General features: G+C 49.8%; 50 protein-coding genes, 1 tRNA gene, 1 other RNA gene and 22 pseudogenes (2 of these 74 only partly in view). 48 read left to right on the forward strand and 26 right to left on the reverse strand.

All coding sequences use genetic code 11. From position 1 onward, the window contains the following. On the reverse strand, positions 1 to 934 hold the 5' portion of the coding sequence (locus P378_RS01915; protein WP_238472758.1) for an amino acid permease. The gene continues 119 nt to the left of window position 1, outside the view; only the first 934 of its 1,053 coding nucleotides appear in the window; its start codon is at positions 932 to 934; its stop codon lies off the left edge, out of view. A 452-nt stretch (positions 935 to 1,386) separates the two neighbouring features. Between P378_RS01915 and P378_RS01920 the strand changes: the two genes are divergently transcribed. From P378_RS01920 to P378_RS01945, 6 genes and pseudogenes are all read left to right on the forward strand, one after another. Continuing rightward, positions 1,387 to 2,616, forward strand: a complete 1,230-nt coding sequence (locus tag P378_RS01920; RefSeq protein ID WP_013810032.1) for an IS256 family transposase — start codon at positions 1,387 to 1,389, stop codon at positions 2,614 to 2,616. Positions 2,617 to 2,856: 240 nt separating this feature from the next. Next, positions 2,857 to 3,054, forward strand: a complete 198-nt coding sequence (locus P378_RS01925; RefSeq protein WP_238472759.1) for a TIGR04076 family protein — start codon at positions 2,857 to 2,859, stop codon at positions 3,052 to 3,054. Further along, positions 3,051 to 3,500: an aldehyde ferredoxin oxidoreductase C-terminal domain-containing protein gene (locus tag P378_RS01930; RefSeq protein WP_238472760.1), complete on the forward strand. Its 450-nt coding sequence runs from the start codon at positions 3,051 to 3,053 to the stop codon at positions 3,498 to 3,500. The genes P378_RS01925 and P378_RS01930 overlap by 4 nt, the downstream gene beginning before the upstream one ends. A 101-nt stretch (positions 3,501 to 3,601) precedes the next feature. Next, complete coding sequence (locus tag P378_RS20575; protein WP_238472761.1) at positions 3,602 to 3,793, forward strand: hypothetical protein; 192 nt, start codon at positions 3,602 to 3,604, stop codon at positions 3,791 to 3,793. A 71-nt stretch (positions 3,794 to 3,864) separates the two neighbouring features. Further along, the gene (locus P378_RS01940) at positions 3,865 to 4,818 is read left to right on the forward strand and encodes a PLP-dependent cysteine synthase family protein (RefSeq protein ID WP_099082090.1); all 954 of its coding nucleotides are present in this window, start codon (positions 3,865 to 3,867) and stop codon (positions 4,816 to 4,818) included. 71 nt (positions 4,819 to 4,889) lie between these two features. After that, positions 4,890 to 5,128, forward strand: a pseudogene (locus tag P378_RS01945) (SelT/SelW/SelH family (seleno)protein). A 30-nt stretch (positions 5,129 to 5,158) separates the two neighbouring features. Here the strand turns inward: P378_RS01945 and P378_RS01950 are convergent. Genes P378_RS01950 through P378_RS01960 form a run of 3 tightly spaced genes read right to left on the reverse strand, consistent with a single transcriptional unit; the run spans position 5,159 to position 8,440 of the window. Continuing rightward, positions 5,159 to 6,526: a VanW family protein gene (locus tag P378_RS01950; RefSeq protein ID WP_099082091.1), complete on the reverse strand. Its 1,368-nt coding sequence runs from the start codon at positions 6,524 to 6,526 to the stop codon at positions 5,159 to 5,161. Continuing rightward, complete coding sequence (locus tag P378_RS01955; protein WP_099082092.1) at positions 6,519 to 7,262, reverse strand: PRC-barrel domain-containing protein; 744 nt, start codon at positions 7,260 to 7,262, stop codon at positions 6,519 to 6,521. Before P378_RS01955 ends, P378_RS01950 begins: the two co-directional genes overlap by 8 nt. A 20-nt stretch (positions 7,263 to 7,282) precedes the next feature. Next, entirely contained in the window at positions 7,283 to 8,440 is a 1,158-nt protein-coding gene (locus P378_RS01960; RefSeq protein WP_099082093.1) for a tetratricopeptide repeat protein, read from the reverse strand. A gap of 297 nt (positions 8,441 to 8,737) precedes the next feature. Here P378_RS01960 and glgP point away from each other — a divergent pair. Next, positions 8,738 to 11,283, forward strand: a pseudogene (gene glgP, locus P378_RS01965) (alpha-glucan family phosphorylase). Between the two features lie 223 nt (positions 11,284 to 11,506). Here the strand turns inward: glgP and P378_RS01970 are convergent. Continuing rightward, positions 11,507 to 11,755, reverse strand: a pseudogene (locus tag P378_RS01970) (transposase); the annotation flags it as partial. Positions 11,756 to 12,349: 594 nt separating this feature from the next. Here P378_RS01970 and P378_RS01975 point away from each other — a divergent pair. The 5 genes and pseudogenes from P378_RS01975 (at position 12,350) to P378_RS01995 (ending at position 16,661) form a co-directional block, all read left to right on the forward strand. Continuing rightward, positions 12,350 to 13,155 (forward strand): annotated as a pseudogene (locus P378_RS01975) (electron transfer flavoprotein subunit beta/FixA family protein). 19 nt (positions 13,156 to 13,174) lie between these two features. Further along, positions 13,175 to 14,530: an electron transfer flavoprotein subunit alpha gene (locus tag P378_RS01980; RefSeq protein WP_099082095.1), complete on the forward strand. Its 1,356-nt coding sequence runs from the start codon at positions 13,175 to 13,177 to the stop codon at positions 14,528 to 14,530. Continuing rightward, positions 14,523 to 15,817, forward strand: a pseudogene (locus tag P378_RS23285) (FAD-dependent oxidoreductase). Before P378_RS01980 ends, P378_RS23285 begins: the two are co-directional and overlap by 8 nt. Continuing rightward, positions 15,818 to 16,136 (forward strand): annotated as a pseudogene (locus P378_RS01990) (ferredoxin family protein). 192 nt (positions 16,137 to 16,328) lie between these two features. After that, entirely contained in the window at positions 16,329 to 16,661 is a 333-nt protein-coding gene (locus P378_RS01995; RefSeq protein WP_099082096.1) for a DUF2062 domain-containing protein, read from the forward strand. Between the two features lie 17 nt (positions 16,662 to 16,678). On the opposite strand, the pseudogene P378_RS23290 reads toward P378_RS01995, so the two are convergent. From P378_RS23290 to buk, 9 genes and pseudogenes are all read right to left on the reverse strand, one after another. Continuing rightward, positions 16,679 to 17,152: pseudogene (locus tag P378_RS23290) on the reverse strand (sigma 54-interacting transcriptional regulator); the annotation flags it as partial. Between the two features lie 121 nt (positions 17,153 to 17,273). Further along, positions 17,274 to 17,825 (reverse strand): 2-oxoacid:acceptor oxidoreductase family protein, encoded by a 552-nt coding sequence (locus P378_RS02005; protein ID WP_099082097.1) that lies wholly within the window; start codon positions 17,823 to 17,825, stop codon positions 17,274 to 17,276. Between the two features lie 32 nt (positions 17,826 to 17,857). Then, positions 17,858 to 18,579 (reverse strand): annotated as a pseudogene (locus tag P378_RS02010) (thiamine pyrophosphate-dependent enzyme). A gap of 14 nt (positions 18,580 to 18,593) precedes the next feature. After that, positions 18,594 to 19,660, reverse strand: a pseudogene (locus tag P378_RS02015) (3-methyl-2-oxobutanoate dehydrogenase subunit VorB). Between the two features lie 137 nt (positions 19,661 to 19,797). Next, entirely contained in the window at positions 19,798 to 20,019 is a 222-nt protein-coding gene (locus P378_RS02020) for a 4Fe-4S dicluster domain-containing protein (RefSeq protein ID WP_099082098.1), read from the reverse strand. A gap of 16 nt (positions 20,020 to 20,035) precedes the next feature. After that, the gene (locus tag P378_RS02025; protein WP_099082099.1) at positions 20,036 to 20,716 is read right to left on the reverse strand and encodes a nucleotide-binding protein; all 681 of its coding nucleotides are present in this window, start codon (positions 20,714 to 20,716) and stop codon (positions 20,036 to 20,038) included. Then, complete coding sequence (locus P378_RS20590; protein WP_238472764.1) at positions 20,695 to 20,856, reverse strand: hypothetical protein; 162 nt, start codon at positions 20,854 to 20,856, stop codon at positions 20,695 to 20,697. The genes P378_RS02025 and P378_RS20590 overlap by 22 nt, the downstream gene beginning before the upstream one ends. Beyond that, entirely contained in the window at positions 20,853 to 21,641 is a 789-nt protein-coding gene (locus P378_RS02030) for a bifunctional enoyl-CoA hydratase/phosphate acetyltransferase (protein WP_238472765.1), read from the reverse strand. Before P378_RS02030 ends, P378_RS20590 begins: the two co-directional genes overlap by 4 nt. Before the next feature lie 110 nt (positions 21,642 to 21,751). Then, positions 21,752 to 22,815, reverse strand: a pseudogene (gene buk / locus P378_RS02035) (butyrate kinase). A gap of 829 nt (positions 22,816 to 23,644) precedes the next feature. Between buk and hcp the strand changes: the two are divergent. The 12 genes and pseudogenes from hcp to P378_RS22695 all read left to right on the forward strand — a co-directional run bounded on the left by hcp (position 23,645) and on the right by P378_RS22695 (position 33,450). Continuing rightward, positions 23,645 to 25,272 (forward strand): annotated as a pseudogene (gene hcp / locus P378_RS02045) (hydroxylamine reductase). Positions 25,273 to 25,554: 282 nt separating this feature from the next. Then, complete coding sequence (locus P378_RS02050) at positions 25,555 to 25,938, forward strand: RidA family protein (RefSeq protein ID WP_099082101.1); 384 nt, start codon at positions 25,555 to 25,557, stop codon at positions 25,936 to 25,938. 155 nt (positions 25,939 to 26,093) lie between these two features. Next, entirely contained in the window at positions 26,094 to 27,956 is a 1,863-nt protein-coding gene (locus tag P378_RS02055; RefSeq protein ID WP_099082102.1) for a cell division protein FtsA, read from the forward strand. Positions 27,957 to 28,102: 146 nt separating this feature from the next. After that, positions 28,103 to 28,566: pseudogene (locus P378_RS02060) on the forward strand (YaiI/YqxD family protein). 347 nt (positions 28,567 to 28,913) lie between these two features. After that, the gene (locus P378_RS02065; RefSeq protein WP_099082103.1) at positions 28,914 to 30,293 is read left to right on the forward strand and encodes an FAD-binding oxidoreductase; all 1,380 of its coding nucleotides are present in this window, start codon (positions 28,914 to 28,916) and stop codon (positions 30,291 to 30,293) included. Between the two features lie 14 nt (positions 30,294 to 30,307). After that, positions 30,308 to 31,573: a (Fe-S)-binding protein gene (locus P378_RS02070; protein ID WP_099082104.1), complete on the forward strand. Its 1,266-nt coding sequence runs from the start codon at positions 30,308 to 30,310 to the stop codon at positions 31,571 to 31,573. Between the two features lie 43 nt (positions 31,574 to 31,616). After that, positions 31,617 to 31,802: a hypothetical protein gene (locus P378_RS02075; protein WP_238472766.1), complete on the forward strand. Its 186-nt coding sequence runs from the start codon at positions 31,617 to 31,619 to the stop codon at positions 31,800 to 31,802. A gap of 51 nt (positions 31,803 to 31,853) precedes the next feature. Continuing rightward, a pseudogene (locus P378_RS20595) lies at positions 31,854 to 32,234 on the forward strand (electron transfer flavoprotein subunit alpha/FixB family protein); the annotation flags it as partial. A 13-nt stretch (positions 32,235 to 32,247) separates the two neighbouring features. Next, positions 32,248 to 32,436, forward strand: coding sequence for a hypothetical protein (locus tag P378_RS20600; RefSeq protein ID WP_238472767.1), 189 nt, complete (start codon positions 32,248 to 32,250; stop codon positions 32,434 to 32,436). Between the two features lie 51 nt (positions 32,437 to 32,487). Continuing rightward, on the forward strand, positions 32,488 to 32,871 hold the full coding sequence (locus P378_RS20605; protein WP_238472768.1) for an FAD-binding oxidoreductase: 384 nt from the start codon (positions 32,488 to 32,490) through the stop codon (positions 32,869 to 32,871). After that, a complete protein-coding gene (locus tag P378_RS22690) occupies positions 32,840 to 33,148 on the forward strand; it encodes an FAD-binding oxidoreductase (RefSeq protein WP_274378622.1) in 309 nt (102 codons plus the stop codon). Before P378_RS20605 ends, P378_RS22690 begins: the two co-directional genes overlap by 32 nt. A gap of 140 nt (positions 33,149 to 33,288) precedes the next feature. After that, entirely contained in the window at positions 33,289 to 33,450 is a 162-nt protein-coding gene (locus tag P378_RS22695; RefSeq protein WP_274378626.1) for an FAD-linked oxidase C-terminal domain-containing protein, read from the forward strand. A 314-nt stretch (positions 33,451 to 33,764) separates the two neighbouring features. Here P378_RS22695 and P378_RS02090 read toward each other — a convergent pair whose 3' ends face one another. From P378_RS02090 to P378_RS20615, 4 genes and pseudogenes are all read right to left on the reverse strand, one after another. Beyond that, positions 33,765 to 33,950 (reverse strand): SHOCT domain-containing protein, encoded by a 186-nt coding sequence (locus P378_RS02090; protein WP_238472769.1) that lies wholly within the window; start codon positions 33,948 to 33,950, stop codon positions 33,765 to 33,767. 118 nt (positions 33,951 to 34,068) lie between these two features. Beyond that, complete coding sequence (locus tag P378_RS19265; protein ID WP_180260932.1) at positions 34,069 to 34,221, reverse strand: hypothetical protein; 153 nt, start codon at positions 34,219 to 34,221, stop codon at positions 34,069 to 34,071. A gap of 229 nt (positions 34,222 to 34,450) precedes the next feature. After that, complete coding sequence (locus P378_RS02095; protein ID WP_099082105.1) at positions 34,451 to 34,633, reverse strand: hypothetical protein; 183 nt, start codon at positions 34,631 to 34,633, stop codon at positions 34,451 to 34,453. A 126-nt stretch (positions 34,634 to 34,759) separates the two neighbouring features. Further along, positions 34,760 to 34,882, reverse strand: a pseudogene (locus tag P378_RS20615) (peroxiredoxin); the annotation flags it as partial. Positions 34,883 to 35,003: 121 nt separating this feature from the next. Between P378_RS20615 and P378_RS02105 the strand changes: the two are divergent. Both P378_RS02105 and P378_RS19275 read left to right on the forward strand, forming a co-directional pair. Further along, positions 35,004 to 35,528 (forward strand): hypothetical protein, encoded by a 525-nt coding sequence (locus P378_RS02105; RefSeq protein WP_099082106.1) that lies wholly within the window; start codon positions 35,004 to 35,006, stop codon positions 35,526 to 35,528. A 4-nt stretch (positions 35,529 to 35,532) separates the two neighbouring features. Then, a complete protein-coding gene (locus tag P378_RS19275; protein ID WP_180260934.1) occupies positions 35,533 to 35,691 on the forward strand; it encodes a hypothetical protein in 159 nt (52 codons plus the stop codon). 32 nt (positions 35,692 to 35,723) lie between these two features. On the opposite strand, the gene P378_RS02110 is transcribed toward P378_RS19275, so the two are convergent. Beyond that, entirely contained in the window at positions 35,724 to 36,164 is a 441-nt protein-coding gene (locus tag P378_RS02110; RefSeq protein ID WP_099082107.1) for a hypothetical protein, read from the reverse strand. Positions 36,165 to 36,347: 183 nt separating this feature from the next. Here P378_RS02110 and P378_RS23905 point away from each other — a divergent pair. Both P378_RS23905 and P378_RS23295 read left to right on the forward strand, forming a co-directional pair. Further along, a pseudogene (locus P378_RS23905) lies at positions 36,348 to 36,431 on the forward strand (DUF1653 domain-containing protein); the annotation flags it as partial. Positions 36,432 to 36,568: 137 nt separating this feature from the next. Next, on the forward strand, positions 36,569 to 36,715 hold the full coding sequence (locus P378_RS23295) for a hypothetical protein (protein WP_338013802.1): 147 nt from the start codon (positions 36,569 to 36,571) through the stop codon (positions 36,713 to 36,715). Positions 36,716 to 36,757: 42 nt separating this feature from the next. Here P378_RS23295 and P378_RS02120 read toward each other — a convergent pair. The 6 genes and pseudogenes from P378_RS02120 to tmk (P378_RS02140) form a co-directional block, all read right to left on the reverse strand. Further along, positions 36,758 to 36,834: transfer RNA gene (locus P378_RS02120), tRNA-Pro, on the reverse strand. Between the two features lie 154 nt (positions 36,835 to 36,988). Then, positions 36,989 to 37,279, reverse strand: a complete 291-nt coding sequence (locus P378_RS20620; protein WP_238472770.1) for an endonuclease/exonuclease/phosphatase family protein — start codon at positions 37,277 to 37,279, stop codon at positions 36,989 to 36,991. A gap of 29 nt (positions 37,280 to 37,308) precedes the next feature. Next, positions 37,309 to 37,778 (reverse strand): annotated as a pseudogene (locus P378_RS23300) (exodeoxyribonuclease III); the annotation flags it as partial. A gap of 277 nt (positions 37,779 to 38,055) precedes the next feature. Further along, positions 38,056 to 38,832 (reverse strand): HD domain-containing protein, encoded by a 777-nt coding sequence (locus P378_RS02130; RefSeq protein WP_143338390.1) that lies wholly within the window; start codon positions 38,830 to 38,832, stop codon positions 38,056 to 38,058. Beyond that, positions 38,822 to 39,541: a dTMP kinase gene (tmk, locus tag P378_RS02135; RefSeq protein ID WP_099082109.1), complete on the reverse strand. Its 720-nt coding sequence runs from the start codon at positions 39,539 to 39,541 to the stop codon at positions 38,822 to 38,824. The genes P378_RS02130 and tmk (P378_RS02135) overlap by 11 nt, the downstream gene beginning before the upstream one ends. After that, a pseudogene (gene tmk, locus P378_RS02140) lies at positions 39,542 to 40,284 on the reverse strand (dTMP kinase). 718 nt (positions 40,285 to 41,002) lie between these two features. Between tmk (P378_RS02140) and P378_RS02150 the strand changes: the two are divergent. The 15 genes and pseudogenes from P378_RS02150 to P378_RS23310 all read left to right on the forward strand — a co-directional run bounded on the left by P378_RS02150 (position 41,003) and on the right by P378_RS23310 (position 54,120). After that, positions 41,003 to 42,616 carry a DAK2 domain-containing protein gene (locus tag P378_RS02150; RefSeq protein WP_099082111.1) on the forward strand — a complete coding sequence of 538 codons (1,614 nt, stop codon included), beginning with the start codon at positions 41,003 to 41,005 and terminating at the stop codon, positions 42,614 to 42,616. Between the two features lie 20 nt (positions 42,617 to 42,636). Further along, positions 42,637 to 43,473 carry a DegV family protein gene (locus P378_RS02155; RefSeq protein ID WP_099082112.1) on the forward strand — a complete coding sequence of 279 codons (837 nt, stop codon included), beginning with the start codon at positions 42,637 to 42,639 and terminating at the stop codon, positions 43,471 to 43,473. A gap of 204 nt (positions 43,474 to 43,677) precedes the next feature. Then, positions 43,678 to 44,831, forward strand: a pseudogene (locus P378_RS02160) (MFS transporter). Positions 44,832 to 44,914: 83 nt separating this feature from the next. After that, a complete protein-coding gene (locus tag P378_RS02165) occupies positions 44,915 to 45,268 on the forward strand; it encodes a CGGC domain-containing protein (protein WP_099082113.1) in 354 nt (117 codons plus the stop codon). A gap of 323 nt (positions 45,269 to 45,591) precedes the next feature. Continuing rightward, positions 45,592 to 46,431: a zinc metalloprotease HtpX gene (locus tag P378_RS02170; protein WP_099082114.1), complete on the forward strand. Its 840-nt coding sequence runs from the start codon at positions 45,592 to 45,594 to the stop codon at positions 46,429 to 46,431. A gap of 68 nt (positions 46,432 to 46,499) precedes the next feature. After that, entirely contained in the window at positions 46,500 to 46,781 is a 282-nt protein-coding gene (locus P378_RS02175) for a DUF503 domain-containing protein (RefSeq protein ID WP_099082115.1), read from the forward strand. Between the two features lie 66 nt (positions 46,782 to 46,847). Next, positions 46,848 to 46,982: a hypothetical protein gene (locus P378_RS22700; RefSeq protein WP_274378630.1), complete on the forward strand. Its 135-nt coding sequence runs from the start codon at positions 46,848 to 46,850 to the stop codon at positions 46,980 to 46,982. A 253-nt stretch (positions 46,983 to 47,235) separates the two neighbouring features. Continuing rightward, positions 47,236 to 48,393 carry a double-cubane-cluster-containing anaerobic reductase gene (locus tag P378_RS02180; protein ID WP_099082116.1) on the forward strand — a complete coding sequence of 386 codons (1,158 nt, stop codon included), beginning with the start codon at positions 47,236 to 47,238 and terminating at the stop codon, positions 48,391 to 48,393. Positions 48,394 to 48,396: 3 nt separating this feature from the next. After that, on the forward strand, positions 48,397 to 49,170 hold the full coding sequence (locus P378_RS02185) for an acyl-CoA dehydratase activase (RefSeq protein ID WP_099082117.1): 774 nt from the start codon (positions 48,397 to 48,399) through the stop codon (positions 49,168 to 49,170). Between the two features lie 177 nt (positions 49,171 to 49,347). Continuing rightward, a pseudogene (gene asnS, locus P378_RS02190) lies at positions 49,348 to 50,636 on the forward strand (asparagine--tRNA ligase). A gap of 88 nt (positions 50,637 to 50,724) precedes the next feature. Then, entirely contained in the window at positions 50,725 to 51,633 is a 909-nt protein-coding gene (locus P378_RS02195; RefSeq protein ID WP_099082118.1) for an oxidoreductase, read from the forward strand. Beyond that, positions 51,611 to 51,838, forward strand: a complete 228-nt coding sequence (locus tag P378_RS22705; RefSeq protein ID WP_274378627.1) for an oxidoreductase — start codon at positions 51,611 to 51,613, stop codon at positions 51,836 to 51,838. The genes P378_RS02195 and P378_RS22705 overlap by 23 nt, the downstream gene beginning before the upstream one ends. A gap of 149 nt (positions 51,839 to 51,987) precedes the next feature. Next, positions 51,988 to 52,404 carry a 4Fe-4S dicluster domain-containing protein gene (locus P378_RS02205; protein WP_099082120.1) on the forward strand — a complete coding sequence of 139 codons (417 nt, stop codon included), beginning with the start codon at positions 51,988 to 51,990 and terminating at the stop codon, positions 52,402 to 52,404. 7 nt (positions 52,405 to 52,411) lie between these two features. Further along, positions 52,412 to 52,944, forward strand: a pseudogene (locus P378_RS23305) (aldehyde ferredoxin oxidoreductase N-terminal domain-containing protein); the annotation flags it as partial. 144 nt (positions 52,945 to 53,088) lie between these two features. Further along, entirely contained in the window at positions 53,089 to 54,120 is a 1,032-nt protein-coding gene (locus P378_RS23310) for an aldehyde ferredoxin oxidoreductase C-terminal domain-containing protein (RefSeq protein WP_338013805.1), read from the forward strand. 119 nt (positions 54,121 to 54,239) lie between these two features. Here P378_RS23310 and P378_RS02215 read toward each other — a convergent pair whose 3' ends face one another. Further along, entirely contained in the window at positions 54,240 to 54,587 is a 348-nt protein-coding gene (locus tag P378_RS02215) for a hypothetical protein (RefSeq protein WP_238472773.1), read from the reverse strand. Between the two features lie 27 nt (positions 54,588 to 54,614). On the opposite strand from P378_RS02215, the gene P378_RS02220 reads away from it, so the two are divergent. The 5 genes and pseudogenes from P378_RS02220 to P378_RS02250 all read left to right on the forward strand — a co-directional run. Further along, positions 54,615 to 54,989 (forward strand): DUF4130 domain-containing protein, encoded by a 375-nt coding sequence (locus P378_RS02220; RefSeq protein ID WP_238472774.1) that lies wholly within the window; start codon positions 54,615 to 54,617, stop codon positions 54,987 to 54,989. A gap of 456 nt (positions 54,990 to 55,445) precedes the next feature. Further along, positions 55,446 to 56,063, forward strand: coding sequence for a hypothetical protein (locus P378_RS02230; RefSeq protein ID WP_099082122.1), 618 nt, complete (start codon positions 55,446 to 55,448; stop codon positions 56,061 to 56,063). A 271-nt stretch (positions 56,064 to 56,334) separates the two neighbouring features. Beyond that, positions 56,335 to 56,703, forward strand: an RNA gene (rnpB, locus tag P378_RS02235) — RNase P RNA component class B. A gap of 444 nt (positions 56,704 to 57,147) precedes the next feature. Next, positions 57,148 to 57,297: pseudogene (locus P378_RS23910) on the forward strand (N-acetylmuramoyl-L-alanine amidase); the annotation flags it as partial. A gap of 307 nt (positions 57,298 to 57,604) precedes the next feature. Continuing rightward, positions 57,605 to 57,671, forward strand: a pseudogene (locus tag P378_RS02250) (hypothetical protein); its annotated part runs 212 nt beyond the window's last position; the annotation flags it as partial.

Raw genomic sequence — 57,671 nt, forward strand, 5'->3', positions numbered from 1 at the left:
TCATTCTGGAAGTAAGGTACAGGTTGGCATTCATGCTGGAAAGGGCCGCGGTTAAAACCACAAAGTTCATGATGCCTGCTGCGTAAGGAATGCCGATAATGGTAAATACCTTAACAAAGGGGCTTACCTTACCGCCGGCCTCCACCCAGGGAACCACGCTTAGCATGATAACCAGGCTTAGCAGGTAGAACAGGATCAAGCGAAGCACCATGGTCCTCATGGCTTTGGGAACAGCCTTTTCGGGATCTTTAGCTTCACCGGAGGTTACCGCCACCACTTCCACGCCGATAAAGCTGAAGATGGCCATCATAACGCCCATCCAAACACCCGTCAGACCCAGGGGCAGGAAACCGTCGTGTTTGGTTAAGTTGGAGAAGCCGATGGGTTCGGTGCCGATGCCGAACAGAACGGCTGCGCCGGTAATAATGAAGAAGACAATGGCAGTTATTTTAATCAGGGCAAACCAGTATTCAAAGGCGCCGAAATTAGCTACGGAGCGGGCGTTAATATACACCATGGCAACGGAAAAGGCTACCATCCAGACCCAACTGGGGATACCGGGGAACCAGTACTGCATATAGATGGCCGCGGCCACAACCTCGCCGCCGATGGCAATAACCTGGCAGGCCCAGTAGGTGTAACGGACGGACCATCCCGCAAAGGGTCCGACGTACATTTCCGCATAGGCTCCAAAGGACCCCGCCGTGGGGTGGGCCACCGCCATTTCAGACAGGCATCCCATCATAATCAGGGCACAGGCGGCTGCAATGACATAACTCAGAATGACGCCGGGACCGGCCAGGCTCACCGCGAAACCGCTGCCGAAAAACAAGCCGGTTCCAATGGCGCTGCCAAGGGCGATCATGGTAAGTTGTCTTTGGGAAAGAGCCCTGTGCAGTCCCTGCTCTCTTTCCACTACATGGTTTTTGCTCACGTTCTCTGCTCCTCTCACCTGAATAATAATAAAAAACCGCCCGCAGGCGGAGATTGACTGACGCTAAACTCCACTCCTCTATCCTCAATTACGCTCATCTGTTTTAGTTTTTCGTCATGGTTGGACAAATTCTTTGTCAAGGTGTTCAACAAACAAAATACCGCCCTGGTGGCGGAGATCAGCTATGCTACGATTCTCTCGGCTCAACTCAGCTCCTCTCATTTTATTATTTTGTCTAAACTCTACTGAACTTTTGTACATGATATTATACACAGGGTGATGAATTCCTGCCAGTAGTTATTTTTAAAAATAATTTTGCGTTTACAATGGACAGATCTTAGTTAAGTCCTTATAATTGTGTAAAAAGGTTTTCTGAAAAATAAAGGGAGCCATTACCAAATTCCTCAGTTAGAATAAAGGTGTGAACAATACCTAAAGAGAGGAGATTTGAAATGGCTCAATATCAGATTACCGTAAATCAGGAACTTTTGCACCGTTTATTTTTAAGCGATAACAAAGATTCCGGTGTAGCAGCTCTGCTGGAATCCGTATTGAACCAAATTTTGCAGGCTCAGGCTACCGAGCAACTAGAAGCCGAACCATATGAGCGCACTGAAGAAAGGAAGGGGTATCGCAATGGGACTTATCCACATAAGCTAACCACTCGCGTCGGCACCCTTACCCTGAGAATTCCTCGGTTTCGCAATGGCAAATTCTCCACAGAACTGTTTGCCAGATACCAGCGCAGTGAACAAGCTCTGGTACTGGCTCTAATGGAGATGGTAATCAATGGGGTCTCAACCCGTAAGGTGAGCCAAATCACCGAAGAACTTTGTGGAACCGAGTTTTCCAAATCTACCGTTTCCGAACTGTGCAAGAAGCTAGACCCGGTAGTACATGGCTGGAACAATCGGAATCTGCATGATATGCGCTACCCTTTTATCCTTGTGGATGCCCTTGTTCTCAAGGTTCGTGAAGAAGGGCGTGTTCGCGCACGTAGTGTGATGATTGCCATTGGTGTTAACACTGATGGTTACAGAGAAATTCTCGGATTGATGCTGGGTGATAGTGAATCTGAGTCCAGTTGGGGCGAATTCTTTACCTGGTTAAAATCCCGTGGCTTACGGGGTGTTGATATCATTGTTTCAGATAATCACGGTGGGTTGGTGAAGGCCGTACGCAGCCATTTTCAGGGTGTTACCTGGCAACGTTGTCAAACCCACTTCATGCGCAACATCCTAGATGTTACCCCAAAGTCAATACAGGATGAACTCTATCCACATCTAAGAGCTATTCTAGATGCACCGGACGTAGATACCGCCCGTGTGTTATTAAATCAAACCCTAGAGGCTTATGAGAACAGGGCTCCAAAGGCCATGAAGGTGTTGGAAGATGGCTTTGATGATGCTACAGCTATTCTTATTTTGCCAGAACGTTATCGCCGTCGGTTGCGTACCACAAACGGTGTAGAACGCCTTAACGAAGAAATTAGGCGCAGGGAACGAGTTATTCGCATTTTCCCCAACCGCGAGTCCGTGATCCGTCTAGTAGGTGCCCTCCTTATGGAGTTTGATGACAAATGGGCCAGTGGTAGAAAGTATCTGGATATGAGTGAATACCTGCAATGGCAGGAATCTCAGAGACAAGCCCGTGCTTTTTCTAAAGTAACGCCAATTCGGTAAATTAACCTGAACACCACCTAAATAACCAAACCATCGGAGCCAGGCGGCTGTCAAGGGGCCGCGAAGCGGCGGCGAAGCCTTTACTTGACGGGCGACTGGGGAGATGGATAATTACAATGGTGGTGTTCAAGGTTACCTAGCTGAGGAATTTTACACATAAATTAGGACTTGATCCAGATCTTTCCGTTAACATTATAAAAAATGATATTTTTAAAATTCAATCTAAGGAGTGTACTGGCAGTGTATGATTTGCGAGTTGTAGTGGAGAAGGTCTGTGGGTTTTGCGATTTGCCCATGCGTCCCGGAGATTACTTCGAGGTGAAGGGTGGGAGAATTACCATCCCCCAGGGCAAGCATATCTGCATGTGGGCCCTGGCTGCCCAGCACCCGGCACATGTGCTGTCCCGATCCCAACGGGATGGTGATATACCGCATTGAAAGAATTTCTATTGGGGATAACAGGGCTTTGGAAAGTTGTCAAGCACTATGAAGAGTGGTCGGCCTTGGCGGGCTGCCTGGAGGCCTGCAAGAACACCATCGTCAATATGGAGATTGTGGACTTTACCATGGCAGCCAGATTAATGAAAGCAGTGGCCGGTTGGGATATGGACGGGCAGGAAGTACAGGCCCTTTGCGAGAGGGTGGTCAACCTGGAAAGGGCCTTTAACACCAGGGAAGGTCTCAGCCGGCAGGATGACACTTTACCCGGACGCTTTACGGATGAGCCGCTGCCGGCAGCGTGGTGGAGCTGCAGACCATGCTGGAGAATATTACCAGGCCAGAGGTTGGGAGATTTCTACCGGACTTCCCACCTGCAGCAAACTCAGGGAGTTGGGCCTGGCCAGGGAGGCCCGGGAATTGAAGGAGCGTGGCTTCATTCATGAATAAACCTGACGGGGTCAGGGTTACAGTACGCTACCTGGGCGTCGTGCGTCTAATGTCCGGGCGCCGGGAGGATGTGCTGGCGTTCCCCTAACCGGTTACCGTGACGGAAGTTTTATGCAAATTACGGGAACTCCTGCCGGAAGAGGTTTATTTTGAAATCAGGCACCAGTCCTTGATCCTTTCGCCCCGGCCGGATGCCCCGGGCATTGTGTTAACCATGCCCGAAGACGAAAAGAAGGTCCTTGCAGACGGCCATTGTCTAACCGTGGTAACCCCTGTCACCGGGGGTTAAATACCGGTTTTTTAGTACATTCGTGGGAAATATGTCATAAGATAAGAAAAAAATTATGGAGGGAAATTGTCTTGAAAACATGTCCGTCCGTATTAGAAGCCATTGGCAATACTCCCTTGATTGAACTGGTGCGAGTCGGCAGGGATTTTCCGGCGAGAATATTTGCCAAAGCGGAATTTATGAACCCAAGCGGCAGTATGAAAGACAGAATCGCCTTGAAGATGATTGAAGATGCCGAGAAGGAAGGGGAGCTGAAACCGGGCCGCGTCGTTTTGGAGGAAACCAGCGGCAATACCGGCATTGGCCTGGCCATGGTATGCGCCGTTAAGGGTTATCGTTTTATCGCTGTGATGTCCGAGGGAAACAGTCCCGAGCGACGTCAGGTTTTACAGGCCATGGGAGCCAGGGTGGAGTTGGTGCCCCAGGCAGCGGGAGGCAAACCCGGTCAGGTCACCGGTGAAGACCTGGCCCTGGTGGAAAAAAGGGCCAAAGAACTGCAGGAGGAATTGGGCGTCTTTTGGGTTAATCAATTTCACAACCCCGGCAACTGTGCGGCACACCACCAAACCACCGCCCAGGAGATCTGGCAGCAGATGGACGGCAAGATTGACTTTTTTATCGATGTGGTGGGCACCTCCGGCACCTTCACCGGGATCGCCACCGCCCTGAAGGGAAAAAATCCCAATATTCAGTGCTGGGCGGTGGAGCCCGCCACTGCTCCGGTGCTGGCAGGCAAGCCAGTAACCAATCCAAAGCACGTCCTGCAGGGGTCCAGCTATGCAAAGATACCGCACCTCTGGCAGTCGGAAGTATGCGACGGTTACTTAACCGTCACGGACGGGGAGGCTATCCGGGCTGCCCGCCGCCTGGCCACCGAAGAAGGATTGCTCTGCGGTTACACCTCCGGGGGCAATGTGGCCGCAGCCCTCAGGCTGGCCGGCTGGTGCGATCCGGGCGCCAGGATTGTCACCGTTCTTTGCGACAGCGGCATGAAATACCTGAGCTGTGACTTATTTAAGTGTTAAATACAATAAAAACTTAATAACTTAGGTACCAGGCACCGTTTTTAAACTATAGAACTTATGGGAGGTATAAAATGGCTGGGGAAGTTAAGTTGTCTATTGAATACTGCACTGCTTGAGCTACCTGCCGAAAGCGGCCGGTCTGGCCGAAACATTGCTGAGGGCGTACAAAAATAAAATTTCTTCCTTTGAACTGATTCCCTCCGGCGGGGGAGTCTTTGAGGTAAGAAAAAACGGGGAATTGATTTTCTCCAAAAAAGAACTGGGAAGATTTCCGGAAAAAGAAGAAATAACAGCCAAACTTGGCATATAAAAAAGTCCTCGGCAAAATATTGCCGGGGACTTATTTCTTTACCAGACCCCTGGTACGGACATGCGGGCCAACGGCGATGATTTCAGATTCCGGGTCTACCACGGTTTGGGAGATCAGGCGCCGGTCTACCTCTTTGTCATTTACCAAAACGACTTCATAGGTTTTCAGTTGGTAACCGTCCCGTCCCGGTCGGCGGACCAGTACCTGCCCGGGAGCCAGCCCGTCTTGTTCCACATAATTTCGGGTGGCTTTGGTGATCGAGCGTTCTGTTTCAATCTTAATTAACCGGGCCGAGGCGCCCTGCCGGTGACCGAAAATGCTTACCAGAAGCTTTCCCTGCTGCACTTGACTGCTTATTAAGACGGGAAAATCCGTATCGTTAAGAAATTTAAAGTCAATCAAATCACCGGCAATGGTGGCATCCGTTCCTTCCGGCGCATAGGGAACCGGCAGAGAATGGGGAACCCGCTCCACCACCGTTAAACCCGCCAGCGACACCGTATTGTACAGGGTGGTGGCCACCTGGCAGACACCGCCGCCAAAGTCGGGGATTAGCTTATTGTTGATGATAACCGGCGCCTGGAGGTAGCCGCTTTCCTGGTTGCGGGGACCCAGGGCTTTATTGAGAGAAAAAATCTGTTTTGGTGGGACGATCAGGTTATTGATCAATTTACTGGCCAGTTGAATATTATGGCTGCGGGCCCGGTTGGACTGGTCAAACTGGGTGACAAAGATCGCCAACCTTGCATTGATCCCGATATAATCGGAAGTACGAACAGCAGGCTCAATGGTCTTGAACCGGAGCGCCAGCCGGTGCTCGTTAATGGGGAGGTCCAGCAGTTGCTTGACGGTCCCTTCATTATCCAGCTTTCTACCTTTAATATCCTGGAATAACGTAACGGTATCGCCATTGAAGGCAAACTGGGCGTTCCGGGCGGGGACATTGTACCGGTGCGATAAACTGTCAAGAATTCTGTTAAAGGCACGGTTGTCAAATGTTTTGACCAGAGGCAAATCATAGCCGTTTTGCATGGTGCCGAACAATGCCCGGATACTGTTCCAGGCAGCCGCTTGACGGCTGTATTGCAGGGCTTCCTTTACGGTAGCCTGATAATCGGCCCGGTAGTCAATATCGCCATAACGGATATTGGTGGGCTGCCCCTCTGGGTCCACCAACATCAAAAGACTTTCCGGGCTGGGCCAGGGTAATGCCTCCCTTAAAATATTCACAGCCTCATCGGCCTTTAGCCCGCCGATATCGATGCCCTGGACAGAGATTCCCGGTAAAATGGTATCCCGGTAATAAACTTTAATGGAGGCGCTGGACAGGCTGATGTTAACCAGCAGTTGAATACCCAGGGCGAGGGTAACGAAAGAGGTTAGCTTAACTTTATTCACGGGTGTTCAAGGTTAACTCCACAAACTTATCCGCGGCCACAGCATTGTCCACCATTTCCTTGGTAACCCTTTGGCCTTGCTCGGCGATCATTTCTCCGTTGTCAGACAGGATATCGGTTGTTACGGTACGTCCGATTAAGTATTGTTTTTGTTTATCTTCAAAGAACTGTAAAGGATCTTCGGCGGCCTCTGCCGGCGCTTTTTCCACAACAGGCATATGTACGGTTTCTGTATGAATCTGGGAAGTGTTTTCCACCAGGGCTGCCTCAAAGTTTTCTTTCACCACCAGCATCCCCTTACCGAAGGTGATCACCAGGTCGGCAGGAATCAGACCGGTCCTGGAACCGTCCCCGGCCACCCAGCGGCAGGCGGATATTTTGCCGGTTTGCTCGTCGATGACGATTTCGTCAATGGTACCGTTCAGGCGGCCCTTTCTGGTCATAACACGTGAGCCTGTTACTTCGACTTCCCTCTTCAGCAATTCAAGGGCGGCCGGTACTTTGGCAATGGAAACGACATTGGTCTTGGTTTCCGTGGTCAGGGCATCTTCACCAATGCCGGCCACATCCTGAATGGAAATCAGCCGGCGTTCCAGGTACCATTGTTCGGGTTCAACGATGAGGAAATCCACAGATCCGGTGTCCGGGTTGATCACCAGATCCTCAACTTTCCCTAGGGAAGCGACATCAATAATGCTTAAAACAGGCAAACCTACGATTTGGCTTTTTAACTTCACCTGAAATAACCCCTTCCTGTTTATGAGATTAAATGATTTATATTGAGAGAGTTGTCAAAGGCCTCTCTTCGTACCGCTTCGGGAACCTCTTGATAGGGAATATGACCGTAACCGTCTCTGTTCAGCAAATCAACCAGGTACCGGATAAACCTCGCCTTTTGTTTTAAGTTGGCCATGCCCGGATGTTCCTTGAGAGCCGGGTGTTCAGCAAAGGCTGTGATAATCTCCGAGGCCATCGGGTAGAGACCGAGATGCTGGTAGAGTGAACTTAACTCGCTGACAGCCATGTAAATGAGCTCTGGTTCAGGCTCCGACGCAATCACCTTGTTGAAGTGGCGGACGGCCTGGGCATATTGCTTGCGTTTGGTCAGACACAGACCTTCAACCAGCAGGGATTGAGGAGACAAAGAGCCATCCGGTACAGGTTCGGTCTCCCTGGGAATTTCCACCGGGAGGTTGTCCTCCGGAGGATTGTCTTCCAGGCTCCGGGTTTCCCCGGAAGCGGGGTCTGCAATCTCCACAAGTTCAGAAACATCCTCTGACAAATCCTGTTCCACGGGAGTAATTGCCGAAAGACTGTCTGCCTGAGCAGCGTTTTCCTGTGTCCGGGTTTGCTCGGAAACAAGGTCTGCCATCTCAACCGGTTCAGCAGCATCTTCTGACAGATCCGGTCCTTCAAGAACCACTGCCGGGACGCTATTTTCCCGGGGAGCATTTTCCTCAATAACGACTTCTACAGCAGTCTCCGCCGGGGCTTCTTCAATTTGGAGCATTGCCGCTGCAGGACTGTCCTCCGGTATATTCGGGTTTGCAACAGGCGGCTCGGCTGTTTTGAGTGGCTTCCGGCCAGTGATGGCTTCCATTTCGGCAGCCCTGAGGTCGGTAAGCTCAGCACCGGCAGCATCCGGTGGCAGATCCGTTTGGCCCGTTTCTTCGGGTTCTTCTGCTTCCCAGGAGGGATGATTTTTGGAAATGGCAGCCCCTAAAAACAGCAGCAGCAATGCTAAAGAAAAAACTGTCTGCGCCACAGAAAGTTTCACCAGCAGCAGGGGGTAAACCATGCCAATAAGAAAGGTGGCAATGGAGGCCCGGAGGGCCACAGACCTGGATAAAAATTTTTTATAGGGAAAATAAAGCACAACGGATAAAGAGCCGAGGGTAAGCCAGTAAACCCACATTGAAATCCCCCGTTATCTATGCAAAATATGGCATTTTTCCTTACAAAGCTATAAAATACGTCATTATATGTCATAAATCCTTTCTCAAAAACCAAAGTTTGAAAAAAATATCAATATTGTAAAAAATGTTATGGAACAGAGCAAGTTTTTTTGTTTTACGCATATCTTGAGGGTATTCTTTGGCAAACTAAGGGCAGTTATGGTTGGACTAATGTTTCAAAAATGATGCTTGAAAGCGTTTAATGTAGCAAATCGTTTACGTAACCCGAGGTTTGAATAAGGTTGGAGGGGAAAGCCATGTATTATTTTCGCACCGTTACAGTGAGCCCGTCTTTGCCGGAGAGGATTAGCAGGTTGAAGGAATTATCTTATAACCTTTGGTTCAGCTGGCATCCGGAAGCGCTGGAACTGTTTAAGCGAATGGATGAGCAGAAGTGGGAGGAGTTAAATCACAACCCTGTGAAAATGCTGCTGCAGGTTAATAACGACGCCCTGCAGAGGGCTGCCGGCGATCCGGAATACCTGGCGCTGTATGACAAAGTGCTGGCGGACCTGGACCGTTACATGAATGCCGACACCTGGTTTAAAAATAAATACCCTCATTTGGCGGACAAACCCATCGCTTATTTTTCTGCAGAGTTCGGTCTGCACGAATCTCTGCCCATTTACTCAGGAGGGCTGGGAGTGCTGGCCGGGGATCACTGCAAGGCCGCCAGCGACATTGGTCTGCCTTTGGTGGGCATCGGCCTGCTGTACAAGCAGGGGTATTTTACGCAAAGAATTAACCGGGAAGGCTGGCAGGAGGCCCATTACCCGTTCCAAAATTACAACGAAATGCCGGTGAGGCCGGCCTTGAACGACGAAGGAAGGGAAATCATTATCCCGGTGGAACTGCCCGGCAGGACCGTCTACCTCAAGGTATGGCAAATCCAGGTGGGCAGGATTAAAATCTACCTCATGGATGCGGATATCACCCTGAATAATGATCAGGACAGGCAGTTAACCGCACAGCTTTACGGAGGAGACAAGGACACCCGGATCTCGCAGGAAATGCTCTTGGGCATCGGGGGTGTGAAGGCCCTCAGACAGCTGGGCGTTCACCCGGTGGCCTGGCATATCAACGAGGGGCATGCGGCTTTCCTGTGCCTTGAACGTTTGCAGGAACTGGTGCAGGCGGGCGTACCCCTGGCCACCGCCAAAGAGGCTGTCAGGGCCAGCACCTTGTTTACCACCCACACGCCGGTACGGCCGGACATGATGTTTTTGATGCCGATAAAGTCAATTACTTTCTGCACCGTTATTACGAAGCCCTGGGCGTGGATCGCAACAGCTTTATGAACTTTGGCTGGGACCCCCAGAGAAACAGCTTTAATATGACCATTCTGGCCATGAATTTTGCAGCCTACTGCAACGGCGTGAGCAAGCTGCACGGGGAAGTGACCCGGAAAATGTTTCACTATCTCTATGAGCGCATCCCTGTGGAAGAAGTGCCCATTTATTCGGTGACCAACGGCATTCATACCTCAACCTGGTTGTCCAAGGAACTGGGGGAGCTGTTCAATGCCTACCTGAACCCCGGCTGGACTGCCAATATCAGCGACACCAACCTGTGGCAGGCGGTGGACAACATTCCCGATGAAGAAATTTGGGATTTACATAAGTCCCTAAAGAAGAAGGCCATCTATTTTATCCGGGAATCTTTAAGAAAACAAAAATACCGCAACCAGGAAGCCGCCGAAACCATCGGTGAAGTGGATGAATACCTCAATCCCGAGGCCTTTACCATCGGTTTTGCCAGGCGGTTTGCCACCTACAAGAGGGCAACCCTGCTGTTCAGGGACCGGGAGAGGTTGGCCAGGCTTTTTAGCGACCCGGAACGTCCGGTGCAAATCATTTTGCCGGCAAAGCTCACCCCGCAGACCGCCCGGGTCAGGAATTGATCAAAAGGATTTATGAGATATCCCTGCAGGAACCCTTCCGGGTAGAATCATCTTTATTGAAAACTACGACATGAATGTGGCCAGGCACATGGTGCAGGGAGTGGACATGTGGCTCAACACACCCCGCTGGCCCATGGAGGCCAGCGGCACCAGCGGCATGAAAGCCGCCGCCAACGGTGTGATTAACTGCAGTGTGCTGGACGGCTGGTGGCCCGAGGCGTACAACAGGGAAAACGGCTACGCCATCGGCAAGGAGACCGGTTATCGTACCGAAGAAGAACAGGACAATGAAGATGCTTACCACCTGTATTCCCTGCTGGAGGATCAGATCATCCCGGCCTATTATGACCAGAGCGACGGTTATCCCCGCCGGTGGATTAAGATGATGAAGAACTGCATCAAGACCATCGCGCCGACCTTCAGCACCGAGCGCATGGTCAAGGAATACACCGATCGTTTTTACAGTGAGGCCGCCCACAGGGGTGAGCAGTTTACCACCAATCATTTTCAAGTGGCCGGCCAAGTGCAGGATTTTAAACGGTATATAAAGGATAACTGGCACCATGTGGCCGTAAAGGCCGTGAATGCAAACGGCGTTAAAGAAAGGGAATTACAGGTGGGGCAAACGCTGGACCTGGCGGCGGATGTCTACCTGGGACCCATCCCCCCGGATAACGTGGTGGTGGAAGTGGTGCATGGATGTGAGGGGGACCACACATTGGTGGGGATAAAAGCCACTCCCCTCAAGGTGGAAGGTCAAAAGGGGGAAGGGATCTATCACTACCGGGGAGGATTTACCCTTGACCAGGGCACCTGTGTTTTACCGTACGAATCAGGCCGGAACACCCCCTGTTTGCCACCAAGTTTGAGCTGCCGCTGGTAAGCTGGGCGCATAACTTCTAAAAAACCGTCAGACCCGCCGTACTTTTCTGTATGGCGGGTCTGACGGTTTTTAACTTGAATCCGGTAAGTAGTAACTTTAGTACTTTGCAAGCCAACCAATTACCAGATAAAGGGAAATAGGTTCCCTTTTACAAGCCTATATTGAACGTTAAATTTGCCAAATACCGTATCAATAGCCCGAATGTTAATTTTAGGAAAATTATACACTAAGGTAGCAATGCGTTCTAAACCAGTTTAGCAAGTTATATGCGATAGACTTTATCCACATAAAGGCCATGTTTCTCGTCATTTCAAGCTGACTGGTATGATCAATAGCTACTCCGGTTTTTAGTTCATCTATCTCTATCTTATTTTCTATGTTGCATCTTTTGTTGTACCAGCGCCAGACTTCTTCAGGAGAGAGATCCTCCATGTTAGTCACGATAACTTCATAGTCGTATAGTTCTTTAAAGTCAAGGGATATTTGGTCACCGCTGTGATGCCGGGTTACCGTTAAATGCTTCTGTAGATTTCAACAAACCCAATGGCCTGTTTTAGAGTTTCAAACAAGCCAAAATTGCCGAAACTGGTAACGCTGTTGTTATCAAAGGTCACTGGTAGTTAATTTTTCTAATTAGCCTCTCTAACCTGGAACAAGCTTTTTGGTGAGTACGCTGGAGATCACGTTTTTGCTGGCGTGTAAGGTTTTCTGATTGATAATTGGTAAGTGACTGTGGTACCATCATTATGAGGACACTCTCCTTCGTAGTGGTTTTGTTTTGTTCACTTTACCAATTCACGAAAGAGATAAGTGTTCCTCTTTTTTTGTCAAATTTTTTACAGCAAATTATTCTGCTCACGCCTTGTGGTTACTAGTTTTTTCATTTTTACTTGCCGGATCTAAGTTTAACTATTTTCAAAAAACTGGTGGGTATGGTATTAAAAAAACTTACTTTTGTGATTTATCTTACGGAAACGACGGTTACATTTGATATAATCTAAAGCAAGGTGTTTTAGGTTTTATATAACCTACGAATACAATTTTAATATTTATTAAATATCTACAGACAGTAGGAGGGTGATGGGCGTGCATATTCTCGTATGCGTAAAACAAGTCCCTGATACAACCGAAGTCAGGATTGATCCTGAAACCAATACCCTGGACCGCTCCAGTGCGCCGGCGATTATCAACCCTTACGACAGCCATGCCGTGGAAGAGGCCGTCAGGATGAAAGAACAATTCGGCGGCAAAGTAACCGTAATTTCCATGGGTCCTCCCAATGCAGCGGAAGTGATCAAAAGATGCATCACCCTGGGCGCCGATGAAGGATACCTGCTGAGCGACAGGATGTTTGCCGGCTCCGATACCCTGGCCACCAGTTATATTCTGGCCAGAGGAATTAAAATCATCAGCCGCCGGGAGCCCTTTGACCTGATCTTATGCGGCAAGCAGGCCATTGACGGCGACACCGCCCAGGTGGGGCCGGGCATCGCCAGGAGACTGGGAATACCCCAGTTAACGTACGTAAACAAAGTGGTGGACGTAGACCCGGACAAAGAAGAAATCAAGGTTCACCGGAAGCTGGATGACGCTTACGAAGTGGTGATTTCCAAGCTGCCCTGTTTGATCACGGTGGAGAAGGAAATCAACGAATTAAGATATGCGACGCTTCCCAACATGATACGGGCGGCCCGCTATCAACCGGGGTTTTGGGGGCTGTGGACCTGGAGGCGGAAGCAGCCATGATGGGTCTCAAGGGTTCTCCCACCTCGGTAACAAGAATATTCGCGCCAAGCCAGAGAAGCCGTGGGGAAGTTTTGCAGGGAGATGTTTCTCAAGCAGTTGACCGGTTGATTGAAAAAATGTCACAAAAATTGTCACAAAACAATTAGACAGAGGGGTGATCAGCATATGGCGATAAATGTATCTTCGGCTTGCATAGGATGCCAGGCATGTATTCCCACCTGCCCCTATGAGGCGTTGTATATAAATGAAGAAGGTCTGTGCCAGGTGATTCCAGAAAAATGTGTGGAATGCGGCGCTTGCATTGACGTTTGCCCTGTCAGTGCACTCAGCTTACCTTCTGCGGACAAGGAGGAGGTAGCTGCCGGAGAGCCGGCAGGCAAAACCCCGGTAATGCAAAATGTCTCCTCAAACAGTGAAATCCCTGCGGATGAGCCCAAGGAAACAGCCGTACAACTAACCGGAGACCTGGGCCGTTACCAGGGGGTCTGGGTGTTTATCGAACAAAGGGAAGGGGAAATTGCCCCTGTATCCCTGGAACTGCTGGGGGTCGGGCGTCAACTGGCGGATAAACTGGGCGTTGAGCTTGCCGGTGTGCTGCTGGGAGACAGCGTCTGCGGTTTGCAGGACGGACTTTATGAGTACGGTGCGGACAAGGTTTACCTGGTGGACCACCCGGTGCTCCGGTATTACCGCACTGAGACCTATATGCAGGTTTTTGTCAAGCTGGTTCAGGTATATCTGCCGGAAATCATTTTAATGGGGGCTACCACCACCGGGCGGGACCTGGCCGGGGCTATGGCAACAGATCTGGCCACCGGACTGACGGCGGATTGCACCGCCCTGGATATTGACACCAAGCAGCGTCTGCTGCTGGCCACCCGTCCGGCCTTTGGTGGCAATATCATGGCCACCATTGTCTGCAAAAACCACCGTCCCCAAATGGCAACGGTGCGTCCCAAGGTAATGAAAATGAGCAAGCCAGTGCCGGGACGTCAGGGCCAACTGGTAACTCCGCAGGTTGATCTGAATGAAAAGGACTTGTTAACCCGGGTGGTGGAAATTGTTAAAGAGCATGGGGAACAAGTCAATCTGCAGGATGCGGAGATCATCGTGGCCGGCGGCCGGGGCCTGGGGGACCGGGAGGGCTTTCAAAGGATTTGCTTCGGACTGGCGGAAGCCATCGGCGCCAAGGTCGGGGCATCCCGGGCCGCCGTTGAGGCGGGCTGGATCGAACAAAAATACCAGGTGGGGCAAACCGGTGTCACCGTGGCACCGAAAATCTATTTTGCCCTGGGGATTTCCGGCGCCATCCAGCACCTGGTAGGCATCCGGGGTTCGGATATCATCATCGCCGTCAATACAGACCCCGAGGCGCCCATCTTTAAAGAATGCACCTATGGCATCGTCGGGGACGTGTTTAAAGTTGTCCCGGCATTAATGGAACCGTTAAAAGAATTATTGTCCAAGCATAAACAGGAACTTGAAATAATCACAGGCAAAGGGGGGATTCACTGTGCCTGAAAAATTTGATGTCATTGTGGTGGGAGCCGGCGTGGCCGGTCTGGCGGCTGCCTATAAGCTGGCCAAAGGGGGCCTGTCCGTGGTGGTGATTGAGCGGGGGTACTATCCCGGGGCGAAAAACGTTATGGGCGGGGTGCTGTACCGGGCCATGATGGAAGAGATCATCCCGGAATTCTGGAAAGAGGCGCCCTTGCAAAGACCAGTGGTGGAGCAAAGGTTCTGGCTGATGGACGAAGAGTCGGTGGTAAACACCGGTTTTAAAGGACAGCAGTGGGCCAGGGAGCCGTACAACTGTTTTACGGTATTCCGGGGCCAGTTTGACCAGTGGTTTGCCCGCAAGTGCGCCGAAGCCGGGGCCATCATTATCAACGAAACTGTGGTTGAGTCCTGCATCGTGGAAAATGACAGGGTCATCGGCGTGCGCACCAACCGCCCGGAGGCGACCTTTATGCCAATGTGGTGGTGCTGGCTGACGGGGTGAATTCTCTCTTAAGCAAGCAGCTGGGTTTTCATAATGAGTGGAAGCCCCAGCAGGTGGCCCTGGCAGTAATGGAAGAACTCAAATTGCCCTCCGAGGTGATTGAAGACCGGTTTAATCTGGAGCCGGGGATGGGAGCCACCATTGAAATTTTCGGCAGCGGCACCCTGGGCCTGGTAGGCACCGCCTTTATTTACACCAACAAGGAGCACATCTCCATCGGCGTGGGCGCATTGCTCTCCCAGATCCGGCAGATGCAGATACGTCCCTACGATCTGCTGGAAAATCTAAAAAACCACCCCATGGTGCGCCCGCTGATTCGCAAAGGGGAGCCGGTGGAATATTATGCCCATTTGATTCCCGAAGGAGGTTACAAAGCCATCCCCAGGCTGACGGGCAACGGTGTAGTAGTGGTGGGAGACGCCGCCCAACTGGTAAACGGCATCCACCGGGAAGGCAGCAACCTGGCCATGACCTCCGGCCGTCTGGCTGCGGAAGCCATTCTCCGGGCACACGAGATGGGTGAATTCAATGAAAGGGTGCTGTCTTACTACGAAAAACAATTGCGCAGCAGTTATGTCATCGAAGACCTGAAGAAATATAAGGATACGTCGCACCTGTTTGAAGTGAACCCGCAGTACTTTAACAAGTATATTCCGGCCACCAACATGGCCTTGCACGAAATGCTGACCGTTGACGGCGTCAGCAAGAAAGACAAGCAGAGGCTCATCCTGCAGCGTCTGTTAAGCGGCGGTTCTCTGTTCTCCCTGGGCAAAGACCTCTATCAAGCATGGAGGGCGGTGAAATAAATGGCTAACAAACCGGAAAAAAGAATGAGATACCTCAAAGCTGAAGTCAACATCGACGATAAACTTTATTTAAACCGCTGGAAACCGGACCACCGGTCCCACCTTGAGATCATCGACCTGCGGTGTGTGCTGAAAAATGCGCCGGCAAAGACTGCACCGTCTTTTGTCCCGCCAGGGTCTACGAGTGGAGGGACGGCCGCATTGCCGTAGGCTATGAAGCTGCCTGGAATGCGGCGCCTGCCGCATCGGCTGCCCCCACGGCAACATCCGCTGGAATTATCCCCGGGGCGGCTACGGGGTGCAGTTTAGATTGGCTTAATCCTTCATAAAAACAACAACACCCACCTACCGTGATTTACCGGAAGTGGGTGTTTTTTATCGAGATTGAATTACTTCATAGGATGACCGACTCCAAGGCCAACTGCTAGATAACGAGCTGATTAAGACTGACATTCTTATTGCACCTGAAAGAAAATCCCCAAAAAGTGGCTAAGGGTATTGCTTTAGGTGTGTGGCATTAAATTGTCTTCCCATACCCATTGTTAATATCCCTTTGTCTTTTATTATCGCCAAGTTCATTAAAGCAAGCGCCGTAGCGGCGCCTATTACTGTGTGTTTATTCAAAGCAGCTTTTCCGCTTTATTTCACTTTCAACATTTTAACCGGTAAAATTGTGGCAGGAAACCTGGGTAGTTTTCCTGTTCTGGAGATTGTTGATCAGGAATTGAGTCTGGTCTCTGAATTTGTTTTTCAAATTAAGCTGCTGGGAATAACCTATTTAATAGGGAGCATGATTAACTTTGTTTGGATAGGGCTATTAACGACTCTTTTTATTTCTGTATAACAAAGTTCTTAAAACAATATAGGAATCTCACTGCTGCCGCCAACTCGCCGGACAGTACCCTCCTGCAGAACACGCAGTAAGCGGACCTGCATCTGGGGCGATATCTCTCCGATTTCGTCCAGGAATAGGGTGCTTGTGTCTGCCTGTTCGAAAAGCCCCTTTTTGCCTCCTTTGGAAGCCCCGGTAAAGGAGCCCTCTTCACTGCCAAACAATTCACTTTCCAGCAGGTTCCCCGGTAAAGCCCCGCAGCAAAATGGTGGAATTCCGCTTGGCCTGGCTGTTTCAATCATCCGCCTCATTTCCGAGCTTTAATGAACGATGTCCTCGAAGGTGGTCATGGGTTTTTTTCTTTTATCCACGGTGGAGATGATTTCCTCCACCTGGCGGAAATCCTTAATGGTGGCCACCGCGCCGATGATTTGCCCCTTTTCATTAAGGATAGGAACACCGCTGGTCAGGTTTAGAAAATAAAATAATTGGCGGCTACTCTTTCATTATATCCTATGAACCGGTGCCCTTTCAAAGTAAAGAAATGGCGGACAAGTTAAATGCCGCCGCATAAAAAGGCTGCCGGCGGGTAACCGCCAACAGCCTGTCTTTTTGCAGCTTTTTTTACAACTGATTTTCCTTTACATAGTTCATGCCCACTTCCAGGGCCTGCTGGTTGATGGCCAGCATTTCCGGGCGCTTGGCTGCCACCACTTCCTTCAGGGCGGCCACCACGTCGTCCAGGGTCAAAACATCCATTTTCGCCAGCATGGCTCCCAGAACCACCACGTTGGCCAGGTTTGCTTTGCCCACCTTTTCGGCGGCCAGTTCCTGGGCGGGGATTTTTAAGACCCGCACGTCATCCCGGGTGACATCCTCTTTTACAATGGAGCTGTTGACCACCAGCAAGCCTCCCGGCATCAGGGCAGGGAGAAACTTTTCCTGGGAAGGACCGTTCATGGCCACCACCAGGCTGGGTTTATTGACCACCGGGCAGTTGATTTCCTCTTTGGAGACGATCACCGAACAGTTGGCGGTGCCGCCCCGCATTTCGGGACCGTAGGAAGGGATCCAGCTGACTTCTTTATCCGCCAGCATACCGGCATAGGCCAAAATTTTGCCCATAAACATAACACCCTGGCCGCCAAAACCTGAAATAATCATTTTTTCAGTCATAGCCATTCTCCTTTACTGGGCAGCAGCGTTTTTCAGCACGCCCAGGGTGTATTTTTCATCATGTTTTCCCGCAGCCACTCCAGCGACTTCACCGGGGACATCCCCCAGTTGGTGGGACAGGTGGAGAGGAAGCTGACAAAGGTGAAGCCGCGGCCTGCCAGCTGGTATTCAAAGGCTTTGCGCAGGACCTTTTTAGCTTGCAGAACGTTTTTCGGGCTGTCCACCGAAACCGAGGCCACATAGGCAGCTCCCTCGATCTGGGCGATGATTTTGGGCATGTCCATGGGATGGCCGGCCACACTGGCCTCCCGGCCAAAGGGGGAGGTGGAGGTTTTTTGACCCATCAGGGTGGTGGGGGCCATTTGGCCGCCGGTCATGCCGTAAATGGCGTTATTGACAAAGATGGCAGTGATGTTTTCGCCCCGGGCGGCTGCATGCATCACCTCTGCGATACCAATGGAAGCCAGATCGCCGTCCCTTGATAGGTAAAGACAAACTTGTCCGGCAGGGCCCGCTTGATGCCGGTTGCCACCGCCGGGGCCCGGCCGTGGGCAGCGCCCTGCATGTCGATATTAAAATACTGCTGGCAGAAACCGGCGCAGCCCACCGGGGTAACGCCGATGGCTTTGCCTAGCAAATCAAGTTCTTCCAGATTTTCAGCAACTAACCGGTGAATAATGCCATGGGTGCAGCCAGGGCAGTAGTGAAAAGGTGCATCGGTCAGTGCACGGGTACGGTTAAATACTTCTTTCACTGAAACACACCTCCTTAAACTGCGGCCGCTGCGGCCGGAAAGACTTCTTTAAAGCGCTCCAGCACTTCTTCCGGTGCGGGAACCATGCCGCCCTGGCGGTTGCATAAATGCACCGGAGCGCTGCAGCTTACGGCCAGGCGTACATCTTCGATCATCTGGCCGGCGCTCAGCTCCACCGACAGGTAGCCCTTTATTTGACCCTGCAGGCCCTAAAGCCGTCCACCGGGAAGGGCCACAGGGTGATGGGACGCAGCAGGCCCACCTTGATACCTTCCTTGCGGGCCATCTGCACGGCAGCCTTGGCAATCCGGGCGGTGGTGCCGTAGGCCACCATTAAATATTCGGCATCGTCGGTCATATACTGTTCCCAGCGCTGCTCGGCGGCAGCGATGGACTTGTACTTGGCTTCCCAGCGCAGGCAGTTGGCCTCGCCAATTTCACTTTGCAGGGAATAACTGGTGATAATATTGCGGGGACGACCCTCCGCCCCGGTGGTGGCCCAATCCTTGGCAGGCAGCTGCCGGGCTTCCCGCTCCTGGAAGACCACCGGCTCCATCATTTGACCCAAAATACCGTCCGCCACAATCATCACCGGGTTGCGGTGCAGGTCTGCCAGGTCAAAGGCATCCTGGGTGAGGTTCACCAGTTCCTGCACGGTGCTGGGAGCCAGCACGATCAACCGGTAATCACCATGGCCGCCGCCTTTGGTGGCCTGGAAATAATCAGCCTGAGAAGGACCAAGCCCGCCCAGACCCGGGCCGGCACGCACGATGCTGACCAACACCACGGGCAATTCATTGGCGGCAATGTAGGACAGCCCTTCCTGCATCAAGCTGATGCCTGGGCTGGAGGAGGCGGTCATCACCCTGACGCCGGCCCCCGCAGCGCCAAAGCACATGTTAATGGCGCTCACTTCGCTTTCGGCCTGAACAAAGGTGCCGTTCACAGCCGGCAGGTGCTTGGCCATGTATTCAATAATTTCGGTGGAAGGGGTAATGGGATAGCCGAAAAACAACCGGCAGCCTGCCCTGACGGCTGCTTCGGCTATAGCTTCGTTCCCTTTGAGTAAATATTTTTTCAAAGCAACCACTCGCTTTCTGGTTAGTTAAAACGATAAACCATTTTCAAGTTATTCAAGTTAGGGACGGTTCTTGACTTGAATTGAAAATACTGGAATTCAAGTCAAGAACCGTCCCTAACTTGAATTTGCAAAAACTCTCACTTCTCAATTTGGCGACATACACGGATGGCCACATCCGGGCACATCTGGGCGCACATGGCGCAGCCGGTGCAGTTGTCCGGGTCCGCCTGTTGGGCATAGTAATACCCCTTGGGGTTCGGCTCTTTGGAGAGGGCCAGCACTTTTTTGGGACACACTTCTACACAGATACTGCAACCTTTGCAGCGCAGCTTATCAACTTCAATGGTTCCTTTGGCCATAGTTGTCCACCTCCTGTTACGTCTGCGCCCACTGCAGGCGCATTAATATATCGATGGGGAAGACCTGCCGGTGGGGAAAATGTTCTTGTACCTGTTCCTGCAGGGAGCGTTCCACTACAATAAAATCAATGGGTAAGCCGGTTTGTAAGGACACCTGTTCCAGCATGGCCTGGCCCTGCTGCACCAGCGCCAGGTCGGTTTCCCAGGCCAGATTTGTGTTGCCCGCCAGAGCTGTTACAGACAGCCCGCTGGCGGCCTCAATGCTGTGCATAACAGCGATAATTCCTGCCGGAGAAGAGGTATCGGGCCGGTTGGTGTTAACCACCATCAACATCCGGTAGCCGGTATTTTTAAGTAAATCCGCAAACCGCCCCAGGGCCGTGGCCCCGGTATTGTCCCCGCCCACATCGATCACTACATGGTAACCCCGGTTGGCAATAAAACCGGCGATCTCCGGCGGCATGGCCGGAACTTCCGACATCACGTATGCCGCCTGGGGCAGGAGCACATGAACCCCCCGGGACTCCAGCAGGTCAGCCTTTTCCCGGCTGCGAAAATAGGGATTAATGATATCTAAATCTACCAGTGCCACCCGCTGGCCCTGCCGGGCCAGGTCTAGGGCATAATTCATGGACAGTTCTGTTTTGCCGCTGCCGTAGTTGCCAACAAAAACGGTTACCCGGTTATTTGTTCCCATCGAAAGCTATGGTCCTTTCTGTTCATGCCTTGTCCTGCCAGGCAGGCCAGGGCCAGCGACATCAGTTTGCCCTGTGGTGTGTCCGCCCGGGAGGGCAGCACCACCGGAGCGGCAGCGCCTAAAACAAGCCCTGCCATCACGCCGCCGGCAAAGTACAGGATGGACTTGCCAGAATATTGCCTGCTTCAATATTGGGTACCAGGAGGATATCCGCCTGACCCGCCACCGGGCTTTCAATACCCTTGTGCTCGGCGGCTTCCTGGTTAATGGCGATATCCAGGGCCAGCGGGCCGTCCACCAGGGCGCCGGTAATTTCGCCCTTCCTGGCCAGCTGGGCCAACTGCTGGGCCTCCAGGGTGACCGGCATTTTGGGGCTAACCTGTTCATTGGCAGACAGTACGGCAACTTTGGGCAGGGTAATACCCAGGGAACGGGCAAAGTCAATGGCGTTCTGGCAGATTTGTTTCTTCATTTCAAGATCGGGAGCAATATTCAGACCCCCGTCCGTCAAAAAGATAAGACGGTCATACCCGGGCACTTCGTAAACAGCGATATGACTGAGGATTTTACCTGTACGCAGTCCCCATTCCCCGTTCAGTACCGCTTTTAAAAAGGTACTGCTGTTCACCAGTCCCTTCATGAGCACCTGGCAGTTGCCGCCCTGTACCAGCTTTACAGCCAACTCGGGGGCTGCCAGTGCGTCCGCCTGAAAAATTTCCACACCGTTAAGGTCAAAATCAACATCCCAGGCCACCCGCTCAATTTCACTGCGGGAGCCCACCAAAACGGGTTCTACAAAGCCTTCCTGTACCCCTTTTTTAAGTGCCAGCAGGACCTTTTCGTCTTGGGCATTGGCGACACTTACCCGCACTTTGGGCAAGCCTTTCACCACTTCTAAGACCTGGTCAAAGCTCTTAAATTGCACTGTTTAACACTCCTCACCTATATAAATTGAGTGTTTAACCCTTAACGGCCAACATCTATCCTTGATTTTTCCTTAACTATTTTTACCAATGAAGTATCTTTTGCTACCGGCTATGCACGGTAAACAAGAGCCTGTTCCTCTTGTCTTAATACCATGAGTGCGCCCATAGCCAGGGATTCCATTTCTTCTTCACCGGGCACCAGCATCACCGGCGCAATGAAGGAAACCCGCCTGGTAATTTCCCCGGTTATAAAGGCGGAATGCGCCAGGCCGCCGGTTAAGACAATACGGTCCACCTCACCGCACAACACCGTGGACATGGCCCCGATTTCTTTGGCCACCTGGTAGCACATGGCCTCCAGGACAAGACGGGCCTGGGCATCTCCCTCGTTCATCCTTTTTTCTGCTTCACGGGTGTCCTTGGTACCCAGGTAAGCGTACAGGCCGCCTTCCTTAAGAATTTGGGTGAGCATTTCTTTTTCGGTATACTTGCCGGAATAACACAGCTTCGCCAACTGGGCCGACGGCAGTGTACCGCAGCGTTCCGGTGAGAAGGGCCCTTCATTGTTGGCGTTATTGACATCGATCATTTTTCCCCTGCAGTGGGGAGTGACCGAAATGCCGCCCCCCAGGTGAGCAATCACCAGGTTGATTTCTTGGTAGGTCTTACCCAGACCACTGGCCACCTTGCGGGCCACCGCCTTCATATTTAAGGCGTGGGACAGGCTGATCCTCGGCAGTTCCGGGTGACCGGACAGGCGGGCCACCGGCTCCATTTCGTCCACCGCCACCGGGTCTACGATATAGGCCGGAAGATTGACCTTTGGGCCAGGTGATAGGCGATGATGGCGCCCAGGTTAGAAGCATGTTCCCCGCCGGGGGCATTGTGAGATTCCCGGACCAGGTATTCATCCACCAGATAGGTACCGCCGGACAGGGGTTTCAATAAGCCTCCCCGGGCCACAATGGCACTGAATTGTTCCAACTGGCAGCCCTTTTCTTGCAGCGTATTTAAAATGGCATCCATGCGGTAACGGTACTGGTCACCGATTTTGGCAAAGGCCCGGATGTCCTGGTCAGGGTGATAAAGGACTTCCTTCCAGAGGCAAGCATCATCCTGAAACACAGCAATTTTGGTTGAAGTTGAGCCAGGGTTAATGGCCAGTATTTGCAATGTTGATCACTCCGTTTATCACTGAACTATAAAACAATGGGGAAGGGGTTTTGATACAGGCCCCATGATTTGTTACCCTAATCATTATATCAGGGAATTATGACAAAAATTGACCCGTTTTTTCTTCCTGATCTCCAAGATTCTCCTTAGTATGATTAGATAAAAATATTTAACTTAATAATTTAAGATATTGCAAGTGCTATGCCAAGCAAAATGAATGAAAAAGCATGATAACCGGGTGAAAATTTTTTATCACGATAAAATAATTTGACACTTTTTCTTCTCCCTGATAGAAAAATTTATCAGGGTATTCATTTGGTTCCCCGTTCGGCAAAGACCCGCAGGTGGCCGTCCTGGCAACCCTGGGTGAACTGCCGGCCATTCGGATTATAACCGGGAACTGGCGCCAACCAGTGGGAATGTGGCCAAAGAATTGTGGCAGCCAGAGAAAACTATAGGATTTTCATGTAAAAGCCGATTTTGTAACCGTTGCGGTAATGTTATATCCAAGTAAAGTTTTTTAAAATACAGAAAAAAGTGACCTTTTTCACCTCCGGTGTGACGCAGGTCACTTTTATTTTCTATACTTCACAGTACAATAAAGCAAATGGCAGAGACAACTATGCCAGTCAAGATATCTCAAAACAGGAAGTTTATACTTTCGTAAGACAATTCATACTTTTTTAAGCAGGGCTGTTTACGTAATAAAATATGGCAATCATCAAGGGATCTCCATGTTGGCCTGTCCGGAACTGGTGACGGGCTTATTAAAATACACTAAACAATCAGTTATTTAAAAACCTAAAAATACTAAGGGAGGTCATGATGAATGTTTTGTAACCAGTGTGAACAAACAGCAAAAGGAATAGGGTGTACCGTTGTAGGGGTGTGCGGTAAGAAGCCAGATGTGGCAGCTTTGCAGGATTTATTGCTGCATGCCCTGAAGGGGCTGTCCCTCTTTGTCAATGAAGGTCGTAAAGCAGGTGTGGTCGACCTGGAAATTGACCGCTTTGCGGTGGGCGCTATGTTTTCCACTCTGACCAACGTAAACTTTGACGCTGCCCGTTTTGTCCCCCTTATCAACCGGTGTGTACAATACAGGGAAGCTATGAAAGACAAAGTGGCGGCAGCCGGTGGCAATGTTTCTTTCTCCGCCCCCGCTGCCAGTTTCCAACCGGCAGCGGACCTGGAAGGTCTGGTTAAACAAGGTGAGGAAGTGGGAATGGTAACCGATCATACTGCCGATGCCGATATCCAGTCTCTGCAGCAGATTTTGGTTTACGGTCTGAAAGGGGTGTCTGCCTATGCCGACCATGCCGCGATCCTCGGCCAAGAAGACGAAAAGGTCTACGGCTTTATCTATGAGGGAATGGCAGCCCTGACCAATAAAGAACTTGGTCTGAATGACTGGGTCGGCCTTGTTCTCAAGTGCGGGGAAGTGAACCTGCGTGTTATGGAACTGCTGGATGCCGCAAACACCGGCAAATTTGGCCACCCGGTGCCCACCGAGGTTCCTCTGGGCCATAAGGCCGGCAAGTGCATCCTGGTATCCGCCACGACCTGCAGGATCTGGCAGATTTGCTGGAGCAAACCGAGGGCAAGGGCATTTACGTCTACACCCACGGTGAAATGCTGCCGACCCACGGTTATCCCGAACTGAAAAAGTACAAACACTTCTACGGACACTATGGCACCGCCTGGCAGAACCAAAAGAAAGAATTTGCTGCTTTCCCCGGCGCCATTCTCATGACCACCAACTGCATCCAGGATCCCCAGGCCTATATGGACAACATCTTTACCACCGGACAGGTTGGCTGGCCCGGCGTGCAGCACGTTAAGAACGGAGACTTTGGTCCGGTGATCGAAAGAGCCCTGGCCATGCCCGGATTTGCGACCGATGAAGACAAGGGCAGCGTTATGGTGGGATTTGCCCGCAACACTGTTATGAGTGTGGCCGGTAAGGTCATTGAAGGCGTTAAGAACGGCGACATCAAGCACTTCTTCCTGGTAGCCGGTTGCGATGGCGCCAAACCAGGCCGCAACTACTATACCGACTTTGTGGAGAAGGCGCCCCAGGATACAGTCATCTTAACCCTGGCCTGCGGTAAATTCCGTTTCTTTGACAAAAAACTGGGTGATATCGGCGGCATCCCGCGGTTGCTGGACATCGGCCAGTGCAACGATGCTTACTCCGCTATCCAGATCGCCGTAGCCCTGGCCAATGCCTTCGAATGCGGTGTTAATGATTTACCGCTCTCCCTGGTACTGTCCTGGTACGAGCAAAAGGCGGTTGCCATCCTGCTCACCCTGCTGCACCTGGGAATTAAAGATATCCGCCTGGGTCCCAGCCTGCCCGCCTTTGTATCGCCCAATGTGCTAGATGTGCTGGTGAAGACCTTTGATATTAAACCCATTTCCACTCCCGATGAGGACCTGGCTGCCATCTTAAACAAATAAGACGAGAAAAGGAGGACCACAACCGCGGTTCTCCTTTTACGTTACGGAAGGATGCCTTTATTTCTATCAACACATTAACCTGGGCAATGGCGGCTATTTTGTTGGCGCTACCGTTAAGGGCCTTACATTAAAATTTTTTGTAATAAGTATTAAAATTTTGCAATAAGGAGAAGGTAAATTTTGTTCCGTATCGAAAGTAGTATTCAGAAGAAAGGCACCATCTTTCTCTTTAACCTGCGCCATTACTGAGGAAAACAAATCTATCACTGGGAGGCATAGACTTTGGACAAAATTATCATCCGTACCGAAAAGGCTCCTGCAGCCATTGGACCTTACTCACAGGCAGTAAAGGCGGGCAATCTCATGTTTATCTCGGGGCAAATTCCCATTGATCCTGCCACCGGCAGTGTGGTGGAAGGTGATATCCAGGCCCAGGCCCGCCAGTGCATTAAAAACCTGCAGGCCATTTGTGAAGCCGCCGGGGCAAGCCTGCAGGATATCATTAAAACCTCTGTCTTTATTAAAGACATGAACCAGTTTGCAAAAATAAACGAAACCTATGCAGAATTTTTTAATGCAGAACCACCGGCCCGGGCCTGTGTGGAGGTATCCTGCCTACCTAAAAACGTACTGATTGAAATTGAAGCGGTTGTAATGGTTAAATAAACGGTTCACAGTATCCAGAAAAATAAATCGTAGAAATCATAATGGGACCTTTGCCGGGGTCCCTATTTTTTAAGTGATGTTAACAGGTAAATAGAAGGGATAATGGGAAAAATTGTCGAACAACACCATAAAAAGAAACGATGAGAGGTTGTTCTATGGCCAAAATAACCTTTGATGAAAACAATGCCCTGTTTGCTTTAGACATAGGCACCAGAACCGTGATCGGCATCGTGGTTTCCATGGCGGAAGGACATATGAAAGTTCTGGCCCAGGCCATGGTGGAACATCAAAGCAGGGCCATGCTGGACGGGCAGATCCACGATATCCCCCGGGTGGCTGAGGCTGTGCAAAAGGTAAAGGCGGAACTGGAGAAAAAACTCAAAGCCCCTCTGCAAAAAGTGGCCATCGCCGCGGCGGGCCGTTCATTAAAGACCCGCCGGTGCCGGGTGGATCAGGAGTTAATCGAAGACTTAGAAATTGATGCCATGATGATTCATACCCTGGAACTGATGGGTGTGCAAAGGGCGCAGGAACTTCTGGAACAGGAGACCCGGCAGGGGGGAGAGGGAGAAAAATTCTTTTGTGTAGGCCACAGTGTGGTGGGGTATTATTTGAATGATTATCCCATCACCAACCTGGAAGGGCACCGGGGTAAAAAAATCGGCGCCGAGGTGCTGGCTACCTTTTTGCCGGCATCGGTGGTGAACAGCCTGTATACAGTGCTGGCCAGGGTAGGTTTGGAACCCCTATACTTGACCCTGGAGCCCATCGCGGCCAGTGAAGTTATCATTCCCGAACAATTACGGCTATTGAACCTGGCCCTGGTGGACGTGGGAGCTGGGACTTCCGACATTGCCATCTCCCGGGACGGTACCATCACCGCCTACGGCATGGTACCCACAGCAGGGGATGAAATCACCGAGCTAGTTATGGAAACCCTGATGGTGGACTTTATGACAGCGGAGCAGATTAAACGCAGTCTCTGGCAGGGCCAGGACATCCGCTACCAGGATGTCCTGGGAACGGAGGTTACCGTTGCCTGTGAGGAAGTCATGCAAATGATTGAGCCCGCCGTTGAAAACTTGGCCAGCGAAATCGTTCGTCACATTCTGGATTTAAACGGTCAGACGCCGCCCAAGTCTGTTATGTGTGTGGGCGGAGGTTCCCAGGTACCGTCTCTGGTGGACAGGATTGCGGAAAAACTGGGGCTGATCCAACAGCGGGTGGTTATCCGCAACCGGTCCAATATCAGCAACCTGGTGGATGTTAAGAAAAAAGACCTGGCAGGTCCCGAGGGAGTAACAGTGGTGGGAATTGCGGCTGTGGCTGCCAGGAAGCAAGGGCAGAACTTTATAACGGTAACGGTAAACGGGCAGCCCTTTACCCTGTTTAATACCCGGCAGCTCACTGTACTTCAGGCCCTGGGCCTGCTGGAGTTTAATCCCAGGGAATTGTTGGGACGAAACGGCAAAGACCTGCGTTTTACGTTAAACGGCAAACCAAAAACCGTCTATGGTGAACTGGCGAAACCGGCGGTCATCACTGTGAACGGTCACCCTGCCAATTTAAAGACCGTGATCAATGACAAAGATATCATTCTGGTGGAAAAGGCAGTGCCTGGTAAAGATGCCGTAGCCAGAGTGGCAGATATTCTGGGGAATCTTCCTGTGAATGCTCAATCCTGTTGCTTACTGAACGGTCAACCGGCAGGTCCTGAGCAGCTTATCTCTCCGGGAGATGTGTTGGAAGTAACCCTAACCCCGACACCTGCAGAAAAACCTTCCCCGCAGCCTGGTCCTGCAGCTTCGGCCCTGCAGGGGAAACCCATCCAAGTCACCGTGAATGGCCAGGCCATTCTAATGGAAGGAAAAAGTGAATATATTTTAATTGATGTCTTCAATTATTATGAACCGGATATAACCCAATCAAGCGGTATGGTAGAGATTAAAAGAAACGGCAATGCCGTCGAGTACACGGAAACCCTGCAAGACGGCGATGTCATCGAAATTCGCTGGTGAGCAGCAAAATAGGGTAGTATGGATGGAGAACCCCTTGCAAGAGTACCACGGCTGTACGCTTATTTTCCCTGGGGGTTAGGCACCGTTTTTTCCCGACCGGAAAGCTCTGTTTAGAGGGCCATTAGATAGAGGAAGGTATGAAAGACATGCCGGCGAAAATCATCATCGATGCGGACGCCTGTCCCAAAACGGTATTATCAATTGCCCGGAAAATATGTGATGAATTGCTCCTGGAACTTTGGACGGTGGCCAGCTTTGAGCACAATGTTTCTTCGCAGCACCATGTTGTGGTGGGCAATGCCTCGCAAGAAACAGATATTCAAATCATGAATCTGACCAGACGGGGTGACATCGTTGTCACCCAGGACTGGGGTCTGGCCGCCATCATCCTAGCCAAAGGGGCCGGGGCCATTTCCCCTTGGGGCAAAATATTTCGGGAAGATACCATTGATTTTATGCTGGAAGAAAGAGAAATGAAAGCCAAACACCGCAGGGCCGGCGGGCGTACCAAGGGCCCCGCAAACGCACCGCCGAGGACGACCTTCGCTTTGAGGTCCAGCTAAGAAAACTTATCGAAGAAACTCAAAATGACAAAGGCAGGCGCCATTAACAATAATTGTATCCCTGTGCTTATATTAAATCTATTAAATCTGGTTTTTTCAACTTTCAGGTGTTAACATTATTCTGAAAATGGTTAACAATAAGTATTTGATTGCAAGAAAAATAATCATAATTTTGTGTCATTTCTGTTAAATTTTTTTAGCATAAGTTCGAATCTTAGCAGGAAATTCTGAAATTTTTGTCGAAATATCGAAATGTTATCATACCATATTTTTTATTGGTTTAGCCCGGTCATACCACCATACCAATTAAGTGCCTGGGGGGTGGCACCGGTGAAATTTAAGGAAAAGGGAATCCATTACAATTCAAAGCAATAAAACAATGGAGGGATCTCAAATGTCCAAGGCACAAGCAATTGAAGCATTAGTCAAGGCAATCGGCAAAGAAAACGTTGTTACCGAGCACGAAGAATTGGTTTGTTATTCCTTTGATGCTACTGCAGATATGCCTAGTCAGTTACCTGATGTTGTGGTAACTCCCCAAAGCACCAACGACGTGGTAGAAATTATTAAAGTGGCAAGTCAGTATAAGATGCCTGTATATCCCAGGGGTTCCGGCACCAACCTGAGCGGCGGCACCATTCCCCTGCAGGGCGGCATCGTTCTAAGAACCCAAAAAATGAACAAAATCGTAGAGATTGACGCCGATAACCTGGTGGCTGTTGTACAGCCCGGGGTTATTATCAACGACCTGAATACTGCCGTGGCTCCCTTTGGTTTGATTTATCCCCCGGACCCCGGCACCGTTGCCACCGCAACCATGGGCGGCAGTGTTTCCGAATGCTCCGGCGGTCTGAGAGGACTTAAGTATGGTGTAACCAAACACTACGTCATGGGTGTGGAAGTGGTTATGGCTGACGGTACTGTGGCACGCTTTGGCGGCAAAACCGTTAAAAACGTAACCGCCTATGATATGGTTAAGCTGTTCACCGGTGCAGAAGGCACCCTGGGCATTATTACTGAAATTACCGCTAAGTTAATTCCTGCTCCGGAAGCCAAAAAGTCCATGCTGGCTGTTTTCAACAAACTGGAAGATGCCGGCAATACCGTAACGGAGATCGTTCGCAGCAAAGTGATTCCCGCCACCATGGAAATCATGGACCAGGTAACCATTCGCACCGTGGAGAACTTTGCTAAAGTGGGTCTTCCAACCGATGCTGAAGCGGTCTTGCTGATCGAAGTGGACGGCATTCCCGAGGTGGTGGAGCGCGAGGCAGCCACTGTGGTAAAAGTGGTGGAAAAGAACAACGGGAAAATTAAGGTGGCAAAAGACGACAAAGAACGTGACGGCCTCTGGGCAGCCCGTCGTGCAGCACTGCCTGCGCTGGCTCAGGTGAAACCCACCACCGTTTTGGAAGACGCCACAGTACCCCGCAGCAGGCTGACCGATATGTTGGTGGCCCTGCAGGACATTGCTAAAAAGTATGACTTGCTGATTGGGACCTTCGGTCACGCCGGCGACGGCAACCTGCACCCCACCATCCTTACCGATGAGCGCAACACCGAAGAAATGAAGCGGGTACACCAGGCAGTGGATGAAATCTTTAAGATTGCCCTGGAGTTTGGCGGCACCATCAGCGGCGAGCACGGTATCGGTATGGCCAAGGCCAAGTACCTGCCGCTGGAATTCGGCGAGCACGGTGTGGAAGTTATGAAAAAAGTAAAAAGAGCCCTGGATCCGGATAACTTAATGAACCCCGGCAAAATGATGGGCTAAAGGAGGGCGGCTGCATGGCAATCTACGATAACATGAAGCATATTGAAGAAGAACTCATCAAGTGTATGAAGTGCGGGAACTGCCAGGCCGTTTGTCCCGTCTACAAGGAGACACTCTCCGAGTCCGGGGTGGCCAGGGGTAAAATTCAACTAGCCGCTAAAATTCTCAAGGGGGAAGCAAAGTATACCCCGGAGCTTTATAAGAAGTTCGACCTTTGCCTGCAGTGCCAGGCCTGTACTGCCAACTGTCCTTGCGGCGTGAAGGCCCACAAAATTATCCTAGCAGGCAGGGCCGAGCTGGCAAGACAGCAAATGCTGCCCTTTGCCAAAAAAGCAGCCTTTAATGTCCTCAAGTCTCCCAAATTATTTGATTTTGGACTTCGCATGGGAAGCGCCTTCCAGGGCCTGGCCTTCAAGAGAAGCGGCAGCGGCATGAGCCCCCGTTTCCCCATTGGTCTGGAAATGCGCCGGGTCATGCCCCCTCTGGCTGACAAACCCCTGCGCTCCTGGCTGCCCGAAGTGAATAAGGCGCCGAACTCCCGCAAAAAGGTGGCTTTCTTTACTGGCTGTGTAACCAACTATATTTATACCTCCGTCGGTCAGGCCGTGGTGGACGTACTGAATCGTAACGGCGCCGATGTTATCATTCCCAAAGAGCAGCACTGCTGCGGCGCTCCCGCCTTAATTAACGGTGATGTGGAAACCGGCAAAGCTATGGCCAGGTCCCATGTGGACATTTTCAGCGAGCATGATGTGGATGCCATCATCACCGTGTGCGGCACCTGCGGTGGCTCCTTTGAGCAAAAGTATGTAGAGCTGCTGGCAGACGACCCTGTCTATGCGGCAAAAGCCAAGGCCATTGCCAAGAAGGTACGCGATATTTCTGAATACCTGGTGGATGATCTGAAGGTCAACTTTGCAAAACTGGGCAACGTACCCATGACCTTTACCTACCACGAACCCTGCCACATTGGCAGAGGCATGGGTTTGACCCGCCAGCCCCTGGAAATGCTGACCAAGATTCCCGGCATCAACTACAAACCCATGAAGCAGCCCAACCGCTGCTGCGGTGGTGCCGGTTCATTCAGCTTAACGAACTACCCGGTGTCCTACCAAATCCTTAAGAAGAAAGTAGATGATATCCAGGGCACCAATTCCACTGTGGTGGTCACAGGCTGCGGTTCCTGCCGCATGCAACTGGAAGACGGGTTAGCCCAGGAAAAAATGCCGCATAAAGTGATGCACGTCATTGAAGTGGTACTGATGGCGTATCAAAAATGAACCGGGATTTCCGACACTTAACGGTAAACTGAAGGCCAAGCAGGTGGAAATTCCCGTTTGGGGAAATGAAGAACTGGGTTTGGACAAGAGCGTGTTAGGTTTGGGCGGTTCCCCTACCAGAGTGGTTAAAGTATTCAGCCCGAAACTTTCCCGGGACACCATTATGAAAAAAGCTGACGGCACTACCGCACCGGTGGATGAACTGGTTCATTTCCTTACCGCCAGTTAAGTTGTGTATTGCTGGGCGATGAAATCCAAAATGTACAAGAGGTCATTGTTCACCATTGACCCGGAGATCAAGATTCTGCTGCAGACCCGTCCTGCCATTGGCGGTAACATTATGGCTACCATTAAGACGCCTAACCATCGCCCCCAAATGGCCACCGTGCGTCCAAAATCCGCCAAGCCTGCTGCTGCAGACCCTTACCGTACAGGTGAAATCATCATCAAGGAATACGACGGGGCTGTTTTTATGACTCCTGAAAAGTTCCTCGAGATTCAGCATATGGCAGGCATGCAGACTTCCGAGATTATCGTAGCGATCAACAAAGATCCCGAAGCCCAATTTTTTAAGGTGGCGGACTTCGGAATCGTGGGAGATGTATTCGAAGTTGTTCCCATGCTGATTGAAGCCATTAAGAAAATGAAAGCCACTGCATAAGGGGGGAAGAAAGATGCAATTTAACAAAGTAAATGACCGGATCATTGAAGAATTAAAGACCATTGTTGGTGCAGCAAACGTTCTGAACGAGCATGAGAAGATGGAGATGTACGCCAGGGACGAAGTATCTGACCAGTTGTGGGAAAAGATGCCCGAGGTTGTGGTAAAACCGGAAATGCCCGGCAGGTCAGTGAGATCGTAAAGCTTGCCAACCGTGAGCTTGTCCCCTTAACGCCCAAGGGGTGGCGGCACCGTGGCTACCAACGCCGGAGGCAACAAAGCGGTTAAGTACGGGGTAACGACCCGTCATATTTACGGACTGGAAATTGTTATGCCCAATGGCAACATTGTAACATTCGGCGGCAAAAACGTTAAGGACGTAACCGGTTATGATATCGTGCACCTGATGGTTAGTTCCGAAGGAACACTGGGCATCGTAACGAAAATATGGCTTAAATTAATGCCCCTGCCTAAATATGTAGCGGACTTGTTAATTCCCTTTGCTGATATGCAGACCGCCATAAAAATTGTACCGAAAATCATGACTGCCGGCATTATTCCAACCTGCCTGGAGTTTATGGACATTGTCTATAAAGGCTGCCGAAATGTATTTAAACAAAAAACTGCCTTACAGTGATGCCGGAGCGTATATTATCTGTGAGGTAGACGGAACATCCGAAACCCAGGTGCAGGACGACTATGAAACAATAGGAAAGCTGTGCCAGGAAAACGGTGCGCTGGAAGTGTTTGTGGCAGACAACAAGTTAACCCAGGAGAGGATATGGAAAGCACGGAAGAGTTATGCAAAAGCCATTCGCATGCTCAGCCCTGTTTATTGTATGGAAGACATTGTTTTCCCGGTTTCCAATATACCCAAGTGCCTTGAGGCCATCGAGCGCATATCCCAGAAATAAGACTGCAAGATCCCCAGCTGGGGTCATGCCGGCGACGGCAACATTCACGCAACCATTCTCCGGGAAGGACGTGATGAACACGCCTGGCATGACCTGAAGGAGAATGTGTTGGGCGAACTGTATGAAGTGGTCTATACGAACTGGGCGGCAACCTGTCGGGCGAACACGGTATCGGGGCCAAGCGGGCAGAAGCCATGAACAAACATATGAGCGAAGCCCAGCTTACTGTTCTGAGATCCATTAAAAACGCCCTGGACCCCAACGGGATTATGAACCCCGGTAAAGTACTGGTACTCCAGTAGAAATCGTAATGCATCTAAAACGGGTGGAGTTCCGCCTGTCAGGATGTTTAAAAAACATTTAAAAAAACTACCGTAAAAATAAATAGAAGAGTATAAATAACCTTGTTATAGAAAAACCCCGGAAACCCGGGGTTTTCTCTTGTGATAATTCTAATTTCCTTCTTTTTTCTTGTCTTTAACATTCATTGCATAACTTTAAATATGTTATGCATTGGGCATGTTTCTGAGGCTCATTTATAGTTACCACGGTGCTATAGCACTCCTGCGGCCTGTTCTTTGGATTTGCAGTGAAGCACGATGGTATCTTTTACAGTCTAACGCATTTCTTCTTTTGATTTTTTGTACTCGTCAGAGGTAATTTCGTTTTTGTCATGCCTGGATTTAAGGGTGTCTAGAGCGTTTTCTCTGAGAGCATTTTTGACACCGGCATTGACGGCCCAGTAGACTACCAAACCCAACAGCGCAAGTGGATGAGCATCATAAAGATCATACCGAACCATCCCATGCCGTAACCTGGTTTCTGAAAGCTAAACATATCTGATTTATACAGGATAATCCAGATTCATTTAGTTTTCTCTCCCGCCGACTAACGAGAGGCAGTGTCACAGGATTCAACTGCTAGGCCATAAGCTCTCGCTTATGTTCCGGGTGGATCACCCCGCAGGGTTCCCCGCCGCTGCCTAAAGCAAACGTACTGCCCGGAGAAGGTGTTACCTCCACCTGGATTGATAGTATTCCATGCCCGACTTTCACAGCGTGTCTTTGCGACATGGAAATATTTACATCATTGTTATTCTAGCAGTCTTTATGATTAATTACAACTGTGAAACCGCAAGAAACAGGTTTTTTCACCTCCTGTTTTATTGCTTTTTTAGCAGATTTAAATAGCTATTTAGTAACTGCTTCAAACTTCCATTATCAAATAATAACTAAGTTTATACCCTATATTATAATACACTGTTACGAACTATTTATTACCCGTTTATTACATTATACTTACTTATCGGTGGCATTCCTCCCGAAAAACCTTACAAAAGGTTTCCGTCAACAGCAGCACATGATCGATAAATTCATCCGGATAACTCAAGCCTCTGGAAGCAAAAAATTCAGGATCCTCCAGGTAAACGGACACCGGGTGCCTGCCAAAAACATTGATAAACTGCTCCATGGATGATATGGTCATACTATCCCCTCCCAAGAGCAGTTTAGCAACATAATGTGACATTACAATTAATCTTCTGTTATTAATCCATTAAATTCTGTTTATAATTGTAGAAAAGCCTCCCCGGGAGAGGCCTTGGTGTCACCTTTAAACTCTGCCTACCATGCTGAAATCCCTTTTAATGCCCGGCATACCCGGTTGCCAGCCCGCAGGCACCCCCAGGCCGGTGGCAGCCTCAAACTGCAGTCCCTGAATAACCCGGATGATTTCATCTTATTGTACGTAGCAGCATCATTATTTGACACTGGACAAAACATCATGGTTTTAACTTTACAGCGAAAAGTTTGTTTGGTTTAATTATGAAAGATGGTTTTATAGGAGGGTATTGCCAATGACCGAAAACAATGCCTGTGGCTGCAAACCCCGCAAAATTTCCAAGGGATTGCTGACCAGGGTGGGGAATTTTATTCGTGATAAATCTGTTGACGGTATTTGTGTGAAAAGTGTGGCTGACATCGCCGATGAAATGGGCCTGCTGCTGCCCAACATCGTGGTGGATGCTTTGGACAAGCTGGAGGAAAAGGGTACCATTAAAGTAAAAGAACGGGGCAAAGAGCTGACGGACGTCAGCACCTTTCTCTATATCGGGGATGATGAAGTCACCAAACTGATGTCCAGTACGGTATTGCTGACCCATGAACTGGCAGAGACCCTGGGGGATCACCCCCAGTTTCAACAGTTAAAGCAAAGGGTGAATGAAATAATCAATATCCTTGAGCAGCAGAACAAAGAAGTGCAGGAGTTTCAAGCCTTCAAGAGCGGTGTGGTCAGACAGATCGAAGCCCAGGACGGTGTCTACCACATCATTTCTAAGACCCGTTTAAATAATTTGTTTATTGAAGAAACCAGAAGGTAGCCGTATGAAAATTGATAAACAAAGCGCCGTCATCGGCTCCATCGTGCTGGTGGGCAGTTCAGTTGCCCAGCATCTCCTTTATGGACACATTGACTGGGTGTACAGCATTCTTATGGCCATTGTTTTCATTATCCTGGCCCCTTATATAAGCAAGAAAAAATAATGAACCGGGATGAAATATCCCGGTTTCCTTCTTTATTGGGGCCAGCCTGCGGCGGGGTCTTTGTCAAACTCCAGCCCGATCATGGTAATGGAGTCATCAAAGATGTCCGGGCTGTGGTGTTCCTTAAACCTTAAAATCATACCGAACATGGGAGACTTTGTATTAAGCTCCTGCAGTTTTTGCAGGATCTGTCCGGCCTTGTTGCTGGCAAATTTGATGACAAAACCCACACCGTCGGTAAAAGCCAGGTAAAGCAGGTAGGCGTCCTCTTCTTTGTTGTACTCCCAGCGATATTCAAATTTTCCGGTATGTGCCGCAGCAATCCGGTTATTGGGATGAATGGCTTGATAGGGGACTTCAAAATCCGGGTGTTCCAGAATAATTCCTATGGTTTCTTTGGCCTTTCTTGGTTTGATGGTACCAATGCTGCCGCCGAGGGGCTCAATTGTTTTAATCTTGGCATCGGTGTTCATAAAAGTTCCTCCTTTTGTAAGAAACAATTCCTTACCTATTTTGTCCATTGTTTTTTATAATACATAGTAACATACAAAAAAACAACCTCGGGCTGTTGATTTCGGTTATAAAACAAGGAGGTGCCCCCATGGATTACCCGCTGCCGGATGTGATTAAACAAAAGGTGTGACAAGGACGGACATCTTCGGGTAAGACCTTTGGAAATGTTTACGCAGCAAGTGGAAGTAGACGGGCATTTAAAGGACCGGTTTGAATTTCTCGAATAAACGGTTTTAGTGAGGGCATGCATGTACGAATGCTTCCCGGTGGGTGGCCCTGGAAGATTTTCTGGCCAGGGAAACAGTAGCGATCATACAAAAGAACACTGTTAATAAAAGGGGTTCCGGCAAGAGCGGGTTGCTTTTTGTGGACGCCCCCGGCCATCCTCAGGTTTTACTTTTCGCCCCGCTTCGGCAAGCACCCGGGCGACTTAGCCCTTCCCCGCAAGTTTGAATTATCTGCAGCAGTGAACCGGTTAAGGACATTACAGGTAAAATTTGCCCCTAAATAACGACAAATAAAAAAGAACCCTTGTTTTTCAAGGATCCCTTACTGGTCGGAGCGACAGGAGTTGAACCTGCGACCTCTACCACCCCAAGGTAGCGCTCTCCCAAACTGAGCTACGCCCCGATCTATACACTTGTCTTTCAGGGCGGCTTGCCCTGTCGACAAATGTTATTATAGCTAATGCAAAATCAAAAGTCAACAGACAAATTAACATATTTTAATATTCCCGTTTTGGCTTAGGGAGGTAATAGCTCATCGAAAAAAGCAATGTTTAAAATTATAGTTCGGACGGTAAGTCAAATTTCGCTACGATAAAGGTGTGGTCGGACGGCTTTTCTTTGCGCCTTGGTTCGATGTCGATCCAGGCTTTGGTTGAACACTTTGCCAGGGGGGCGGTGGCCCAGATGTGGTCGATGCGCCAGCCGAGGTTTCGTTCCAGTCCTTTGGGGATGCGGTAGTCCCAGAAAGTGAATTGGCCGCCGTCTGGTTGGTGCAGGCGGAATACGTCCTGGAAGCCCCACTCTTTGACATATTGCAGGGCCTGGTGTTCTTCCGGGTGAAAGCCCACTTTGCCCAGCAGCTGCTTGGATGGTGTACATCCTTTGGTTCCGGGGCGACATTAAAGTCGCCCATCCAGAGGACGGGATGATCCGGGCGGAAGTTGCGCTGGAAATAGTCCCGCAGGGCTTTGATCCAGGTAATCTTGTATTTAAATTTTTCACTGTCCGGGGACTGTCCCTGAGGGATGTAGGTGTTGATGACGGGAATCCCTTTGACAGACACGGCCAGCAAACGGGCTTCTCCCGCATCGGTAAAGGCTCCCAGGTGGCTATTTAACAGCACCATTGGGTGGGGGCTCAAGATGGCAACTCCGTTATAGGATTTTTGCCCTTTGTAGAGGCATGATAGCCGTCTTGCTTGAAATACTCTTCTGGGAAATCCGCATCCATTACCTTGGTTTCCTGGAGGCAGATGACATCCGGTTTATTTTCCTTCAGCCATTCCAGCAGTATTTCCTTCCGGCTGCGAATGGAGTTTACGTTAAAGGTGGCAACTTTAAAATTCATAAGAGGTTCCGTCCTTGTTTATTTTCATTACGAAAATACTTCTCTGCTGCTTCCTTAATAACCTTCCCGCAAATGAAAGCCTCCTAAAAATTATAACCCCTTTAATGACATAAAAAAATTGCGGGAGTACCGCAAACTCAATCCTGACTAAAATTCTTTTACATCTGTCAATACTGCTCTAACACACCAGGCCAGGATAAAAAACAAGCAGAAAACCAACCACATCTTGAGGTATTCACTCCTCTCCGGTTCCGAAACCTCACTCATGGTCAGTTACCTAATCAATTACCGGTTCTTTTACTTCCTTTGCCTGTTCAGTTGCATCTACACTTGCCAGTTGCTCCGGTAGTTCTCCCTCACGAGTGGTATTTTCGGCTTTCACCTCTGTTATACCACTATCATATTCAGAAAGTTGGTTTTCTATATCTATTTCCTTTGCTGCTATTTCTACCGCTTCCACAGAAGGGACTGCTTCCTGTTGGTCGTTAACAAATACCGCTTTGAGGCCAAAGGCTTCCTTAAAAAAGGCAGCTTTCTTTTTCAAATGATCATTCAGTGCATCCAAATTAACACCATCAATTTTGAAGAGGCAACGATTCCCTTCAATGTATACATCTCGAACTACAGTCTCACCACGGTGGAAGTAATCCAGAGCATCGGCGATCCTGAGGATGGCAATCAACTTGGGAAGCACTTCCCATCCATAACGGGAAAGGTCTTCATCCTCCAGCTTGACATCCTTACGGTGGTTGCGAACCAATAAGGCCAGCAACTGCCTTTCCTTTTTGGGATACCCTTCTAACTGCTGATCATTCATCACCAAGTAGGCAGCATGTTTGTGATGCTTTTTCGTTGAGATCTGTATGCCCAGGTCATGCAGCAACGCACCGTGACGGAGGAGATTTAATTCTTCTTCGCCCAATTGGTGCAAATCTCTTAGTTTTTCAAAAATGGTTGTTGCCAGCCGGTCCACAGTTTTGGCATGGAAGGAATCATAATGATATTTCTCCCCCAGTGCCAGCACCATCTCTAGATAAAACATATCACTGAGCAATTAGTTGAACACCTCCACTGTAATCAAAATTGCGCTTAATCTCCCGCTGTATCTTTTTCTGAATGCATTCGGGGCTTTCATGGCCATCCACAATGATAAAATTATACTCCTCGGCCATTTGGTCAAACTGCCTGGCCAGTAAGCTCTGATAGATTTGGAAGCTTTCAAATCGATCCTCGGACAGGCAAATGTCCATACCGGACTCCCAATAGTCCAGGGTACCGTACTTTTCAAAGGAACGGTACAGTAATACTTGGGGATCCACTTGCAGGTAAAAGATTATATCCGGTATCGGTGCAAAACCAAAGAGTTTGCGCTGCCAGTCCGTGGAAGCTCCGCGCACCCGATCCCTGGCCATTAGGGTGAAAATATAGCGGTCGGCCAAAACCACAAATCCTGCGGAGAGGGCCGGGAGAATTTTGTTTTCCAGTTGATCAGCAAAATCCGTTGCATAAAGTAAGCTTAGGGTGGTTTTTCCCAGGGTGTTACCCTGCTTGGCTTCGTCAATGGCGCCACCTACCAGTCCGGAGCGCCTTAGCCCGGTATCCAGTACAGCATGTCCATTGTCCTCCAGCCAGCGTTTTAAGGCATTGACCTGCCAGGAACGTCCCGAACAGTCCGCCCCCTCGATAACAATTAACTTGCCGGGGTAATGCTTATTCTTTAAGTAAGGCAGTCCTTTCCCGTAAAACTGAAGTTCCCGAACCATCTATGATTCCCCCTGCACTTTACAACTAAGGTATTTCCCGTAGGCCGGCGGGTGATATTCCCTGAGCATTCGGCTGACAATTTCTCTCATTAAATGCTGCTGCTCTTCGATGCTGCGGGTGGCATCCATCACCACAAAACCCTCTGACTCTGCTATCGTATCATACTGCTGCTTGATAATGCCTTGGAATAGCTGGAAGCTTTTGACCGGGTCACTGCTTAATCCCAAATCCATGCCTGCCTCGTGGTATTTTAGTTCGGCGCGACCTGTAAGAATACGGCCGATGGATACTTCCAGCGGGGCTTGAAAGTAAAAGGCCAGATCGGGCCGAAGTGCAAAGCCGTATATATTGCGTACCCACTCCGGATCGCAACCCCGGGCAATATCTCTGGCAAAGGCGGTATAGACATAGCGGTCGGCCAAAACCAAATACCCTGCCCGCAGGTGTGGCAAAATAAATTTTTCGTAACGGTCTGTAAAATCACTTGCATGAATAAGGCTAAAGGTCGTAGGCGTCAACAGATTCTGTTTTTTGCCTTTTTGGTGGACTTTTTGACCAGTTCCGAGGAGTTCCACTCGGTATAGAAAACCGGATAGTGCTGTTTTTCCAACCATCGTTTCAGCAGGTATAGCTGGGTGCTCTTACCTGACCCATCGCACCCCTCTACAATGATTAACCTTCCATTATAGCCGCCTAATTCACGACTTCTCACTGTGTCTCCTGGTTTCTGAAAACTAAACATATCTGATATACACAGGATAATCCAGATTTATTTAGGTTTCTCTCCCGCCGACTAACGAGAGGCAGTATCACAGGATTCAACTGCTAGGCCATAAGCTCTCGCTTATGTTCCGGTGGATCACCCCGCAGGGTTCCCCGCCGCTGCCTAAAGCAAACGTACTGCCCGGAGAAGGTGTTACCTCCACCTGGATTGATAGTATTCCATGCCCGACTTTCACAGCGTGTCTTTGCGACATGGAAATATTTACATCATTATTCTAGCAGTCTTTGTGATTAATTACAACTGTGAAACTGCAAGAAACAGGTTTTTTCACCTCCTGTTTTATTGCTTTTTTAGCAGATTTAAATAGCTATTTAGTAACTGCTTCAAACCTCCTTGGTTGTATGGACTGTATAATTAAGTTGTATTAACCATAAAATTTGGCACAGGTTCCTTTTTTATATCACAATCTCCAAGATGTGGTATTTTATAGTTTCGACGCAGCGGTCATACTTCCTGCCATTGCCCCGGTTGGTAAAAAAGAGAAATTATTTCAGAAGATTAATTCCCCTACCAAAAAATTGTTATGGCCTGGTCTTCAACATGATTTTATTGCTACTGGGAGGAAAGTTTGGATAGAGCGAGAATTTATTAAATTGGAGCTTTTTATATTACCCTGAGGTTATAAAATTTAAAGGTTGGATAATAAAAACAAAGCTTTATCTTAGGAGGCCCCCCCGTGAGTTTATATTCATTTGACGGACAAGGATTGAAAAAAATGATTCTGGGTAGTACAAATTTACTGGCCCGGTATAAATCTGAAATAGATGCCCTGAATGTTTTTCCGGTTCCCGACGGGGATACAGGCAATAACATGTATTTAACACTCCTGGCGGCGGCAAAAGAGATACAGAATTTGGAGACCACCCATATCGGTGAGGTGGCTGAGGCGGCTGCCCAGGCTTGTCTGATGGGTGCCCGGGGCAATTCCGGCGTGATCCTCTCCCAACTGGTGCGTGGTTTTGCCAGGGCACTGGCGGGTAAGGACCGGGCCAATGCTTTAGAAGTTGTAGAAGCATTGGAAGAGGGAGCCAAATTTACTTATCAGGCCGTCATGAATCCGGTGGAAGGGACTATGCTCACCGTGATGCGGCGCAGTGCCGAAGCTGCCAGAACAGCTGTTCTCCGCAATTATGACTTGCTCAGGGTCATGATTATTACCCTCAGGGAAGCGCGGTTAGCCCTGAGCGAGACGCCTGAACTTTTACCGGTTTTAAAACAGGCGGGCGTTGTGGATGCCGGGGGCCGGGGTTATGTGGTGATTTTGGAGGGTATTCTTAACGTCTTAAAGAGGGCGGAAGATTTCAGCCTGTTAAAGGATTTCACCACCCGGCAGGAAAGCAAGACTTCCAAAGGACTCACCCGGGAACTTGATACCGAAATTCACTTCACCTATTGCACAGAATTTCTGGTGAAGGGTTCCAATATTCCTTTAGATACCTTGCGGCACGAGTTGGCCCCCTACGGGGACTGCCTAATGGTGGTTGGCTCCGATCGGGTGGCCAAGGTGCATATTCATTCCAACCACCCGGGGCTGGTGCTGGAAAACTGTTTAAATTACGGTTCCCTTCATGACCTGGCCATTCATAACATGAAGGAACAACATCAACAATTGAAAAAAGGACCCTCTCCTGAAAAGGAAGTCGGTATCGTTACCGTGGGCACAGGAGAAGGCATTATTGACATTATGAACAGCCTGGGTGCGGACACCGTGGTGATGGGCGGGCAAACCATGAACCCCAGCACGGAAGAGATTGTCCGGGCCATCCGGGGAGTGCCTGCCCGGGGTGTGCTGTTGCTGCCCAATAACAAAAACATTATTTTAGCTGCCGAACAGGCGGCCAGTCTGGTGAAGGACAAAGAGATAAAGGTTGTTCCCACTCGTACCATTCCCCAGGGGTTAAGCGCCCTGCTGGCGCAAAACCCCACCGGCAGCCTGGAAGACAATTTTCAACAGATGTCCGGCGCTGCCCGGTCCATTGTAACCGGGGAAGTGACCAGAGCGGTTCGGGAGACCGTCCATAACGGGTTAAACATTCAGCAGGGTGATTTGATCGGCATTGCCGAAGGGAATATTGTGGCTGTGGGTCAGGACCTTACCCGGGTGGTCAAAGAACTGCTTGACGGCATGCTGGCAGAAGATCATTCCCTGGTGACCCTGTATTACGGGGCGGATGTGGGTCAGCGGGCAGAAGAAATTCTGGAGCAATTAAAAGTTCATTATCCTGAAATAGAATTTGAGCTGCACTACGGTGGACAGCCGCTATATCAGTTTATTCTTTCCGCAGAGTAAAGGTTTAGGCAGGTGATGTTATGCCACCGGTACGCATTGTTACAGACAGCACCGCAGATTTACCCGAAGCGTTATACCAACAGTTCGGCATCAGCAGGGTGCCCTTAAAGGTACTCTTTGGACCGGAGATTTACCGTGACGGTTTCGATATTACCCCGGAGCAATTTTATAAGCGGCTGCGGCAGGGGAATCTGGCCAGCACTTCCCAACCTTCGCCCGGCGAGTTTGCCCAGGTCTTTGAGACTTTAACCGCAGACGGTTCCCGGGTGATCTGCCTGACTTTATCCAACCAGTTCAGCGGCACCTACCAGTCTGCCAGGTTGGCTACCAACATGGTGAAAGGCGAGGTGGAAGTCATTGATACCCAATCCGCCAGTTGGGGTGTCGGGTTAATGGCGATGGCTGCGTCCCGGGCAGCATCAGAAGGAAAATCCTGTGTAGAGATAAAGGCCTTAATTGAAGGTTTAATTCCTAAAATGAAAATATTGTTTCTGGTTGATTCACTACAATACCTGGAACGGGGCGGTCGTATCGGGAAGGCCCAGGCTTTTCTCGGCTCTTTGCTAAACATTAAACCCCTCCTTGGTGTCAGGGACGGGATTGTTTACCCCTACGAGAAAGTCCGGGGTAAAAATAAAGGTTTGGAAAGAATGATCCAGATTGCCGCCCAGGACGCCGGGAACGCTGAAATCGTATGCGCCGTCCTGGGCGGCAGCGACCCGGAGACCAGGGAAACATTGCACCAAAAGGCAATGGAAAGGCTGAACTGCCGTGAGATCTGGCTGGGGGATGTCGGGCCAGTGATCGGAAGTCATGTGGGCCCCGGGGTTAGCGGAATTATTTATTATACGTTATAATAAGCTGACAGCCTGAACCAGGCTGTTATGCTTTTTAGCATTGAGGTCATTTGGCAAAAGTGTTAAACGAATCCCGTTCGTAAAGACAAAAGCGGAGGCGTAAAGATGGGCTGCAGCAAAAATAATTTCATAAACAGGATCACCGGTTCTTCTGCCCTGGCAGCCCTGAGACACCGGAATTTCCGCTTGTTTTATTTCGGCCAAATGATCTCCGTCATTGGATTCTGGGTGCAAAATGTGGCCCAGGCCTGGGTGGTCTTAGAATTGACCAATTCACCCTTCCTGCTGGGGCTGGTAACCTTTGTTCAATTTTTACCCAACCTGTTCTTTTCGCTGGTGGCCGGGGTGTTTGCAGATCGTTTTTCCAGAAGAACGTTAATCGTCGGCACGCAGACGGGTTTTATGGTTTTGGCCTTTCTTTTAACTGTCCTGAGCGGCAGCCATGTCCTCCGGTACTGGCATATTGTTTCTATCAGCTCCCTCATGGGAATCCTGCATGCCGTGGACATTCCGGCCAGGCAGGCCTTTCTGGTGGAAATGGTGGGACGTGAAAATTTAAGCAATGCCATTGCTTTAAACTCTTCCATGTTTAATGCCGCCAGGGTGCTGGGTCCTGCCCTGGGAGGAATCGTTTTGGCCAGATACGGCGCCACCACCTGTTTTTTACTGAATGCTGTCAGTTACTTGTTCGTTATTTTGGGGCTGGTGGCCATGACCATTGAAAAAAGGCTTATCGTGACCCAAAAGAAGGATATGCTGGGTCAGATTAAAGACGGGATGAACTATATAAAAATGACTCCCTCCGTTTTAATCCCGATGGCGCTTCTTGCTGCCGTCAGCGTTTCGGCTATGAACTTTGGCGTGTTGGTCCCCGTCTTTGCCCGCAATGTTCTGGGCCAGGGGCCCGAGGCTTTGGGGTCCTGGTATCCTCCCTGGGGATCGGCTCTCTGACCGGGGCCATTGTTCTGGTGCTTTTCAGCAACCATGGCAACCAGACAAAATTTCTCTGGGCCGGTGCTGTAGGGTTATCCCTGTTTCAAATTTTACTGGGCCAAATGCAGTGGTATTGGCCATCGGCGGTGTTGCTGATGGGAGCCGGGTGGAGTATGGTGAGCCTGAGCGCCTCCGTTAACAGCATTATCCAGATGCAGGTGCCGGATGAGCTGCGGGGCCGTGTCATGAGCGTTTACTCTTTGTCCTTTATCGGTTTGGCATCCGTCGGAGGCATGCTGGCAGGGGCGGTGGCCAGGTGGTTCGGCGCCACCGCTGCTTTTACCGCCGGGGGTTCTCTGGCGCTGCTGGCTACCCTGTGGCTGGCCAGGCGCTGGCGTTTGGCAAAATGCTCCTATGGTAATTAAAAAATATTTTATTATCGAACATGAAGCAGGTTTTTTCCCCTGGGCAGAGAATATCTCCTGTGAATACTTAACGGAGGTGTCTTATGAAAAGAGTTGCCATCTTTACCTGTAAAAAGATTCGAGATGTCAGCTGTGTGGCCTGCCTCAAATGCTTTAAGGCCGCGGAGTTAAAGGACGGGGAATTTGGCCGTCATGAGGGCGAGGTTAAAATTGTGGCCATGACCAACTGTGGGGACTGCCCCGGTCTGGTAATGCCCAGGGCCCAGCTTTTATCGGAAATGGCAGACTACCTGGAGCGGGACATTGATGCCGTGCATATCGGCACCTGCATGGTAAAAGCTGTGCAAACCGCCGGCTGTCCCATTGACCTGGAAGGGATTAAAAAGAAACTGGAAACCAAGTTCAGTGAAGTGGTTATCGGTACCCACAATTACTAGGGTAAAGCATAGGTGCAGGTCTAAGGCCTGCACCTATTGACAACCTTGTTAACATAAGATAAACTTTAGTTAAAGGGGAGTAGCCCAGTGAAACGAAGTCAACAGTACGGTGTTCGCAGCACCTGGCTTCGTTGTTGGATCTTCCAACGGCAAGACCTTTAACACAGAGTTCTTTATTTGATGAGCTTTGTGTTAAAGGTCTTTTTCTATTATCTTCAGCCATATTTGGGAGGTGAGGGGCCATACTAATAGATAAGGTTTCATTGGCAGGATTTTAACCGGGGTGATTCGAATACTGTATTATTCCAAAGGAGGGAATTAGGATGAACAACCTGAAAGTAATTGCTCTAATGGGAATTTTAAGCGTGATCCTTGTTGCCATCGGCCAGGCTGTCGGCGGTCCCAGGGGCGCCACCACTTTTCTGTTGATTTCGTTGGGAATGAACCTGTTCAGCTATTTTTACAGTGATAAAATTGCCATTAAGATGACCGGTTCAAAGCCGGTAACCGAACAGGAAGCACCGGAACTTTATGCCATTATCCGTAAATTGGCCCAACGGGCCAGGCTGCCGATGCCCAAAGTCTATATTACACCTTCCCATCAACCCAATGCCTTTGCCACCGGTCGCAGCCCCCAGCATGCTGCGGTGGCGGTTACAGAAGGTTTGCTCCACCTGTGCGACCGTGATGAGCTGGAAGGTGTCCTGGCCCATGAATTGGCCCACATCGCCAACCGGGATATCCTGGTGGGTACCATTGCTGCAGCATTTGCCGGCGCCATTACCTGGATCGCCAACATCATTCAGTGGGGAGCCATTTTTGGCGGTCTGCGGGGTGATGACGAAGAGGGCGGCGGCATCGGGGCCCTGGTGCTGGCCATGATCGCCCCCATCGCGGCCACCATCGTTCAACTGGCCATTTCCCGGTCCCGGGAATACGGCGCCGATGAACTGGGTGCCCGGATTGCGGGAAAACCGGACGGTCTGGCCAATGCCCTGCTGAAGCTGGAGCGGGCGGCACACCATATTCCCATGCAGGTGAACCCGGCTGCCTCTCACATGTTCATTACCAACCCGCTGTCAGGCCGTTCAGTGGTAAAACTGTTCAGTACCCACCCGCCCATTCAAGACCGCGTTCAACGTCTCCGCCAGATGAGATTTTAGTGTATTTACCAATGGGCACCCCCCGGGGGCTGCCCATCTTTCATATTGAAGCAAAGAGGTGGTAAAAGTTGATTGTAGGCCTGATGACGGTAGAACTGCACATTGGGGGGGCCACCACCCTGAAAGATAAAAGAAGGGTATTAAAAAGCATCGTTGACCGGGTCCGCAGCAAATATAACGTTTCCATTGCCGAGGTGGACAATCAGGATCTCTGGCAGCGGGCCACGCTGGGTGTGGCAGTGGTGAGTAATGAAACGGGCCATGTCAACCAGATGTTGGAAACCGTCATTCGTTCCATCGAGGCCAACGGAGGGGCGGACCTGATTCATTATTCTGTGGAAATACTGTAACAATTGCGTAAAATCACAGAATAGTATATCCTATAAAAAGGAAAAGATTGGTAGGGGGGATTCTGCTTGACCCGAGTGGAAGAATTAGCGAAGCAGATTGAGGACTTGACCTTTGAGGAACAAAAAATACTGTTTGACCTTCTAGCCGATACTTTGGATACATTTGGCTGGTTTAAGCTAAATGACATCAAGTTTTTTTAACCTTATAAACATATACGCCGAAAGCATCGGCTTAGGCATGAGAAAATATGAACTGATTAAGATTTAGGGCTGGCAGAAGGAGAACTCAGGTTTTCGGTTCAGTGTTAAATCTAGAAAGAGTAAAATACCGGAAAGTTATATCAACCCGGGTTATTATAAAATAATGTGATACCTTGTATAAAAGGAATATCATATTTGGGGGCTAATATTGTTTTAGAAAAGGCTTAAAATAAATGTTTCGGAGGAAATGATGATGAGACCCCAAAGTATGAAAATTTTTGATGAACTGCGCAATTTGAATGTTCTCACGGTGCAAAATGCCAAGCGGGAAGGCAAGAAGGTTGTGGGCTGCTACTGCACCTTTATCCCCCAGGAACTCATTCTGGCTGCCGGCGCGCACCCCGTCACCCTGTGCGGTACCCGCCAGGAACCGGTGGCTGCTGCGGAAAGGGATCTGCCCAGAAACCTGTGCCCTTTAATTAAATCCAGCTATGGTTTTGCCATTACCGGCAAGTGCCCGTATTTTGAGGCTGCGGACCTGTTGGTGGCCGAAACCACCTGTGATGGTAAGAAAAAAATGTACGAATTAATGGGCAAGATAAGGCCCGTGCATGTGATGAACCTGCCTCACAGTCCAAAGTCTGAAGAGGCGCTGGCTGCCTGGACCAATGAAATGCAGGTGCTAAAGGACTGGTTGGCTGAAAAGTTCGAAGTGGAGATCACCGAGGATGATATTCGCAAGGCCATCAAATTAATGAACAGGGAAAGGGAAGCCATGCGTCGGCTGCATGCCACTACCAAAGTAAAGCCTTCGCCTGTCACCGGTGTGGATTTGCTGGTATCCGTCTGGACCAAAGGTTTTAATATTAACAAAGAAGATGGGATTAAGTTAGTGGAGGATTTAACGGCTGAAATTGAGGAAACGGCAGCCCGGGGATTGAGCCCCTTCACCGGTGAAACCCCGCGGATTCTTTTAACCGGCTGCCCTGTGGGTTTTGGTTCTGAGAAGGTAGTCCGGCTGCTGGAGGAATGCGGCGCCTCGGTGGTGGCCTTTGAGAACTGTTCCGGTTACAAGGCCCTGGACCGGTTGGTGGATGAGGATCCAAACAAAGATGTTATGCTGGCATTGGCTGAGAAATACCTGAGCATCCCCTGTTCCTGCATGTCTCCTAACGAAGGAAGACTGGAATTAATTGATAAGCTGGCCAAGGAGTACCAGGTGGACGCAGTGGTGGATTTAACCTGGCAGGCCTGCCATACCTATAACGTGGAAGCCTTTGTGATCCGGGATTATGTGCAAAACCAGCTGAATTTGCCTTATATGCACCTGGAAACCGACTACTCCGAGTCCGATGTGGAACAGCTGAGAGTGCGGGTTCAGGCTTTTGTGGAACTCATCCAGGGGGAATAAAGGATGATTACCTCGGGCATCGATGTGGGTTCGGTTTCCACAAAGGTTGTTCTGCTGCTGGATGATGAGGTTAAGTACTTGGTCCGTCCCACCGGGTGGAGTCCCAGAGATGCCGGCTTGCAAACTTACGAGGAATTGCTGGAAGCAGTAGGAATTCGGGAAAGGGATGTCCAATGTAAAGTCGGCACCGGATATGGACGGGTTTCCCTGGGCTTCATTGACAAGGCAGTGACTGAAATCCACTGCCATGCCCGGGGTGCCGGTTACCTGGCAGGCGCAGGGGGACTGGTCATTGACATTGGAGGGCAGGACAGCAAGGCTATCTTAACCAATGATCAGGGCAAGGTACTTGACTTTGTCATGAATGATAAGTGTGCTGCCGGTACCGGTCGTTTTTTACAAGTGATCGCAGCGGCTCTGGGCGTAGACGTGAGCGAATTGGGAGAACTGGCCCGGGGTCGGCAGCCTCTGGAGATTAACAGCATGTGTACCGTCTTTGCAGAATCGGAAGTCATCAGCCTACTGGCCAAGGGTGAGGATAAAAGAGACATTATCGCCGGCATCCACCGCTCGGTGGCCAGGCGAGTCTGGGGCATGGCCAGCCGGTTTGCTCCCGCCGGTAAGGTCATCTTTACCGGCGGCGTGGCCAAAAATCCGGACGTTCGAGAGCGGCTGGCGCGGGCAGCCGGCTGTGAGGTCATTGCCCCGGCCATGGGCCAACTGGCAGGGGCCCTGGGGGCCGCCCTTTATGCCAAGGAACTGACGCTTAAAAAGTAACGGTAAAAGAGTTTTCCTTATGAGGAGACTCTTTTCCTTTTTATGGAGTTGCCCAAGCCGGCCGGCATTTCCTTGTCAACTCTTGCCTGTACCAACAATTCATCTAATAAAAGCCTAATTTTGTATAGATTTAACGCCCCAGAGAATGATAATATTGAACTTGAGGTGAATGAGTCGATGCAGGGCACATTAATCAAACATCTTGGAAAACATGTGGGCGAAGAAGTAACCATTCAGGGGTGGTTATACAACAAGCGCTCATCGGGGAAAATTCAGTTTCTTATTCTAAGGGACGGTACCGGACTGGTTCAGGGGGTTCTGGTAAAGAAGGAGGCCCCGGAACTTTTTGATATGGCCAAGGACATCACCCAGGAATCCTCCCTCCGGGTGAAGGGGATCGTCCGCGAGGAACCCCGTTCGGTGGGGGGTTACGAACTCACGGTGACAGGTCTGGAGATCATCAATCTGGCGGAGGAATATCCCATTTCCCACAAGGAGCACGGGGTAGACTTCCTAATGGACCGCCGTCACCTGTGGATCAGGACACCCAGGCAAAATGCCATTTTGAGAATCAGGGCGGAGATTGAACAGGCCGCCAGGGACTTTTTCCATCAAAATGATTTCACCCTGGTGGACAGCCCCATCATTACGCCGGCAGCCTGTGAGGGAACCACCACGTTATTTGAACTGGACTACCACGGGGAAAAGGCCTACCTGTCCCAGAGCGGCCAGCTGTACAACGAGGCTTCTGCCATGGCGGTGGGTCGGATGTACTGCTTTGGCCCCACCTTCCGGGCGGAAAAATCAAAAACACGCCGGCATCTGATGGAATTCTGGATGATTGAAGCGGAAGCAGCCTTCTTTGATCATGAAGACAACATGAAACTGCAGGAAGAACTGGTTTACTTCATTGTCCAGCGGGTGCTGGAACGCAGGCGGCAAGACCTGGAGTTCCTGGGCCGGGACATCAGCAAACTGGAAGCCGTTCAATTGCCCTTCCCCCGCCTCAGCTACACTGAGGCCGTGGAATTGCTCAAGAGCAAGGGAGAGGAATTTACCTGGGGTGACGACTTTGGGGCTCCACACGAAACCATTATTTCCGAAAGTTTTGATGCGCCGGTCTTCATCCACCGTTTCCCCGCTGAAATTAAAGCTTTCTATATGAAACCGGACCCGGAAGATCCCAGGGTGGTGCTGGGGGCGGATTTGATTGCACCGGAGGGCTACGGCGAGATGATTGGCGGCGGCCAGCGCCTTGATGACCTGAAACTGCTGGAGCAGAGAATCGAAGAACATAAATTGCCCAAGGAAGCCTTTGAGTGGTACCTTGATTTGCGGCGCTACGGCAGTGTACCCCACTCAGGATTTGGCCTGGGGCTGGAGCGGACGGTGGCCTGGATTTGCAAGCTGGATCACGTGAGGGAAACCATCCTTATCCGCGTATGCTGTACCGGGTTTATCCTTAAAAAAGATACAAAAAACCCCCGGGGAGTTCACTCCGGGGTTAATCTATAAAATTACTATGCAAGCAGTAAAAAGACGGGAGTGAAAATAATGAACCTTCTTTTTGGTCCATTTACATTAAACGGTAAACAACTGAAAAACAGGCTGGTCTTTGCACCAACCACCACCAGCTTTGCTACCGAAAACGCCGAAGTGACCCCGGGACTGGTTGACTACTACCGGCAGCGGGCAGCAGGCGGCGTAGGCACCATTATTATGGAACCGGGGGTGGTTAGTCCCAGAGGGAAACTAACCTCCAAGTCCATGGGTATATACAATGATGAAGCCATCGATTCCTTGAGTGAAATCACCAAGATTTTTAAAGATAACGGGGTAATTGCCTTTATTCAACTGGCCCACTCCGGACCCCGGGGCAGGTCGTCCTTTTTAGGTGAAATGCCCGTATCTCCCTCTGCGGTTCCCTTCTTTAAAGATGAGCCTACCTATGAGCTTACGAAAGAGGATATTGATCATGTCGTAAAGGACTTTGTGGCCGGCGCCCTGCGGGCACAACAGGCCGGCTTTGACGGGATTGAACTCCATGCAGCCCATGGTTACTTGCTGAGTTCTTTCCTTTCACCCATCATGAACCGGCGCACAGATGAATACGGTGGGTCCAATGCAAACCGGGCCAAGATTGTGGTTGACATTATTAAAGGCATCCGGGAGCAATTGGGAGACAAACTTCTGATTGGTGTTCGTTTTAACGGTAAAGAATATGGCGATCAAGGATTGGATCCTGCCGATGCTGTAGAGTTGGCGGGCATTTTTGAAGCTGCCGGGGCGGACCTGCTGCATGTCTCCGCCCATGAGGTAGAAGTGCCGTCCTGGTGGGGATGGCGGCCATACCGGCCACATCTGCTCCGGGGAAAAATGAGCCTATGGGCATTATTTAAGTTACGCGCACCAGGTCAAGGAGACCGTAACAATCCCGGTCATTGCCGTAGGCAAATTAAATAACCCGGAGGTGGCCGAAAGAGCGCTGGCTGAGAGGGACTGTGACCTGGTGGCTTTGGGCCGCAGCCTGATTGCGGACCCCAACTGGCCCAATAAAGTCCAATCCGGCGATACTCCGGACCAATGTCTGTACTGCAATACCTGTTTTAAGGGAATTACCCAGGGTGGTTTGATCTGTACGGTAAACAAGGAATTAAAAGCGAAGTAATGGATTAAGCCTGAAATTTCAGGGCTTCTTTTTATTCGTTGTGGTTAATTTAAAATTACGGCAGGTTAAAAAACTGTAAACTCGGTTGCACCAATACAGGCAGTGGGTTATAATGGGCACATGTCGGGCATATCAAAAGGAGGTTTTGCATGGCGAAAATACTGCACGCTAAATATATGGCCAAATGTATCGGCTGTTACTCCTGTATGCTTGCCTGTGCAAGGGTGATAAAGCATAGTTTTTCTCTTTCTAAATCCGCCATTCAAATCCATACAGCCGGGGGCTTGCAAAGCCGTTTTCTGGCGGATATTTGCCGGGGCTGCAGTGACCCGGCCTGTGCCAGGGCCTGCAACTGCGGCGCACTGCTGCCCCGGTCCGGCGGCGGGGTGCGATTCCTCCCCGATAAATGCATGGGCTGCCAGGACTGTGTGGAGGCCTGTGTGGTAAAAACTATCCGGTTTGACCATGAAAGCAACAAACCGATCATCTGCATCCAGTGCGGCACCTGTACCCGTTTTTGCCCCCACCAGGTGATTACGATGGAGGTGAAAAACGATGGGTGGTAAGCGAATTATGAAAGTGCTGGATATCGATTTAACCAATCAAAAGGTTGAGACCATCCGGCGGGAAGACCTGGCCCCTTATATCGGGGGAATCGGGGTGGCGGCCAAGCTGTTTTCCGAGTTGGTCCAACCGGATAAAGACCCCCTGGACCCGGAACAGCCCATCATCTTGGCCAACGGCCCCATGTCCACTATTTTTCCGGTGGTCACCAAAACGGTGGCGGTATTCCACTCCCCCTTACCGGAGAGTGGGGCGAAAGTTATGCCGGCATGCGACTGGCCCTGGCCATGCGTATGAGCGGCTTCCAGGCCATCGTCATACGAGGCAAAGCGGCACGTCCCATTTATCTATCCATCGGTCACCAGGGGGTACGTTTTAAAGACGCTTCGGCCCTCTGGGGGCTTTCCGTATCCGAGACAGGGAGCATATTAAGGAACCTGGAACCCGGCCGGGGGCACCGCAGCTGCATCCGCATCGGACCTGCCGGGGAGCAAGGCGTCCGTTTCGCCAATGTTAATGTGGATACCTACCGCCATTTCGGTCGGCTCGGTTTAGGGGCCTTATTTGGCTCGAAAAAATTAAAGGCCCTGGTTATCTACGGAGAAATAGAAGAAAAAATTGAAGACTTTGCCAAATACAACAACGTTTATAAGGAGATCTATAACCGGTCTGTTACCACCGATATCATGGATAAATACCATGGCCTGGGCACCTCCATTAACGTAAGCGGTTTGAATCATTTAAACGGGCTGCCCACAAGAAATTTGCAGCAGAGTTCCTTTGAACATGCCGAAGCCATCAGCGGGGAAGCCTTTGCGGAGCAAAGTCTGGTCCGGAAGATGGCCTGTTCCGGCTGCCCGGTAGGGTGCATTCATATCGGGCTGCACCGCAGGGAATTCGGCCCGGGTTACGACTATGAGTCCAAAAACCTTTCCTATGACCATGAGTTAATTTTCGCCCTGGGTTCCTTCCTGGGCATGTCAAGCCAGGATAAAATCTATGAAATGATTGATGCCGTGGAGGAACTGGGACTGGATGCCATCAGCGCCGGTGTTTTGCTGGGCTGGGCGACCGAGGCCTGCCAAAGGGGCATCATCAGCCAGGAACAGCTGGGCGTCAAACCGGAATTTGATCAAGCCGGCCCATACCTGGAAATTTTAAATAGAATTGTCCAGCAGCCCGATGAACTGTACCGGACACTGGCCCTGGGCGCCTTTGCCGCTGCCCAAAGGTACGGCGGGCAGGAATACGCCATGACCCTGGGGAAAACTGAGATTGCCGGCTATCACACGGGCTATGCCAATATTCTGGGCCAGGCGGTGGGGGCCAGGCACAGTCACCTGGACAATGCAGGTTATTCCGTGGACCAGAAGTTAAAGGACAAATCTCCGGAGGAGAAGGTGGCAGCCTTAATCAAGGAAGAAAAATGGCGCAATGTTTTAAACTGCCTCACCATCTGTCTCTTTGCCCGGGAAATCTACCAGGCAGACACGGTCATCGCCGCCCTGGATTCCATTGGCATTCCCACCACAGTCGAGGAACTGGAGAAACTGGGCCATGACATTTTTGAGATCAAGAATGCCACCAGAACGAAATTGGGCTTTGGGTTAAACGATCTGGAGGTTCCCCAGCGCTTTTTTGAGACCACCAGCCTGACCGGGAAATTGGAAAGAGAACAATTGGAGGAAATGGTAACGATTTATCAAAACAAACTATAAAAGCTGCTTTTGAACAAAGTAAGGCCAGAGATAACCTCTCTGGCTTTTTTCTTTCAATCCGGTTATTTAGCTCGAAATAAAATACTGATTAAACTAGGATTTCATTTACAGGGCTAACGCTAGCCAGGAAGGTTTGACTTACCTGTTTGGGAAGAGTTTTTTCCCCTGGCTAAAGAAGCAAATATTCCTACGAAGCAAATGACGGTAAATACCATAAAGACTGTTTTGGTGCCTTTTAACAGCAGGTCCACCGGGGCCTGGCTTAGTTTAACATTGCCCACATAGACGGCCAGCAGCAAGGTAACAATGGCCATACTCACTGCTGACTGGGAATTATACCCCAGGACAACCTGAAAATAAAGTGAAAGTAAAAAACCCACGGCAAAGGTTGCGCTGTAGTTTCCCCTGGCGCCGGCCCACTCCCCTTTTAATTTTGTTAACGTTAACGTTAAGAATAAGACAGCCAACGTTTGCGCCCATTGAACCGGACCACAATGTCGTCGGCCTGGTGGCGGCCTCATTTTGTACAGCGGCTGGCAGATCAAAATTGGATCATCCACGACCTGAAGAGGGGTTTGGGTGCTGTCTATAACCAGAGAGAGTGGTTTATTACAAATCTGGATTTACCCGGTCACCTTCTCTATGAAGAGAATGAGACCCTTTACCAGCAGCTGTGGAAACAGTATTTTGCCAGTACTGCCATTCAGGACCGGGTAAATCCCAGGCTGCAGCGTCAGTTTATGCCTGCCCGTTATTCAATAAATGCAAAAGAGTCCACACCACCGGGGTGCGGACTCTTTTTGATTATTCAGTTTGGTCGTCACGGTCTATATGAAAATGGTTGTGATGAATCTTTATTCTATGTTTAATCCCACATTCCGGGCAGGACAGAACTTCACCGTCTTTAAATCGAACTTCACCGATGTGCTTGTTGCAACAGATAACTTCAATGCCGATAAGGGATCCGTCATTTCTCTGGTTGACCCTGTAACCGCAGCTAGGCTTTTGAGTTTCCATCGTTAATCATCCCCCTTGTCGTGACTTTATTATAACTTCTTCATAATTGCTAAAATTCCTGCCTTTCCACAATGTTGAATTGAGTTTTGGTAATAAATTTAAAAAATATACATAGTTTTACCATTTTCTTAGAACTTTTATAATTACTTAACATAATAGAAGTTTATTCCGCTTATTTATATCTATTAGGATAGTGGGGTGAATATTCTATTAATTTTATTTGTGACAATTTCGACAAAACCCCTTTTAATAATTTTTGTTTTTTGTTATTGATATATCAACTAAATTAAAAAGGGAGTGATGAAGAGATGAAAAAAGCCTTAATCAATCCTTATGTTGTCAAGCAAATTAATACTACAGCCGTACAAAAACCAGTGCCCGGGACGGAAGTTAGTTTTTACATGAACAATGATTTGGCCACTGCTTTTGTCAGTGATAATTTCTTAACCATCAGCAGGCGAGAATTAGACATGATGGTACTGGGAAAAGTCAAATACATTTTATTTAAAAATTATCAACCGGATATGACCAAGCAAATCAGAATTCTCACGGATTCTTTGACAGAGATCGATTACTGGCCCCAGGTGACGCAGGGAGAATTGGAGCTTTGGAAAGCTTATAAAAAACTTTCACTCTATCATAGTTCGGAATCGACCAAAGACCATTTGCTGAAAATGTTGTTTGAGCAGCAGAAAACGGAGCCAGGTCTTGCCATCAGTGTTGCCAACCTGGCAGCAAAGATGAATACCAGCCGCGCTGTTCTCGTACCCGAAATACTTTCTTTAGAAGAAGCAGGAATGATCGAAAGAGCAGGCGATAAGAACTTTGTGCATGCTTCCGATTGGATTAAACTTACCCAAATGGGCGATCGTTATGTAGATGAAAACTTTATTATCGGCGGTATTAAGGTGAAACTTCAAAAGTAACCTGGTGTGTTAGCAAACCTACTGCATGTAGGTTTGTTTTTTTGCTGTCATAATGATAAAATATTATGGATGATAGAAAAGCTAAGGTTTCCGCTAAAGGCGTGGCGTACCCACAGGGCACAAGTAAATCAAGCTTTTCTGATGTTATAATAGAGCTAGGATGGAAGGATGACTGGATAATTTTAAATCACCTTCCAGTAACAAACCACTTGATTTACGGTGAAAATCCAGTATAATTAGTTATTGTCGCAAGTTTTTTAGACTGTCAAAGTACAGCGGGTAGTCGCTGTTCCGTGTCAACGGAGCAGAGGAAAGTCGAGACACGCACACTTTGCTGATGAAGCTAAAGGCCGCAAGGGGCCAAGAGGCCACGGCAGGTGTAAAATGGTGCCCGGCGCAAGCCGGGGCAGGGTGACCTGACGACGGTGAAAGCAACTCTCTGAGTGGCAAGTAACCATAAAGTGCCACAGAAACAATGTCACCGGGCGACCGGTGAGTGCAAGGGTAAACTCCACCAGCGTGCAACCCAAATAGGCAGGGGCGTTTTGTCACCTGCGGGTAGGGGCACCTCGCACCGGCGAGGAAGGAGAGATCCTCTCCTTAGATAGATGACTACTAAAACAGAATCTCGCTTACGGCTGTATCTTTGGCAATTTTATAAAACTTGGTATGTTAAAAATTATTAAAATTGGACTTGCACACTTCAACAAACTGTGCTACAATAACTTTCGTCGGGATGAGGTCCCGGTTGCAACAGAAAATGGGGCATAGCTCAGCTGGGAGAGCGCTTGAATGGCATTCAAGAGGTCAGCGGTTCGATCCCGCTTGTCTCCACCAAGTAAATCAAGCCTTTGCAGGTAGTGCTGCAAGGGCTTTTTGATTAAAATGTAGCAACCGTATAGCAATTGAAAGAAAATGAAAAGGGGAAGCCCGTTATTGGGCCTCCCCTTTTTTGTACTTTTTTGGGAACTTTTTTAGAAATATTTTTGTCCGGTGAAGTTGTTGTGGTCGGGGCGGCAGCTTCAAGCCAGGCGGATATTTTTCCTGGCCTCCGGCCATTTTATGGCTGTACACATCTAGCAACATTTTTGTCAGCCTTTACGCCAACAGCGCCGTGAGTGAAGCGGCTCACGGCACAGAAGTGTACCATTATCCGGGGAGCGTGCCAGGCCAAAGGCTGGCTGCTTGTATTCAGGACAGGTTAGTGGCGGAACTAAAGACCGCCGACCGGGGCGTGAAGGAGGTCACGACATGGAAGAAATGGCCCGTCTGGTGGCAACCTACGGTTTTCCCATGGTCGTGGCCTTATTCCTGCGCAAGAAAACCGGATTAATACGCTAGCACTTAAAAGAGGGCGCATGTATCGTTTCGTAGCGATACACCTGCTAGCGCGTTTTGGAAGGCATAGTAAAGAATTAGAAGTTGACAAGCAATGATGAATTATATATATTTAAATAGTCAGATATTTGATAATATGATTATTTAAATTATAGAGATAATAAGAGTAAATCGGAATTTCTAAAAGAACTAGTGAACATTATTTGGAAGTCAAAAAAGCGGTCGAAGCAGGTTACTGGGGGATATACCGCTACAATCCGGCGCTGAAAG

The organism is Desulforamulus profundi, from assembly GCF_002607855.1.

Bases quoted from the DNA above. Each gene is read 5' to 3' on its own strand.
- P378_RS02070 (WP_099082104.1), top strand. From the start codon at position 30,308: ATGGCAATCTACGATAACATGAAGCATATTGAAGAAGAACTCATCAAG.
- P378_RS02195 (WP_099082118.1), top strand. From the start codon at position 50,725: ATGAACCTTCTTTTTGGTCCATTTACATTAAACGGTAAACAACTGAAA.
- tmk (WP_099082109.1), bottom strand. From the start codon at position 39,541: ATGGTTCGGGAACTTCAGTTTTACGGGAAAGGACTGCCTTACTTAAAG.
- P378_RS02095 (WP_099082105.1), bottom strand. From the start codon at position 34,633: ATGACCATATCATCCATGGAGCAGTTTATCAATGTTTTTGGCAGGCAC.
- P378_RS02220 (WP_238472774.1), top strand. From the start codon at position 54,615: ATGTCGTCGGCCTGGTGGCGGCCTCATTTTGTACAGCGGCTGGCAGAT.
- P378_RS02020 (WP_099082098.1), bottom strand. From the start codon at position 20,019: ATGGCCAAAGGAACCATTGAAGTTGATAAGCTGCGCTGCAAAGGTTGC.
- P378_RS02180 (WP_099082116.1), top strand. From the start codon at position 47,236: ATGAGACCCCAAAGTATGAAAATTTTTGATGAACTGCGCAATTTGAAT.
- P378_RS02090 (WP_238472769.1), bottom strand. From the start codon at position 33,950: ATGGTTCGGTATGATCTTTATGATGCTCATCCACTTGCGCTGTTGGGT.
- P378_RS22690 (WP_274378622.1), top strand. From the start codon at position 32,840: ATGTATTTAAACAAAAAACTGCCTTACAGTGATGCCGGAGCGTATATT.
- P378_RS02230 (WP_099082122.1), top strand. From the start codon at position 55,446: ATGAAAAAAGCCTTAATCAATCCTTATGTTGTCAAGCAAATTAATACT.
- P378_RS02185 (WP_099082117.1), top strand. From the start codon at position 48,397: ATGATTACCTCGGGCATCGATGTGGGTTCGGTTTCCACAAAGGTTGTT.
- P378_RS19265 (WP_180260932.1), bottom strand. From the start codon at position 34,221: ATGTCGCAAAGACACGCTGTGAAAGTCGGGCATGGAATACTATCAATC.
- P378_RS01960 (WP_099082093.1), bottom strand. From the start codon at position 8,440: ATGTGGGTTTACTGGCTTACCCTCGGCTCTTTATCCGTTGTGCTTTAT.
- P378_RS23310 (WP_338013805.1), top strand. From the start codon at position 53,089: ATGGATAAATACCATGGCCTGGGCACCTCCATTAACGTAAGCGGTTTG.
- P378_RS02055 (WP_099082102.1), top strand. From the start codon at position 26,094: ATGGCCAAAATAACCTTTGATGAAAACAATGCCCTGTTTGCTTTAGAC.
- P378_RS02155 (WP_099082112.1), top strand. From the start codon at position 42,637: ATGCCACCGGTACGCATTGTTACAGACAGCACCGCAGATTTACCCGAA.
- P378_RS01920 (WP_013810032.1), top strand. From the start codon at position 1,387: ATGGCTCAATATCAGATTACCGTAAATCAGGAACTTTTGCACCGTTTA.
- P378_RS02025 (WP_099082099.1), bottom strand. From the start codon at position 20,716: ATGGGAACAAATAACCGGGTAACCGTTTTTGTTGGCAACTACGGCAGC.
- P378_RS02005 (WP_099082097.1), bottom strand. From the start codon at position 17,825: ATGACTGAAAAAATGATTATTTCAGGTTTTGGCGGCCAGGGTGTTATG.
- P378_RS02110 (WP_099082107.1), bottom strand. From the start codon at position 36,164: ATGAACACCGATGCCAAGATTAAAACAATTGAGCCCCTCGGCGGCAGC.
- P378_RS02205 (WP_099082120.1), top strand. From the start codon at position 51,988: ATGGCGAAAATACTGCACGCTAAATATATGGCCAAATGTATCGGCTGT.
- P378_RS02105 (WP_099082106.1), top strand. From the start codon at position 35,004: ATGACCGAAAACAATGCCTGTGGCTGCAAACCCCGCAAAATTTCCAAG.
- P378_RS02170 (WP_099082114.1), top strand. From the start codon at position 45,592: ATGAACAACCTGAAAGTAATTGCTCTAATGGGAATTTTAAGCGTGATC.
- P378_RS20600 (WP_238472767.1), top strand. From the start codon at position 32,248: ATGCAATTTAACAAAGTAAATGACCGGATCATTGAAGAATTAAAGACC.
- P378_RS02165 (WP_099082113.1), top strand. From the start codon at position 44,915: ATGAAAAGAGTTGCCATCTTTACCTGTAAAAAGATTCGAGATGTCAGC.
- P378_RS19275 (WP_180260934.1), top strand. From the start codon at position 35,533: ATGAAAATTGATAAACAAAGCGCCGTCATCGGCTCCATCGTGCTGGTG.
- P378_RS01980 (WP_099082095.1), top strand. From the start codon at position 13,175: ATGGCGATAAATGTATCTTCGGCTTGCATAGGATGCCAGGCATGTATT.
- P378_RS02065 (WP_099082103.1), top strand. From the start codon at position 28,914: ATGTCCAAGGCACAAGCAATTGAAGCATTAGTCAAGGCAATCGGCAAA.